Source organism: Citrobacter sp. Ce129 (assembly GCF_030334545.1).
Classification (GTDB): domain Bacteria; phylum Pseudomonadota; class Gammaproteobacteria; order Enterobacterales; family Enterobacteriaceae; genus Citrobacter; species Citrobacter europaeus.
In genome coordinates, this window is the sequence record NZ_JAOWDS010000053.1 from 115,343 (window position 1) to 172,171 (window position 56,829).

A 56,829-nucleotide genomic window follows, 5' to 3' on the forward strand; every position below is an offset into this window, starting at 1 on the left:
GTATACCGTATGGTTGCTGGGGACGATGGGTAATATTCCGCGTCCGGAATTTATTGGTATTGCACAGCAAGGCGGTAACATTGATGTGCTGGTACAGGCGCTGAGCGGTGTGCTGAACAGCCGCAGTCTGGATCTGCTGCTGGTGGTGTTCTCCAACTTTGCGGTGGCGAGTTCATTCCTCGGCGTTACGCTCGGTCTGTTTGACTATCTGGCGGATCTGTTTGGCTTTGATGACTCGGCAATGGGACGTTTTAAAACGGCATTGCTGACGTTTGTCCCGCCAATTATCGGTGGCCTGCTGTGGCCGAACGGTTTCCTGTACGCCATTGGCTATGCAGGACTCGCGGCAACCATCTGGGCCGCTATTGTTCCGGCGCTGCTGGCACGTAAATCACGCGAGCGTTTCGGTAGCCCGAAATTCCGCGTCTGGGGCGGCAAGCCGATGATTGCGCTGATCCTGGTGTTCGGTATCGGTAACGCGGTTATCCATATTCTGTCGAGCGTTAACCTGCTGCCGGTGTACCAGTAGAACAATTGCCCGGTGGCGCTACGCTTACCGGGCCTACAGAGATTGAGTCGGCCGGATAAGGCGCAGCCGCCATCCGGCACAAACCGCGCTACCCCAGCAACTCTTCTTTCACGTCCATCGCCAAATCAAACGAATGTAGACGTGCCTGATGATCAAAAATCTGGCCGTTAACCATAATCTCATCAGCCTGGGTTTCACGCAAAATCGCTTCGAGACCATGCCGCACTTTTGCCTTATCACCAACCAGCGACATACTCAGCGCCTGTTGTACGCCGTACTGATCAGAAGCGGACCACAGCTGATGCATATTCTCTACCGGCGGCGGTAGCTGGCCGGTTTCGCCACGACGCAGTTTCACAAACGCCTGCTGCATGGAGGTGAAAAGAAACTCGGCGTCGCGATTGCTGTCGGCGGCTATGATGTTGATGCACACCATCGCATACGGCTTTGCCAGCCGCGCTGAGGGTTTGAACTGGCTGCGATACAGATGCAGTGCCTGGTGCAGCATATCCGGAGCAAAGTGCGAGGCGAAGGCAAACGGCAAACCCAGCTGAGCCGCCAGCTGTGCGCTGTACAGGCTGGAACCTAATAACCAGACCGGGATCTGCTCGCCATAGCCTGGAACCGGGCGTACATGGGGATTCGGATCGCGGGCGTCGAACCAGTCCACCAGTTCAGCTACGTCGCGTGGGAAGTTATCAATATCACCACTCATATGGCGGCGCAGTGCGCGCATCGTCGGCTGATCGCTCCCTGGCGCACGGCCAAGCCCGAGATCGATGCGTCCCGGATACAGCGTGTTCAGGGTGCCAAACTGCTCGGCGATAACCAGCGGCGAATGGTTGGGCAGCATAACGCCGCCAGACCCGAGATGCAGCGTGGTGGTATTAGCAGCCAGATAGCCAATCAGCACTGAGGTAGCGGCGCTGGCGATGCCGGTCATGTTGTGATGCTCTGCCAGCCAATAACGTTGGTAACCGCGTTTTTCGGCCAGTTGAGCGAGATCAAGCGAGTGCGTGAAGGCCTCTTTTGCCGAAGATCCTTCAGGGATCGGCGCCAGATCCAGCACCGAGAACGGAATAGTTTTGTCAGTCATAACGGCTCACTTTGTTACCGGTTAATCTTTTAATACTGCATTAAAGATTAGCGAATGTTGTTAACAAAGTGAGCTGTTTATCATTGGGGATTAATCATGGCGCTTGTGTCAATGTGATATTCATTGCGGTGAGTTCTTTACCCACATCATCCAGCGTTCGCCACTGTACTTTGCATAGGGTTGTATTTTGGCACCAGGAAACAGAACGCTGACTAAATGGGGCGATAACCCCGGCATTCTCTTCAATATGCCCATTCACACGCACCGATGTCAGCGTCACATAGTAAGGGGTTGGATTGCCGATCTCCAACGACCCGTCCTGTCGCCATTGCCAGTGAATCTGCTGGTATGCTTGCTCTGGGATCCCAGATAGCCCAGGAGGACGATAAATGAGTTTATAACGCGAGCGCAGGGCGACCTGTACCGAGTTCTTTTCCATTTTTCCAGAAGGAATGGCGGTGATCAGCAATTCATACAGGCTTTCACGGTCGACGGGTAAATCCTCTGCGGTTTTAACTATCCGAATTTTATTTTCTTTTTCTCCCGCAAGCGCAAAAAGGGGCGGCGTTACAGTAAAAGGCGTCATCCCGTGGATCGGTTCGGCCCCGGGCCATTGTAGCGTGTTATTAATGGTGCTTTTGACCAGCCAGGTTGCGCTGTCGGTATTTTTTAAGGTGATGGACAGACTGCCGGCATCGGCATCAAAAATAAACCGTGTGCCACCAGCAACGACGCCAGCATGGCCACCGCAGCTACTCCCGAACAGTAGCAAAGTAATAACGGCGTAATAATTATTCATAGTGCAGTTGGAAGGTGGCGGTGGCACCGGCATCGCCCGGCGTTACAATCGTGCGGGTGGAGATATACTGGGCATAAAATTGCAGATCGAAGATTTGTACCGAATTAGAACTTAACGTATAAGCGGGGCTCTCGGTTTTTAATGGGATAATCGCTCTGTTGCTGTCTAAAATTGCCACAGCAAGCCCGGTAGCGCTTTCGGCTGAAGCATCCACTTTTAGCAGCTCCGGACGGTCGGTGTCGGATTCACCATTGAATGTGACCGTCGCCGTCGTGACTTCATATGCACATTTTTCCAGGGTGATGATAAATCCCTGCATGGAGGTTACGGCACCCGTCTGAAGAAAATCTTGCGGATGAAACTGCCCAAGGGCAACGGTAAAATCTTTCGATGCGGCAGCGACTTCACAGGTATGGGCGTTAATCGAACCCGTGATATTGATGGTTCCGCTGTGATCGTCGGCGAAAGCAATTGAAATGTGGCCCAGCGCTAAAGCAGAAAACAGGATAAAAAGATATTTTGTCATTCCTCTGCCTCACTGATAGAGCATATCGAAATACATCACCGCATTGGCACTACCCGGCGTTACCACATTCTGAGTGGCCTTATAGCGCAACTGATAGCGGAGAGTGTTATCACCGGACTTCAATGTATATAAACTGCTGGCTTGCCCAAGAGGCAGGGGTTGCGGTGCACCTGAATTTAGATCCAATATTTCAATTGCCACACCTGAAGCCGTGTCGCCTTCACCAGTTGCGTTGGTGAGTGCGAGGAGCGCGCCGTTATCCGTATTGGACTCACCTGAAAAAGTAATACTGCCTTTACCAACGCAGTTTTCCAGATTAATCTCAAAATTCTTCGCTGAACTTACGCTGCCTGTACCGGAAAATACGGCAACTGAGAAGTCGCCGATATGTACCGTCTGATTTTCGCTGGCTACCGCTACATCGCAGCCTTCGGCAATAATCGAGCCGTTAAACGTTAAGTTTGGCACTTCGTTTTCCGCCTGCGCGGTACTGGCCAAACCTGCGACCAGAAAGATCATCCATTTTTTCATTTCTGCTTATCCGTAGCGGGTTACTGAAAATCAATACGCATGGTGGCCACCGCGTTATAGCTGCCCGCTTCAGGGGTGCCCTCAATGGTTTTCACCGGCCAGGCCTGCACGTTAATGGTCGTCGCGTAGGTATCATTCAGCGTCAGCAGGATCTTGCCGGTTTCCGGTGGGATTGTTGTTCCCTGCATATCCGCCACGACCACGCCAATCCCGCTGTTGCTGGACTGGATGGCATCCGGGTATTCTGCCGAAGGGGTGGCGACCATACGCCATTCCAGATTCGCCGTTGAGGCCATATCATTACACTGCACTGGGATGGAAAGGGTTTTCGGTGTATAACCCTTGGGCTTTTGTCCCGGCGTTTTAAAGCTGCCGGCCCACGTTTGACCCAACTCGACGGTAAGCATCTGTCCGGCGTTAATTTCGCAGCTTTCAGGTACGGTCACCGTACCATTTATTGACAGGCTTGCTGTTGCCTCACCGGGAATAAAGGTATCCGTCACGGTATACCAGAGCTGGGCCATAATGGTTGAGGGAATATTGACCTGGCCGACAAAGGAGCGCTTCATATAAAACGTTACCCGGACATGGTTCCCGGTATGATATTCATCGCCTGCTGTGTTACAGGGATATGTCCCGTCATCTTTGGGAATATAATGGTTGTTCCATGGAACAGGGTAGTAAGTACCATTACCTTCATCCTTTATCTCTATCGCGGCCGCAATGTATTCATTGATATTGTAAAAAGTTAATCCATTTGCTGTGGTATAGATGTCCAACGGGCTGGTTGTCCATTGATGCGTGACTACCCCATTGGGATACAGCGTTGGATCACATTGGCAATATAGTGAGAATTGACCGCTGCTGGATTCAGTGACAGGTGGCAAGGCACCCGCTCTGTTGTCCTCTGGATTGGTGATGGTTGAGTTGACATTAAATACGTAACTTGTTGTCGTACTACTGTTTGCCGGGCCGCAGGCATTATTTGGATATGCGGCGTAGCATTCGGAGATGGTGCCGAGAAATAATAACGTTGCTGTTATTTTTAGAAAGAGATGAAGAGGATATTTTTTCATTATATACACCGAGCGGTAATTTTATTAACGGGGCGAATAGCGTTAGCATCAAGTGCATAGGTTGCATGGCACCGGGCATCGCTGCCGGTTCCCCATTGCACATTTAACTCCCCTTGCGGCGGCAGCCCGGCAAGATACACGACGCCGTCATCGCCAACGATACTGCTGCTTTCAGTGTCGTCGTGGGTCACGGTCGCGCCAAATGGAACGGGTTTATTGTGGTATTTCAGCGTGACCAAGACCCGATGTCCGATCCGCGCTTTAAAATCAGCTCTGACTAAGGCGCCATGGGTTGGAATAACCTGTACGACGGCATCATCGATATCCATATCATCGCCAAGAGCGTTAATATCCAGGGCGATTCGGTTCTGACGATAGACGTTGGCATACGGAATAACCGTATAGCCGCGCCAGTCGGTTTTTATGCCCTCGTTGTTTTCTACCGGAACATTTTCTGCGCCCGGAATAGCGACCAGAATATTGGTGTTGCCCAACGGCTGGCTGAGCGTAATGCCTGCGGCATGCGCCACAATGCCCCCTGAAAGCCCATAGTTAACCTGTTGGTAGTTTCCGTTATCGCTATAGTTATATCCCACGTTAACGCCGCCATACGCGCCTTTGTAATCCAGGCTGGCCATTCCACTGGCGCCGGTTCCCTGGTTGCCATACCCTTGCTGCAGGTTATAGTTCAGGTTGTTGGCCTCAAGCAGCGACCCACTGACCCCCGCGTTTTGCGTGGTATGTCCGTCTTTATCGGTACTGGTGCTAAGTGTGGCGAACATGGAGTTCGTGCGCTGGGTTGGTGAAACGCCGCCGGGGCTCAACCACCAGCCAAGCGGCAGGGAAATATTCAGCGCAACAATTTGATCGGCATTTGGCTGGCCTGGCGATTGGGTATAATTATAACTCAGGCCGATGTTCATATTATGCCATTGGGTATTGTAGCCAATCTGGAATAATGAGTTGGTTTCATCGGTATGCCAGTAGCTCTGTTTGCTACCGGACAAATAAAGGGAGCCATAGCCGTTTAGCTGCTGAGAGATATTAACCTGTACCTTTCCTCGCTTTGAATAATAGAGGTTATAGTAATTTACCCATACAGGCTGATCGTCATCTTCGTCATCAGGGTCGGATGTGTATCCATCCATCTTTTTATAGGTGGTATCGCTAAAGGTATAAAACCCAGAGGTGGAGTAGCGATAGCCTAACAGCTGGAAGTTAGTGCCGATGTTGTTGAGTGATTTTGCGTAGAGAAAACGCAGCGATTGCCCGGTATGGCGACTGTTATCAGCCAGTTCGCTTTGCGCATGCGTCAGATCCAGCGAGACGGCGCCAAAATCGCCCATATTGACGCCGAAACCCAGTGCCGACGCGGTGTAAGTGGAGGACAGCTGACCGCCGCCGTATAACGTCCAACCGTGCGGCAATCCCCAACTGAGAGAGAACTGGCCGAAATCCGTTTCTTCCTGTTGCGAACTGTTTGTTCTTGAGCGTCCGACAATCGCCGAATATTTGATCCTGCCTTCGCGCTGTAAAAGCGGCACCGCTGAATACGGTACGCTGTAGCTGGATATTCTGCCATCCGATTCTTTCACTTCTACGACCAAATCACCGCCCGATGAAGTAGGGTAGAGATCGGTAATTTCAAAAGCCCCTGGCGCGACGTAAGTTTGATAAATAATGTAATTATTTTGCCTGACGGTAACCTGGGCGTTACTTTGCGCGATCCCGCGTATTGTTGGCGCAAAGCCTTTCAGGCTGTCGGGTAACATATTCTCATCGGAAGAGAGTTGTGCGCCACGAAAGTTCAGACTGTCGAAGAGCTCTGATGAGGTGTAACCATCCCCAAGAGTGAGTTCGCTTTTTAAGGGAATCACGGTGCGTTGAAGATAGGTATTAATATGTTGCCACTTGCTGCTGGTGGTCGATTTACTCCACGTTGAGTTATCGCGTAAGCGCCACGGGCCAATGTTGGCCCCGCTGTTTAGCGCCAGAAAATAGTTACTGTTGGCGCCGCTGCTTTCTCCGCTGCCGTCGCGACTGTTTGAGCCTGAAAAATTGTAGTTGACCAGCAGGGCGTTAATCCCTTCGTCCCATTGCTCCGGCGGGATGTATCCTCTGGCATTATTACTCAGTGCAATTTGCGGAATAGAAAGATTGAGGCGGAGTTTTTCAAACTCAAATTCGCTTGCGGCATCGGGGATAGCGATACTGAGGTCAACGCACGACTCATCTTTTATCGACGCAAAGCCGGGTGATTTATTATTAATGCCAATTTTTTGCAAGTAGTCGACCGACAGACAAGGCTGCAGCTGATGGTTTTGTGGATCTCTGGATTCTCTAAACTCGACGTCGCGGGTGCCGGTGAACGTTTCATTAAGATAGATATCTACCCGATAGGTACCAGGCGTTTGCGCGCCGTTGTTTGTAAAACGCGAGAGATCGGCTACTGCGTCCGGATCGTCTGAAAAAAATGCCGGGTTGAAATAATTCTCTGCCCCCGTACAGAATGACGTGAAGACAGCGATGAGTGCTGTTGTCAGAGGTGCGATTTTAAATTTATTAATATAAAAGTTTGTTTGCATTTATATCAGCCACATCATTATAAATAGTTATATTATTTTTAACTGTTGCATGTTTGTTCTGGCGTCAGTGCGCCAAAATCATTTACCGTCTGAAATTTTATGCTGCCACCCTTGCCGGAAAAGTCGACGCTGCTGGTGGACATCGGCGCCAACATCGTATTTTTGATTTTGTTTTCGCCGATACGGAAATTAACCAGCGTAACGTAATAGGGGGAAGGGTTGTTCATGCTGGCCTTTCCGCCTGCAATACTACAACGCAGAGTGCGCGGGGCATCTACCGACGCGCTGGCTAAATTTTCCGGGCGCATAAACAGTTTGATTGTGCTCTGAGTGGCAATCTGTAAGGTATTTTGCTTAATCTTTTCTTTGGCAACCGGTGGTATGGCTTTACTGTTAAAATAGAATACTGTTTCGCGATCGGTCGGTAGTGGTTTACCGATATACATGATCCGTACGATATTTTCATGTTTTGCCGAAATGGAAAAAAGCGGTGGCGTTACGACAAACTCATCAGATTTAGTGTCATCCGGATTGGACACCCATGACTTAATTAAAAACGTATTTTGGCTATCAGAGTTTCTGACGGGCAGTGAAACCTGTTGCGCAGTCAAGGGGTAGACAATGCGCGTTGCGCCAAGTGAAACGCCCCCGGCGCTGGCGGCAAAAGAAATTATTGATAACGCGCCCACGGTCATGTGGACTAAACCTATTTTAACGGTCTGCTTTCTATTAGCAAATGAGGTAACCATGACATATTCCTTTATATCAAAAATAACATTCAGAAGTGCAATATAAATGGACGCGAAGCCTGTATAAGCTAATGGATTAAATAAATCCGGGGGCGCTATAACAGAAAATGCTTCGGTCCATGGGGAGAGTCAGTGCCACTCTGCGCCATCATTGCGCAAAGCGGCAAAGGCTGAACTACATTACGCGTAGTTCATGTGGAATGTTGCGGTGGCTTCTACGCTACCCGCTTCGCCTGCGGCGTCGGTGGCAATGTAGTCAACGCTCATCGGAATGGTGTTTTCACCATCCAGTACGGCGATAGAGCTTGATTTTACGCCCATATCAACTGCTTTGCTGTCCGGTCCGTACAGTTGCAGTGCAACGTGTTTAGCCGCGCCTGCGCCTGCGGTATTCGCCAGTGCAGCCGGTACATCAGCGTCAGTCTGGCCGGTGAAGGTGACTGCCGCAGTTTTAACAATGCTGGCGTCGCAATCTACCAGGTGAATTTCAAAGCTTTTTGGCTGACCGGCAGCTGTGCCTGCTGTGGCTAAATGCGTTGCGCGAACCTGGTCAAGGTAAACGGTAAAATCGAGAGAATCAGAGGCTACAGAGCAGCCCGCATTCACTACCTGCCCAACAAAATGTACAGTACCACCCGGTGCAGTGACATCTGTCGCTGTTTCTTCTGCTTGCGCAGAGGTCATTCCAAAAAGACTCAAAGAGGTAGCAAATACGGTCGCAATTAACTTCTTGTTCATAGATATTTCCTGACTACGAATTAAATACATCCAGGATTGAATATTATATGTATTTCCATTTAAATATTCTTTTCCATTCCTGTTCGAGAATCTTAAATAATCTAATTTAAGTTTAAGATTACATCTCAAGCTGGGTGATTTTATTTGCATGGTAATATTTATAAACGTATTTAAACTTAATATCGATTGTCAAAATAATGGTTGTACATTTCATTTCTTTTGTGTTAATTGGATGTCTTATGTTGTTGTTATATATTGTTTTTTCTCGCAATAAAGGCAGTGCATAGCTTCGGTTGTATTTGTTGAGTGGATGGCTGTGGGGGGCTATATGTTTTATTAGAATGTATTTACGTGGTGATGGCTAATAAAAAATAATGTCAGAATGTTATTAATAGAGGACCTAATTAATTAAAATAATATGCAGAAAAGTATTTATAACGCTTACTAAAATAGTGCCAAATATTGAGATGTTAAATATCCGGCACGATTAAATTATCAGCAACTTGTTGAATTTAAGTTAGTAACTCCAGCCCTGCCAGTCGTTTCCAGTAGCCGTTGCAGTCACTGTGGGCGGCAAGCGGTAATGGGGCCGTACCATTTTCATTGGCGCGGAAGGCATCGAGCATGGCGAAAGTTTCGGTTCCTGAAGGGGACAGGCGCACAATATCAACCAGCCCCTGCATCGACGTTAGCTCGTTGCCAAGGTTGTAAACATAGCCGCTCATGGTCTGGATCCCGTTGAGGACAAAGACCTGCTGATTCTCCTGCGACAGTACATCGCGCCCGTTCGGGTACTTGATGCAGCAGGTTTCACACTCGTCCTTTGGACGGTCTTCAGAGCGTGCGGTAAAGCAGCGTGCAGAGTACGCCAGCGGCAGATGCCCGTAGCTCAGCACCTCTACTTCAAACTGATTGCGAATACCCAGCTCATCACACTGGTCGAGCAGATTTACCAGCCAGTCGCGGGACAGTTCTACCGGCATACACCAGCGCACCATACCTTGTTTGAGCAGCAAACGCAGGGTTACCGCGTTGTAGCAGTTGAGCGCATGTCCGGCGACAAACGGCAGCTTACGCTCGGCGCACATGTTTACCACGCCAAGATCGCTGGCTTCCACCAGAAAATCGCCGTTTTCAACATAGCGTTTGAGTTCGCCCAGCTCCGACGATGCCTGCACCAGCGCGAGGGTCGAAAGCACCACCTGCTTGCCGCTACCGGCCAATGATTTCGCCATATCCAGCCAGTCGCCCACTTTGGTGGCACGGCGTTTACTGCATACCGCTTCGCCAAGATAGATAACGTCGGCCTGGCTTACGGCGGCCTGCTGATAAAAATCTTCCAGCGTTTCTTTTGGCCAGTACCACAGCACCGGTCCTAAGGAATATTTCATTGCTTCTCTCACTGCCATTTACGGTGATACGCGCCAAGCGTGGTCTGCGTGCCTTCGGACATTGAACCGAGCGTTTCCATCCACGCGGCCTGTGGGGCGTAGTTTTGCGGGTCGGCCATACAGCGGTCGATCGCCTGACGCCACACTTTCGCCACCTGGCTAACATAGGCCGGGCTACGCTGGCGTCCCTCGATTTTTACCGAGGCAATATTGGCCGCCAGCAGCTCCGGCAGCAGCTCCAGCGTATTCAGGCTGGTGGGTTCTTCCAGCGCATGATAGCGCTCGCCGTCAACCAGATAACGGCCTTTACACAGCGTGGGATAACCCGCGTTTTCTCCGTCCTGATAGCGGTCGATCAGCACTTCATTAAGGCGGGATTCCAGCCCTTGCTGGGTTTGCTGCCAGCGTACAAAACGGGCTGGAGAACAGGCGCCAACCGTGTTAGGCGACTCGCCCGTCAGATAGGACGAAAGATAGCAACGACCTTCCGCCATAATGCACAGGCTGCCAAAGGCGAACACTTCCAGGGGAACTGGCGTGACGCGAGCGAGCTGCTTCACCTGATGAATAGACAGCACGCGCGGCAACACCACGCGGGCGACGTCAAAGTTGCGATGATAGAAATTAATCGCCTCTTCATTGGTTGCAGATGCCTGAACAGAGACATGGCGCTCAATATGCGGGTAGCGCTCTGCGGCATACTCAAGCATGGCGAGGTCGGCGAGGATTAGCGCATCTGCACCCAGTTGCGCCGCCATATCCACGGCACGTTGCCAGCGCGCGTAACCATCCGGATGCGCAAAGGTGTTAATCGCGATGTGCAGCTTACGGCGGTGCTGATGAACAAAACTCACCGCTTCCTGCAATTTTTTCTCGGTAAAATTAAGGCCGGCGAAATGACGGGCGTTGGTATCATCTTTCAGCCCGATGTAGACAGCATCAGCGCCGTTCTCGATGGCCGCCTTAAGCGCCGGGAGGTTTCCGGCAGGGCAGAGCAGCTCCATAATTTATCCTGAACGTTGCGCCGTGAAGGGCGCAGAAATGTTAACGAAGAGGGATTTTAGTTAACCTTGCTGAGACAATTTTTGATTTGAGGCAGTTAAAGTCGTATTGGTGACACCAATAAAGAGGTAACAATTTCGTAGCGAATTGTTGATTTATGCCGCTATGTCGTTTATTTGATATGGCAAAATAGCAGGACTATTGAAACAGGGAGTAAAGCTCGTGTTGGATAAACTGCGTTCACGCTTAGTACATTTTGGTCCTTCTCTGATGAGTGTACCGGTTAAACTGACGCCCTTTGCGCTAAAGCGCCAGGTTCTGGAACAGGTCCTGAGCTGGCAGTTTAGTCAGGCGCTGGCCGATGGGGAGCTGGAGTTTCTCGACGGCCGCTGGCTGAGCATTCATGTGCGTGACATTGGCCTCAAATGGTATACCTCTGTTGAGAACGATAAACTTATTGTCAGCCAGAATGCAGATGCGGATGTAAGTTTTAGCGCCGATGCCAGCGATCTGCTGATGATCGCGGCGCGCAAGCAGGATCCGGATACGCTTTTCTTCCAGCGTCGCCTGGTGATTGAAGGTGATACAGAATTAGGGCTGTATGTAAAAAATCTGATGGACGCCATCGAACTGGATCAGATGCCTAAAGCGTTGCGCGTCATGCTGATGCAGTTGGCGGATTTTGTTGAGGCGGGGATGAAAACGCCGCCAGAAACCAAACAGACTTCGGTAGGTGAGCCATGCTGATTCGAGTTGAAATTCCCATTGATGCCCCTGGTATTGATGCGCTGTTACGCCGTTCATTTGAGAGCGATGCGGAAGCGAAATTAGTGCACGACCTGCGTGAAGATGGCTTCTTAACGCTGGGTCTGGTTGCGACCGATGACGAAGGTCAGGTAGTGGGATACGTCGCGTTTAGTCCTGTCGATGTTCAGGGCGAAGATCTGCAATGGGTCGGCATGGCGCCGCTCGCGGTGGATGAAAACTACCGGGGGCAGGGGCTGGCGCGTCAGCTGGTCTATGAAGGACTCGATTCACTGAACGAGTTTGGCTACGCCGCGGTGGTCACACTGGGGGATCCAGCACTGTACAGCCGCTTTGGCTTTGAGCTGGCAGCACATCATGACCTGCGCTGCCGCTGGCCGGGCACCGAAAGCGCGTTCCAGGTTCATCGCCTGGCGGACGATGCGCTGGAAGGCGTGACGGGCCTTGTGGAATACCACGACCACTTCAATCGTTTTTAAGCTCCGGGGTTTGCAGGCTGCTCAGTAGCGCCTCAAGCCCTTCGCCTTCGACAAGGCGCTCTTTCTGCCGCTTAGTGAGCTGTTTGACGCGATACTCTATGCGCAGGGCTAGCGAACGGTCGCCAACCTGCGCCGCAAATGCCAACGTGAGTTCCCCCTTTCCGCGTAGCGCCTTCGCGCCTTTCCCACTTTGATGCTGCTTATAGCGGCGTTGCACATCGGTGGTTATTCCGGTGTATAAGGCGTTGTCCGCGGTACGGATCAGGTACAGATACCAGGGTGTCATTGTCACCATCGACGTGATAATTTTCAGGCCTACAGTATAAAAGAGAACAGAAATGGAAACACTGACTGCGGTGACCCGCTGGCTGGCAAAGCAGCACGTCGTGACCTGGTGCGTACATCATGAAGGTGAATTATGGTGCGCCAATGCGTTTTACCTGTTTGATGCGCAGAAGATGGTGTTTTATGTGCTGACTGAAGAGAAAACGCGCCATGCGCAGATGTCCGGACCCCGCGCACCGATTGCCGGCACGGTAAATGGTCAGCCCAAAACGGTCGCCCTGATTCGTGGCGTACAGTTCAAAGGGGAAATCCGGCGTCTTGAAGGGCAGGAGAGCGAAGTTGCGCGTAAGGCCTACAACCGCCGTTTCCCCGTCGCCAGAATGCTGCCTGCGCCCGTGTGGGAGATTCGACTGGATGAAGTCAAATTCACGGACAACACGCTGGGCTTCGGTAAAAAGATGCTCTGGCTACGTGACTCACGCGCCGAGAATACGTAATGCCTCACGGTTAAACGCCGGGAGATCGTCTGGGGTACGGCTGGTTACCAACTGATCGTTATCATTCACCATTTCCTGATCGTAAAATTCGGCGCCGGCGTTTTTCACATCGATGATGATAGGCTTCACAGCGGTAAGCTTACGTCCGCGAATGACATCCGCGCTGATAAGCAGCTGTGGACCGTGGCAGATAGCAAACACCGGTTTGCCGCTGTTAACAAAATCCCGGGTAAAGGTCACGAAACGCTCGTCACCGCGCAGGTAATCCGGTGAGTGACCGCCAGGCAACAGCAGGGCGTCAAAATCAGAAGGGCGTACATCTTCGATCGCTTTGTCGATGGTTACGCTGGCCTCTCCTTTTTTCCCCTTCACCGTTTTGCCCGCCTGTTTTTCAATGGTGATGACTTCATGCCCGGCCTGACGAAATTCTGCAGCTGGCGATGTAAATTCTGAATCTTCAAACTCATCAGTGATTAAAACGGCAATTTTCTTGCTCATGTTTCCTCCGTTGAGTGGCATGCGGATGAGGCAGAATTTCCATGTTGATGGATAATTACCTCACGAACTATTAAGTCTGGTCGCTGAGGCTGAGAGCGCAAGACGGACAAATCTGTAAAGGAGCGAGGATGAGTCAGGTGTTAATAACGGGCGCAACGGGGCTGGTAGGCGGAAATTTGCTGCGTATGCTGCTCAATGAACCCCGGATCAATGCCATCACGGCACCAACGCGTCGACCGCTGGCTGATACGGTTGGCATCTATAACCCCCATGATCCGCAGCTAACCGATGCTCTGGCGCAGGTTACCGAACCGGTCGATATTGTCTTTTGTTGCCTGGGGACCACCCGACGTGAAGCGGGCAGCAAAGAGGCGTTTATCCATGCTGACTATACGCTGGTGGTGGATACGGCCCTGACGGGACGCCGGTTAGGCGCCCAGCATATGCTGGTGGTGAGTTCGATGGGCGCCAATGCGAATTCACCGTTTTTCTATAACCGGGTGAAAGGTGAAATGGAGCAGGCGCTGATCGCGCAGAATTGGCCACGGCTGACGATTGTCCGACCTTCAATGCTACTGGGGGATAGGGACAAACAGCGGACGAATGAGATGTTTTTAGCGCCGTTGTTCAGGCTGCTGCCGGGTAACTGGAAGTCGATTGAAGCGCGCGATGTTGCGCGGGCAATGCTGGCGGAGGCACTGGCACCTAGGCATGAAGGGGTTTCGATCCTGACCTCTTCCGAGCTACGCGAAAGGGCCAAATAAAATGCCGGATGGCGCTGGCGTTTATCTGACCTACAAACGATTATGCCTGTAGGCCGGATAAGACGCCCATGCGTCGCTATCCGGCATCTGTATTACTTAATAAACGTAAAGGCCGTAGTGACGCGTTTCACGCCGCTTACCCGGCTGGCGATGTCCGCCGCCGCCTTCGCTTCACGCTCAGTTACCAGACCCAACAGGAACACTTCCCCGTTTTCGGTAGTGACTTTCACATTAGAGGATTTCACCTGATCGCTGGTCAGCAACTGGGAACGTACTTTGGTTGTGATCCAGGTATCGTTGGACGCATCGCCCAGGCCAATTGGCTGGCCCTGACGGATCTCATTAAAGACCTCAGTCGTACCTTCTACGCCCATCGCAATCTGTTTTGCCCGCGCAGACAGTTCGCTATTCGGCGACTGACCAACCAGCAGCACTTTACCCTGATACGCGCTCACGTTGATTCGCGTTTCCTTCTTGATTTGGGCATCTTTCGACAACGCCGTATTGACGCGTAATTCCAGGGTTCCATCATCTACCTGGGTGCCGACGCTGCGGGGATCCGTCGCGGCTTTGGTGCCGACAGCAGCAGTTCCGACAACGGCAGCAGCGACACAGCCTTGCAGCAGCAGTGCAGCGATAATCACAGCAAGCGGCGAAAATGCCTTCATGTGTACTCCTTAATCATCCTGGTGAGGGAAAAGCGTGTTATCGATGAGATCGCAAAGGCAGTTGACCGTCAGCATGTGCATTTCCTGAACGCGGGCACTGTGGTGTGAGGGAATACGGATTTCAACATCCTGCGGCCCCAGTAATCCGGCCAGCTCCCCTCCGTCATACCCGGTCAGCGCGACGATTGTCATGTCGCGTGTTACGGCGGCTTCAACGGCTTTTACGATATCGCGGCTATTACCACGCGTAGAGATTGCCAGCAGAACATCACCTGCATGTCCCAGCGCACGGACTTGTTTTGCATAAACTTCGTCGTGCAGGCGATCGTTGGCAATCGCAGTTAAGACCACATTATCAGTGTTTAGTGCAATCGCAGGTAAACTTGGCCGTTCTGTTTCAAAACGATTGATCATACTGGCAGCAAAATGCTGTGCATTGGCAGCGGACGTCCCATTACCACAACAGAGAATTTTGTTGCCATTGAGCAGGGACTGAACCAGCGTCATGGCTGCACGGGAGATCGCATCCGGAAGAGCTTCAGCCGCAGCTATCTGAGTTTGAATGCTTTCTGTAAAGCAGACTTTAATTCTATCTAACACGCTAATCCTTAAGAACCAGGCTCTGAATCTTCAACTATGAGCGGTCGTTGAACGCGTCCTTAAACCACTCAACATCATTTCCGGTGAAGGCTAACACATCGAACCGGCAATCCACAGTATCAAAACTCCCATTGTGGCGCGCAAGCCACAAGCGGGCGGTCTGTAATAATTTGTGTTGTTTGCTCCGGGTCACACTCGCCGCCGCACCGCCAAACAAGGCTGAGCGTCGGTAGCGAACCTCAACAAATACGGTGGTGTTGCCTTCACGCATTATCAGGTCAATTTCACCGCCACGTTCACGCACGTTGGCGGCGATAAAATGCAGTCCTTTGCTCTGCAGCCAGTCACGCGCGGTGGATTCCCACGCGTCACCGGTCTGTTTACTCGTTAACTGGCGGGGACGACTTGTCCTTGCTGGTATTTGAGCCATGATAACTTCCTGTTAATCACACAATCCTGCGTTGCGGTTAAGGCCCCGGTGTTGCCGTTAATTTCGAAACCCTGCACCTGACGCATTTGCGAGAAGTGGTTGGCAAGCGACCAGGCATCGACGCCCATGGCGTACATACGCGCCAGCGAGTAGTCGTTACGCACCGCGCCAAGCGCCTGCTGCATAAGAGGCGCATTAGCGCCTGCCAGCATCGGAATTTCGCTGTACTGCAAGCCTTCCATCTCCAGACGGAAATCCGGGCCGGCAGTTCCCTGCGCGCTGCGGGAGCTGGCGTACAACGTGGCACCGCTCTGGCTGCCGTTGCGCATAGCGATCATCGGCTTAATAAATGCAATTTCTTCCGGCGTCGCCAGAATATACACGGCATCAACACGACCACCGCCGGTGATTTGCGCATCGGTTGGCGCTGCCGGTATCGTCAGACCGCCAATGGTTACACCAGGCTGCGTGGGTACAGAGGAGGCCACCGGGCTGCCCGTCAGGGAAATCCCCGAGCCGCCGTTGACGCCCATTTTCAGCTCAGCAGTGGAGCCGAACTTCTGCTGCAGCACTACGCCGCCACCCAGCTTTTGCCACTCTTGCGCAAAGGCGTTGGCAACGCGATCGCCTAACGCACTCCGCGGGGTCAAAAGCAGCGGCGTCTGTTTTCCTTGATCGCGGATGTGACGCGCGGCGTCGCGCGCTTCATCTTCTGGCGACAGGGCGAAGTAGCAGACGTTCGGCAGGTTTTTCACCGCCTCTGGCTGATTAAGCGCCAGGACATTTAATGGCGTGTTGCTTTTCATCAGCTCTTCAACATTATTCTTCAACAGCGGGCCAACCACGATGCTGGCGCCATCCTGCTGAACCTGAGCCAGGATCTGATTCAGCGGCTGTGATGAGGTGTCGTAGATTTTCAGCTCAGCGGACGGATTCGCCGGCGCGCTGGCGGTCGTTGGCTGTGCAGGCACTGTTGGCTGCGGGGCTGCAGCTTCTGGTTGCGCTGACGTCTCGTTGGTTAGATCGCTTACTGACGCCTGAGAAGGGCTGGCAACACCGTCAGTCGTTTGCGGCTGTTCCGTGGTCGCCATGGATGCTGTATCTGCAGCAGGCGCGGCAACAGCTGGGGCTGCTACGGGTTGAGTGCCCATGTTTTTCGCAGCTTCAAAGCCTTGCTGGATAGTACGGCCAAATACAGCGGCCTGACCGTTTAGCGGCAGCAGCAGCGCAATTTTGCTGGTGGAGGCGGGCTTAAAGCTCTGCACGTTAACCAACTGCGTTGGCAACAGTTTTGCCCCCGGGTTCTGTGGGTAACGTTTTTGCCAGTCAGCAATGCCGGCTTTCATCATATCCGGATCGTTACGGTTATCGAACCAGACGCGCTGGAGATCCAGCCAGCCTTGCAGCACGTTTTCATCCGCATTGATGACCAGCGCCTGCGCTTGCTCCTGGGTCATGGATGACAGCGCCTGCCAGGTGGCGTCCATGTTTTTCTGCTTAGCATTCGCGGCCAGCAACGGTTCCTGGGCGATCAGGGCACGCAATAGTGTCAACGACGGGCGACCCTGGTTGACGTCGATTTGCGCCTGCCAGTACCGTGCCTGCTGGTTTTGATCGAAATCGGCAGGGGTGAGTTTGTCCAGCAGAGCCTGTGCGCCAGCGACATCTTTCTGCGCAAGCTTAATCTCGACGGCCAGCAGTGACTGCTCACGACGCTGGGTATCGCTTAGTTTCTGCGGTAGCTGGCTGAACAGCTCGATGGCCTGCTGGCTCTTGCCTTCTTTCAGCAGTGCACGAATGGCGAGTAATTGCCAGTTGGTCTTGCTATCATCTGAGCTTTGCTGCATTTGTTGCAGATAAAAGCCGGAATCAGCCTGCGCAGTGCCCTGCATATGGGCTGCACTCTGGTCTGGCGCCTGGGTGCCACAGCCTGCGAAAATCAGTGCTGCCAGAATGACTGGCAGCACGCGTGCGGCTTTCAAACGAGAAAATGTTGAGGGTACCATACTGTATCCAGTGATATTTTTTTACTCAATGCTCAATATTAAATCGGCAATACGGACGACACAATGAAACAACACGAATCGGCGGATAATTCTCAAGGCCAACTCTTTATTGTACCTACTCCTATAGGAAATTTGGCTGATATTACCCAACGAGCACTCGAAGTTTTACAAGCCGTTGATTTGATTGCCGCTGAAGATACTCGTCATACAGGACTATTGTTACAACACTTCGCGATTAACGCGCGATTGTTCGCCCTGCATGACCACAACGAGCAGCAAAAGGCCGAAACGCTGGTGGCAAAGCTCAAAGAAGGGCAAAACATTGCGCTGGTTTCCGATGCCGGAACGCCGCTGATTAACGATCCCGGCTACCATCTGGTGCGCACCTGTCGCGAAGCGGGGATCCGCGTTGTTCCCCTACCAGGCCCTTGCGCGGCGATTGCTGCCCTGAGCGCTGCTGGTCTGCCTTCAGACCGCTTTTGCTATGAAGGTTTTCTGCCTGCCAAATCGAAAGGGCGTCGTGATGCGATGAAAGCCATTGAGGCTGAACCACGTACGCTTATTTTTTATGAATCTACCCACCGTTTGCTGGATAGCCTGGAGGACATGGTTGCCGTCTGGGGCGAATCCCGCTACGTGGTGTTGGCGCGTGAGTTGACCAAAACCTGGGAAACTATTCACGGCGCACCGGTTGGCGAACTGCTGGCGTGGGTCAGGGAAGATGAAAACCGTCGTAAAGGCGAAATGGTGCTGATCGTCGAAGGGCATAAAGCGCAAGAAGACGACCTTCCTGCCGATGCGCTCCGTACATTGGCCCTATTGCAGGCAGAACTGCCGCTTAAAAAGGCCGCCGCGCTGGCCGCTGAAATCCATGGCGTGAAGAAGAATGCATTGTACAAGCACGCGCTGGAACAGCAGGGGGAGTAAGAGTGAGCACCTACCAACCACCTTTCGTCGTCACTCCATTGATCCTCAATCAAGTCATTGAAATTGGTGAATTGATGGGGCATTGGGCAGCGATGGCTGGTAGGGCATCTCCTCTTTTGCGTAAAGAGAATCGTATTCGCACGATTCAGGCCTCTTTAGCGATTGAGCATAATTCGTTGACGACGGAACAAGTCACCGCGCTGATGGAAGGAAAACGTATTCTGGCGCCTGCTAAAGACATACAGGAAGTGAGAAATGCGATTCTGGCCTATGAAAAGATGTCGGAATGGAAAAGTGGAAAATTATCCGATCTTTTACAGGCACATCGGGTCCTTATGCTCGGTCTGGTCGATAATCCAGGCCAGCTACGTGCCGGAAATGTTGGTGTTTACAGGGAAAAACAGCTGATTCATATGGCTCCTCCGGCCTCACAAGTTTTACGTTTGATGAATGATCTACTGGGCTGGTTAAAAACGACAGAACTCCACCCACTGATTGCTGGTGCTGTTTTCCATTATGAGTTTGAATTTATTCATCCTTTTGCTGACGGTAATGGACGGATGGGACGTCTATGGCAGACATTAATCCTCCGTGAGTGGCGATCAGAATTGGCGTGGTTACCGGTAGAGACACTGATCCACTACCAACAGGACCGCTATTACCAGGTATTAGGGCAGTGCGATCGACAAAGTAGCTGCACGCCATTTATAGAGTTTATCCTGGAAAATATCATCTCTGCTTTGCAAGAGGGATTGGGAAAATCATCAACTCTGTCGGAAGAAATGTCGGAAGAAATGTCGGAAGAAATGTCGGAAGAAATGTCGGCTGATTTACTGGATATAGAAAAACGCATTCTACAAATCTTGTCGCATCAGCCGGGCAGATCCGCCAAAAGTATCGCTGATGAGTGTGAAATCTCAGCCCGAACCGTAGAGCGCTATTTGAAAGCGTTGCAGCTAAAAGGCAAACTGCAACGCGTTGGCGCGACAAAAGGGGGGATGTGGCGGGTTGTTTAAACGACCAGCAGTTCGACGCCTGTCTTAACCAGCGCAGATTTATCTTGTTTGCTGATGCTGTCGTCGGTTATTACGCAGTTAATCTTCTCCATTGGAAGTACCTGATTAAAGCCACGTCGGTTAAATTTTGTCGCATCCAGTACGGCAATGACCTTATGTGCAGCAGCAGCCATCACGCTACTAATCGAATAACCTTCGTTGAATGTCGTAATACCATTAGTGGCATCAATCCCGTCAGCGCCCACGAACATCAGGTCAGCGCTTATTCCTTGCAGGGAACGTTCAGCGATAGTGCCATGCATTGAATGAGTTTTGTGGCGCACCGTGCCTCCGCAGACGACCAGCGTAATGTCTTTGTTTTCCGATAATGTAAACGCAGCGGGCAGGCTATTGGTAATAACGGTGATGTTACTTTTTCGGTTTAGCGCCTCGGCGATCAGTAGGGTCGTGCTTCCGCTATCCAGAATCACGGTCATTCCTTCCTCGACCATTGCTGTAGCAGCCTGAGCGATCCGCTTTTTAGGATCGCTGGCAAGCTGATACCGATCTTCTAATAATACTTCCTGATTGTCACCTTCAGCCAGATGGCTTCCAGGTTTTGCCGCACCGCCATGAAAACGGGTGACCAGACCCTTCTCTTCTAATAACCGCAGGTCGGCGCGAATGGTTACTTCAGAAATACCAAAGGTATTCGAAAGGTCCATTACCAGTACGCTACCTTGCGTATTAATCAGGTCGACAATTTTATTCCTTCTCTCAAATGAGTTCATATTGATTTGCCTGATAATTTGACTGTCACTAGTTTAATCGAAGGATTGCGAAAGGTGAACGCTAAATTTCGAAAGTAAATGTGAGCCAGCGCAGGTTGCTGGCTCGTGAGGTCAGGAGAGTTTAAGTAGAATTTTCCCCTGCATCGGCGCGCCATTAAGTGATTTGACCGCGCTGGCAAAGCTCTCGGTATCACCGCTGTGGGCAATTAACGGTTCAAGCTGCAAGCGCTTTTCCGTGAGTAAACGGGCCGCGGTTTCCCACTCTTCTCCAGGCCACGGGCTGGAATAATTCATCCAACTGCCAAGAATGGTTAATTCTTTACGCAATATTTGCCCAAAAATACCTGAAGCCAACGCCAGATCGTGATGCAACGTACCGACTAACGCCAGTTGAGCACGAGGTCCGGCAATTTCGATCGACAGAGTCACAGTTTGCGGGGTTCCTGCAGTCTCCAGGACGAGTTGATCAAATTGAATGTTCTCCAGACCAGCGTGGATCTCAGTCGCACTCATCTCCCTACTGTTAAACACATAGGTTGCCCCCAGTTCTTTTGCTAACGCCAGCTTTTGTGGGTTGATATCAATCGCCGTGATACTTTTTGCGCCGAGTTCGCGAGCACATTGCATTGCCAGTAAACCGATGGTACCTGCTCCAACGATGATCACGTTTTTGCCTTCACACCCCTGAGCGAGATGAAAAGCATGCAGGCCAACGGTAATGGGCTCAATGAATGCGCCATCATCAATCGGCATTTCTGAAGGTAATCGGAACAGGTTGGCGCGTTTTACGACCACATATTCTGCGTTTCCACCTTCGCTGCGCGAGCCGACAAACTGATATTGCTTACATAATGAGAAGAATCCTCGCTCGCACTGAGGGCAGTGGAAGCAGGGGAGTAATGGAACGCAGGCAACAGCATCGCCGGGTTGTAAGTCGGTAACTGCTGCACCGTAGGACTCAACATAGCCGCTGAACTCATGCCCCAGCGTTATCGGATAATAGTGAGCGCCATGATTAAATATACGGGGAATATCCGAGCCACAAAGCCCTGAACTAACCACCTTGACCAGTACATCGTCATCAGCCTGTAGTTGCGGAATGGGACGTTCTTCAACGCGTACGTCGCCCTCAGCGTGAATCACCACTGATTTCATAAATGTCTCCATAAATGTGAAGGGGAGCAAATGCTCCCCAGAAATTAAGATGCGGTCTGGCTTTCCGTTATGGCTGCTGCTTTTTCAGCCGCCACAAAATTACGTGCCCGACGCCATGTCAGTAGTACACCCAACAGGTAAATCGCAGCGATAATGATGAAGCCCACTACGTTCTGCCAGGTGAAGAGTTGAATCAGCAGCCAGGTGATTGGGGAACCTCCCTGATCCATCGATGCAACCATACCACCTGCTTTCAGTGCGCCTGCATTGGCGGCAAGCTGGGTATGTAGACCAATAGTTTGCGTGGCTATCCATAGAGTGATACCCATGATGATGACGCCGGAGATCAGCGTACGGAACAAGTTCCCCTGATGAACGGCTACCGCCATGGCAACAAAGAAACCAATGGTCGCGAGATCGCCGAATGGCAGTACCTGATTACCTGGTACCAGGACGGCAATCAGAATAGTCAGCGGAATAAAGATCAGGCTGGCGGAAACCACCGACGTATGGCCGAGCAGTAGCGCAGGGTCCAGACCGATTAGGAACTCCTGTCCGCCAAATTTTGCCTGCAGGCGTTTACGGGCATGTTTAGCGATAGGAGTTAGGCCATCCATAATCGGTTTAATGACACGCGGCATGAGCAACATAACGGCAGCCGTTTTCACCGCCAGTTGCAGCACAGCTTTAACGTCATACCCAGCTAGCATGCCGATAACTAATCCCATCACAAAGCCAACGGTTACAGGTTCACCGAAGGGGCCAAAACGTTTTTGTACATCATCTGCACTAAAATGAATGCGGTTCAGTCCCGGGATTTTTTCAATGATCGTATCTACCAGGACTGCTATAGGGCCCAGGTACGCCGAGGAACCGTGAGGAATGGCAATGCCTTCCAGACCAAAAAAGTCACGCGTGTCTTTGGCAAACCAGTCGCCTAGTTTGTAGACGAAGGCTGCATGAACTACCACGCCGAGAATACCCAGCCAGTATGAACCGGTCGCCAGATGCAACATGGCACCGGTAAACGTCATATGCCAGATATTCCAGATATCGACGTTTACTACGCGAGTCATGCGGGTAACCAGCATCAGGATATTGACCCCAATAGCGACAGGAATTGCAATTAATGCAATTTGTGAAGCCCAGGTCATTGGTGATGAACCCGGCCAGCCGACATCAATGACATGCAGGTTGATTTGAAACTGTTCCGCCATCGCTTTTGCGGCAGGGCCGATAGAGTCAAGCATCAGGCCAATGACCAGGCCGATCCCGACAAAGCCAATACCAATATGCAGGCCGGATTTAAAACAATCCCCGAGCTTCATTCCCAATAATTTTGAGAAGATGATGATCACTAACGGCAGCATAACCGTTGGACCTAAGTCGAGGATATAACGCATTATTTCGCTAAACATGGCGTTACCCCACGAGGATAGTCAGTATTTTTTGCTGCAACGCTTCGATACCCACGCCTGAGACAAAAGGCATGCCGTGAACGACCGGGATATCGCCAAACGTACGGTCAACGCGGGCTGTGGTACAAATAAGATCCGCGCCATCCATATAGGTTTCGATTTCTGTTACCCGGCACTGAACCAGGTCGAGTTGGATATTGTTGGCTTCACAGAGTTCTTTAATTTCTTCAGCTGCCATTGTTGAAGTTGCTACAGCACCGCCACAAGCCACAATTACTTTACGTTTCATAGGGTATTCCTTTTATTATCAGTATCTTTTCAAGCCTGTGCGCAGGGCTCAGTCTCAAGGATTTTTTCCCGAAACAGCATTGCCAGTTCTGCATCGGGCGCATTCAACAATGCTTCAATGGTGTTCGGGTTTTGTAGCTCACTAAACAGACGACGCAGGAGCTTCAGTTGCGCCGTTGGGTTCTCAACAATCAGGGCAATAATTAAAGAGACGGCTATCTCTTCGTCATCATCCGCTTGTTGAAAGTTGACCGGTGTATCCGGGCGAATCAGATAGATTGCAGGCGATTTCGCATGAATAGCTTCACAATGCGGAATCGCGACGGCATGACGTTCCAGCGCTATTCCGGTTGGAAAAGTTGCTTCACGCTCAATCAGGGCCTGCGGATAGCTTTCATACACGACCCCTTTGGCCAGCATCTCCTCTCCAATATGTGTCAGCGCATGCTGACACGAGCTAAAATCAATACCTGTTCGAACAAAAAGTTGGCTCATATATTCTCCAGATTTCAGGCACTTGCTGGTGCGCAACCAAAGCGATAGGCGCGCAGAACGTCCTGGATTTTGTCGATAATCAGATTATGTGGTGTGGCGGTTAACGTCCCTTCAGTCAGGCGTTCAAATTGCACGGGCATAAACTGGCTAATGAGTCCCAGTGGTAAAGCAACGTCATTAAGGTTGGTGATTAATTTCTCTACACTTTGACGAATGCGAGGATGCGGCCAGTAGTAACGAATACGGTCGGAGAGGCTGAAGTGAATATCGACCATCGCCTGGCTCCAGGTTGGACGATAGTATTTTTTCCAGTAGTCCGGTTCATTCAGCATAACTTCGTCAATTACTTCCATAACCCGGCTCCGCTGCTCTGGAGAAACCAGTTCATTTTCCATTTGCGCTAGCGCAAAAATGGCTTCACGCAGCGCGAAGGTCAGCGCTGGACCCACTTTTAAAATTGCATAGTGATCGCGTACCAGGGCGCGGTATGCCTGGCGGGTTTGATAATCTGTAGAATGCGCTTCATAAACCATTGGAGTTTCTTTAATCCAGGCTGAAAGCGCTTCTGCAGCCTGTGGCTGATAATGAATGATCTGAGTGTGATCGAATTCGACGCCGGGTTGGACAACAATAGCGATCACGCGAGTTAGCGCTTCTTCAAGTCCTAATGCTCTAAAGGCAATTTGATGGGTTTCCAGTGTACGGGCGGCATCTTCTTCGCGTGTGACATGAACAGTGCCAATGGTACTGGCTTCGCCACCGGGAACAGGAACCTCAGTACCAATCACATAAGTCAGTTGGTGTTTCTGTTCTTCGGTTGCCGTAGCTTCTGCGGCCTGGCAAAGTACGGCAGCTCGCTGAGCAACAACCATCGGATCCAGCGGCGTGGGATCGTCAGCACAGGACATTGAAGCATCGAGGTGGATTTTGCTGAACCCTGCGGCAACGTAGGCTTTAATTAAGGCTACGGATTTCTCCATCGCTTCCGCCGCAGGTTCATTTTGCCAGCAGTTAGGACCGAGGTGATCGCCACCCAGGATCAGTCTTTCACGAGGGAAACCAATCTCTTGTGCGATGCCATAGACAAAATCACGGAAATCGGCGGGTTTCATTCCGGTATAACCACCAAACTGATTAACCTGATTAGACGTCGCTTCGATCAGAACTTTACTATCCGTGTCGAGATCAAAACGTAATGCGGATTCAATGACCAGCGGATGTGCTGAACAAACCGAACAAATACCTAAATGCTCACCTGCTTTATGACGAGAGATTATTTCTTTCACTTCTATCTCCGATATCTTTTGTTTATCTTCATAATATTTTTGGATTGAAGGCAAAGGGTAAAAGCGACTTTCGTGATCCAGCTTTAAAACAGACCTTTGTCAGAATCCGTACAAATCAAATAAATCAATAGGTTACAATTTTCCTTCACAGCCGCAATCGGCAATGACTTTACGCACCACCTCTTTCATGGCGGCTTTTGCTGGCATCATGTAATGCCGTGGGTCATTTGCATTGGTATGTGTACTCAGATAAGTTTTGAGTGCGCCAGAAAAGGCGATTTTGAGTTCGGTCGCGACGTTCACTTTGCAGACCCCTAAAGAGATAGCGCACTTAATATCATGTGTTGGCAGGCCGGATGCGCCATGTAAAACAAGTGGAATATCAACGCGCTGACGAATTTCTGCTAGTCGTTCAAAATCAAGTTTAGGTTCAGCACTATACAAACCATGGGCTGTGCCGATCGCGACAGCCAGTGAGTCGATACCGGTTTTTTCCACAAACTCCCGAGCCTGTTCTGGGTGGGTATAAAGCGCATCTTTTCCGTCCACGATCAGGTCATCTTCTTGTCCACCCAGTCGTCCCAGCTCAGCTTCAACGCTTACGTCATAGCGGTGGCAGTAGTCAGTTACGTGCTTAACTAATTCAATGTTGTCGGCAAACGGCAGATGTGAACCATCGATCATGACAGAGCGAATACCTGTAGCGACTTTCGCTTTAATATCGGTGGCACTTTCGTGGTGATCGAGATGGATGGCGAGAGGATGGTTCCAGCTTCTTGCCAGTTCACTGGCGATAGCAACGATGTTACCGACCCCGGCATAACTAAAAGTGCCTGGTGTGCCGGCGACGATCAACGGAGAGCGTAGTTCGGCTGCTGTTTCCACGACAACCTGTAGGGTCTCCAGGTTGTGGATGTTAAAAGCCGGTACGGCATAGCCTTCTTGCTGCGCCTTCTTCAGCATCATTTTGCTTGAGATGATAAACATACTTCCTCCGAAGTCTTTCGATTTCTTTCTTCGAAATAAAGTATAGGGTTTCGTAATGTATTTTTGTGATTTTGATCTGATAAATGAAAGTTTCGAAAGAAAAGGGAGGGTTGCGAAAGTTATAGCGAAAAAAAAGGCATGTCAGAAGACATGCCCTTGAAGAAAATATTGCGGACAATCAGGTCACTGGCGCTGGGTTAAACACCGCCAGTTGGTTGTGCAGCCCCCACTGATCTGAGAAGGTTTTCTTACGTCCGCTGGCGACGTCGAGAATAAACTCGAACAGTTTCAGACCCACGTCTTCAATGGTTTCTTCTCCGGTGGCGATGGTGCCTGCGTTGATGTCCATCAGGTCAAACCAACGGTTGGCCAGCTCAGTACGCGTCGCCATTTTTATCACCGGCACGGCCATCAGGCCGTACGGCGTACCGCGACCGGTGGTGAACACCTGTACGGTGATTCCGGAAGCGACCTGCTGCGTACCGCATACAAAATCACTGGCGGGGGTTGCGGCGTAAATCAGACCACGTTTGGTTGGACGCTGACCCGGCGACAATACTTCGACAATGGCGCTCTTGCCGGACTTGGCAATAGAGCCCAGCGCTTTTTCCACCACATTTGCCAGACCGCCTTTCTTATTGCCCGGAGAAGGGTTGGCGCTGCGATCCGTTTTGCCCATATCCAGGTAGTTATCGTACCAGGCCATCTCTTCGAGCAGGCGTTTACCTACTTCTTCGTTAATCGCCCTTGGGGTCAGAAGGTGGATGGCATCGCGCACTTCGGTAACTTCAGAGAACATCACAGTCGCGCCGCAGCGTACTAACAGGTCGGAGGCATAACCCACCGCCGGGTTGGCCGTCACGCCAGAAAATGCATCGCTGCCGCCGCACTGCATGCCGACCACCAGTTCTGATGCCGGGCAGGTTTCACGCTGTCGCTGATTGAGTTTTGCCAGATGGCGTTCGGCCACCTGCAAAATATCGGCAACCATCGATTGAAAGCCAATGTGCTTTTCATCCTGCAGGCTGACGACGCTGGCGCTGTCGACCGGAATACTTTTCACATCGTGCGTACCTTCGAGCAGGCGCTCTGGCTGTAGTTTTTCACAACCGAGGCCGATGACCATCACTTCACCGCCAAAATTCGGGTTAAGCGCAATATTGTGAATGGTGCGAATCGGCACAATGGCGGCTGGGGCATTGATCGCCACGCCGCAGCCGTACAAGTGATTGAGCCCCACCACGCCATCAACGTTCGGGTATTTGGGCAACAGATCGCGCTCAATGATTTTCACCACATAATCCACCACACCCGCCACGCAGTGCACACTGGTCGAGATGCCGAGCAGATTCTTGGTGCCTACGCTACCGTCCGCATTGCGGTAACCTTCGAAGGTATAGCCCTCCAGAGGCGGCAGCGGCTCTGGCACTTTAGTTGCCAGCGGCAGCGTCTCCAGCGGTGGAGCTTTGGGCAGTTCAACCATTGATTCATCAATCCAGCTGCCACGTGGGATATCGCGAACGGCATAGCCTATCACTTCGCCATAACGCACAATTTCGCCGTGAACAGGAATATCCAGTAGCGCCACTTTATGGCCCTGGGGAATATGTTCAATGAGTTCCAGTCCGTCCGGAAAACGCGTCCCGGCTTTCAGACCATTGTCATTGACAATTATCGCCACATTATCTGTTTCGTGAACTTTAATATAAAACGCCGTTGGCGATTCTTGTCTGATTTCGATGTCGGCCATTGTCCAGTATTCTCCAACAAGGTGGTGATAATAGTGTGAATATTTATATTTTGAATCTAATTGTAAGTAATAAAGATTCGATATCGTGAAATAAGAATGTCAGGAGTTTAATGCCAAGAATGTGACGATGATCACTTAAACTCAGCAAGGCCGGGCTACCAGGGGCAGCAATACGTAAATGTGTGCATTAGCGCCCATGCGTGTGGGCATATGCCCAAAACATTAATTTAATAACGCGTTATAAATGAGCGCTTGCACAATGATTAACGTTACGCTGCTGATTATACTGAATCACGGTTTTATAGCGTCTGATAAATTATTATGCGTTCTAATTATCAGTAATTTATCACCAGGAATATCTACTCAATAATAATAAAAATTTAATGTACCCGAGGTAATTAGAATGATTCTGGATACAGTTGTCGAGAAAAAGAAAGGTACGCACACCCGTTATTTAATATTGCTGATAATATTTATCGTTACCGCCGTTAACTATGCGGACCGTGCGACGCTATCTATTGCCGGCACGGAAGTAGCGAAAGAGTTGCAGCTCAGCGCCATCTCTATGGGTTACATTTTCTCCGCCTTCGGCTGGGCTTACCTGTTGATGCAAATCCCCGGTGGCTGGCTGTTGGATAAATTCGGCTCGAAGAAAGTCTACACATACAGTCTGTTCTTCTGGTCACTGTTCACCTTCCTGCAAGGCTTTGTGGACATGTTCCCGCTGGCCTGGGCGGGTATTTCAATGTTCATCATGCGCTTTATGCTGGGCTTCTCGGAAGCGCCGTCCTTTCCGGCAAATGCTCGTATCGTGGCGGCCTGGTTCCCGACGAAAGAGCGCGGTACGGCATCCGCAATTTTTAATTCCGCGCAGTATTTTTCCCTGGCGCTGTTTTCTCCGCTGCTCGGCTGGCTGACCTTCGCCTGGGGCTGGGAGCACGTGTTTACCGTAATGGGCGTGATTGGTTTTGTGCTCACCGGGCTGTGGGTAAAGTTTATTCATAACCCAACCGATCATCCGCGTATGTCGCAAGAAGAACTAAAGTTTATCTCGGAAAACGGCGCGGTCGTGGATATGGACCACAAAAAGCCGGGCGATGTGAAGTCAGGTGGTCCTAAACTGCATTATATCAAGCAGTTGCTCACTAACCGTATGATGCTTGGCGTGTTCTTCGGCCAGTATTTTATCAACACAATTACCTGGTTTTTCCTCACCTGGTTCCCGATTTACCTGGTACAGGAAAAAGGCATGTCGATCCTCAAAGTTGGCCTGGTAGCTTCGATTCCGGCGCTGTGCGGATTCGCCGGTGGTGTGCTCGGCGGCGTGTTCTCTGATTATCTGATTAAACGTGGCTTCAGTATCACACTGGCGCGTAAGCTGCCGATTGTGCTCGGCATGCTGCTCGCGTCGACCATTATTCTGTGTAACTACACCGATAACACCACCCTGGTGGTCGCACTGATGGCGCTGGCGTTCTTCGGCAAAGGCTTCGGGGCGCTGGGATGGCCGGTGATTTCCGATACCGCGCCGAAAGAGATTGTCGGTCTGTGCGGTGGGGTATTTAACGTATTTGGTAACGTGGCTTCCATCGTCACTCCGCTGGTGATTGGGTATCTGGTGAGCGAGCTGCACTCATTTAATGCTGCGCTGATGTTTGTAGGGTGTTCGGCGCTGATGGCAATGGTTTGCTACCTGTTTATTGTCGGTGACATTAAACGTATGGAATTGCAGAAATAAACAAAGGTATAGGCGATGAATAACACGATTTTCCCGAATAAGTTTAAAGCGGCCCTCGCGGCGCAACAGATTCAGATTGGCTGCTGGTCTGCATTAGCCAGCCCAATCAGCACTGAAGTTTTAGGCCTGGCGGGGTTTGACTGGCTGGTGCTGGACGGCGAACACGCGCCGAACGATATCTCGACGTTTATCCCGCAATTGATGGCGCTGAAAGGCAGCGCCAGCGCACCGGTAGTGCGCGTACCGACCAACGAGCCGGTAATCATCAAGCGCCTGCTGGATATCGGGTTTTACAACTTCCTGATCCCGTTCGTTGAGACGGAAGAAGAGGCGGTAAACGCCGTGGCATCGACCCGCTATCCGCCGGAAGGTATTCGCGGCGTGTCCGTATCCCATCGCGCCAATATGTTTGGCACCGTACCGGACTACTTTGCGCAATCGAATAAGAACATCACGATCATCGTGCAGATCGAAAGTCAGCAGGGCGTTGATAACGTTGACGCAATCGCGGCGACAGAAGGCGTTGACGGTGTCTTCGTCGGCCCAAGCGATCTGGCTGCGGCGCTAGGCCACCTTGGCAATGCGTCACATCCTGATGTGCAGAAAGCTATCCAGCACATTTTTGCCCGCGCGAAAGCACATGGCAAACCAAGCGGCATTCTGGCCCCGGTAGAGGCGGATGCACGTCGTTATCTGGAGTGGGGCGCGACGTTTGTTGCCGTTGGCAGCGACCTTGGCGTGTTCCGTTCAGCCACGCAGAAACTGGCTGATTCTTTTAAGAAATAACCACCATCGACAGTAGAGAGAGATAAAGACATGACAATGAAAGTTGGTTTTATTGGCCTCGGTATCATGGGTAAACCAATGAGTAAAAACCTCCTCAAGGCAGGTTACTCGCTGGTGGTTGCTGACCGTAACCCGGAATCCATTGCACAAGTGATTGCCGCAGGCGCTGAAACTGCCGCCACGGCGAAAGAAATTGCCGAGCAGTGCGACGTGATCATCACCATGCTGCCGAACTCTCCGCATGTGAAAGAAGTGGCGCTGGGTGAAGGCGGCATTATTGAAGGGGCGAAGCCGGGCACAGTGCTTATCGACATGAGCTCCATCGCGCCGTTAGCCAGCCGTGAAATTAGCGATGCGCTGAAAGCGAAAGGCGTGGATATGCTGGATGCGCCGGTCAGCGGCGGCGAGCCAAAAGCGATTGACGGCACGTTGTCGGTGATGGTTGGTGGTGATAAAGCGATCTTCGACAAGTACTACGATCTGCTGAAAGCGATGGCAGGCTCCGTGGTGCATACCGGTGAAATTGGCGCGGGTAACGTCACCAAGCTGGCGAATCAGGTCATTGTGGCGCTGAACATTGCCGCGATGTCTGAAGCGCTGACGTTGGCGACCAAAGCGGGTGTGAACCCGGATCTGGTGTATCAGGCGATCCGTGGCGGGCTGGCGGGAAGCACCGTGCTCGACGCGAAAGCACCGATGGTGATGGACCGCAACTTTAAACCAGGCTTCCGTATTGACCTGCATATCAAAGATCTGGCGAATGCGCTGGATACCTCTCATGGCGTTGGCGCCCAGTTGCCGCTGACTGCTGCAGTTATGGAGATGATGCAGGCGCTCCGCGCAGATGGATTGGGGACAGCCGATCACAGCGCACTCGCATGCTACTACGAAAAACTGGCGAAAGTGGAAGTCACTCGCTAACAAGAAGGGCGCGGATGCGCGCCCTGTATTTCTTGCCTTGCGCGGCACAGTCAGGCTACATAACTATGAAAATCGTAATTGCCCCAGACTCTTATAAAGAAAGCCTTTCTGCCACCGAGGTAGCTCAGGCGATAGAAAAAGGATTTCGGGAAATTTTCCCCGATGCGCAATATGTTTCTGTTCCGGTTGCCGATGGCGGTGAAGGAACGGTCGAAGCTATGATTGCCGCGACGCAAGGGAGTGAACATTCAGCGTGGGTGACGGGGCCGCTGGGCGAAAAAGTGAATGCCTGCTGGGGCATGTCCGGGGACGGTAAAACCGCGTTTATCGAAATGGCGGCAGCCAGTGGTCTGGCGTTGGTTCCTCCTGAAAAGCGCAACCCTTTAGTCACTACGTCGCGTGGCACCGGGGAGTTGATTTTGCAGGCGTTGGATAGCGGTGCGCAGAGCATCATTATAGGCATTGGCGGCAGTGCGACTAACGACGGTGGCGCGGGTATGGTGCAGGCGCTGGGGGCGAAACTTTGCGATGCCAACGGGACAGAGATTGGCTACGGTGGCGGAAGCCTGATGAGTCTGAATACTATCGATATCTCGGGTCTGGATCCGCGCTTAAAAACCTGTTCCATTCGCGTGGCCTGCGATGTGACTAATCCACTCATTGGCGATTCTGGCGCTTCGCGCATTTTTGGACCGCAGAAAGGGGCGACGGAAGAACGCATTCTCGAACTGGACCGTAATCTGTCTCACTATGCTGACATTATTAAAAAGTCTCTGCGAGTTGATGTGAAAGACGTGCCCGGCTCCGGTGCTGCTGGCGGAATGGGCGCAGCGTTAATGGCTTTTTTAGGCGCGGAGCTGCGCAGCGGTATCGAGATTGTGACCCAGGCGCTCAATCTGGAAGAGCATATTCACGACTGTACGCTGGTGGTGACCGGCGAAGGGCGGATCGACAGCCAGAGCATTCACGGCAAAGTACCGGTGGGTGTGGCGAACGTCGCGAAGAAGTACCACAAGCCAGTCATTGGTATTGGCGGCAGCCTGACGCGCGATGTAGAGGTGGTGCATCAATATGGTATCGATGCGGTGTTTAGCGTATTGACCAGCATCGGCACGCTGGAAGAGGCCTTCCGTGGGGCATTTGATAATATTTATCGCGCTTCAAGAAACATCGCCGCCACGTTGGCGATAGGAATACGCAGTGCGGGGTGACATTGCTCCGCAAACCCTCTATACTGCGCGCCGAAGCTGACCAGACAGTCGCCGCTTCGTCGTCGTCCTCTTCGGGGGAGACGGGCGGAGGGGAGGAAAGTCCGGGCTCCATAGGGCAGGGTGCCAGGTAACGCCTGGGGGGGAAACCCACGACCAGTGCAACAGAGAGCAAACCGCCGATGGCCCACGTAAGTGGGATCAGGTAAGGGTGAAAGGGTGCGGTAAGAGCGCACCGCGCGGCTGGTAACAGTCCGTGGCACGGTAAACTCCACCCGGAGCAAGGCCAAATAGGGGTTCACAAGGTACGGCCCGTACTGAACCCGGGTAGGCTGCTTGAGCCAGTGAGCGATTGCTGGCCTAGATGAATGACTGTCCACGACAGAACCCGGCTTATCGGTCAGCTTCACTCTTTATAAAACCCCGCTTCGGCGGGGTTTTTGCTTTCTGGGCAGGTTGGATGAATGACTGTCCACGACGCTATGCTCAAAAGAACGCGGCTTATCGATCAGCTTCACTCTTTATAAGACCCCGCTTCGGCGGGGTTTTTGCTTTCTGGGCAGGTTGGATGTGACTGTCCACGACGCTATGCTCAAAAGAACGCGGCTTATCGATCAGCTTCACTCTTTATAAGACCCCGCTTCGGCGGGTTTTTGCTTTCTGGGCTGTTGTTACGCTGGGTTTACCACAGTTATGGCGTTTATTTCCCTTTATCTAACCTTTATTTGACCTTTATTTACGCGCTGAACTTCATTTATCTGAGGGAATGTCTGGTGGGATATTTCATTTTTTGTGATGACTAGCACAAAACGCTGAGCGATACGTTTTTATCGAGAATAATCGAACGCAATCGATCGCCATCACAAAATTACTTGCTAATAAATTGCACAAAATAACTGTTAATGCAATGTTGCATGTGATAATGGTTTGTTTGTTTAGGTTTAAATATTAATAAATGCAATGTTTCTTTACAAACAAATAAGGCCAAAAAACGTGATGCATAACGTTATTTAATCACTATAAACAATAAAATCAAATTATTTTTGATAAATTGCTTATTAAATTTAAGCACCGTTTTGCCTGATAATTACTCTGTAATTGATTGAAATATAGCCTTTCATGGGTTTAAGAAATAGCAGGGAAAATGATGTCGTTATAGCCATAAAAAATCGTTATCCCCCCATCTTTTTTTGATTAAAGTCAGGATAAAGTGAGATCAATATTTCATATCTATATGATTATTAAGTGATTTCAATTTTCATAATAGTCTTACAAAATGTAAGTCAAGGGGATTTGTGAGTGGTAGCACATATCCTTGTTCGCTTAATTTGGTACACTTCCTGCCGTCAACAAAGTAATTAGCGTAGGTCGATATGAATACTATTACACTCCCTAAAACACAGCACTTAGTGGTCTTTCAGGAAGTCATTAGAAGTGGTTCTATCGGCTCAGCTGCAAAAGAATTAGGTTTAACTCAACCGGCTGTCAGCAAAATCATTAATGATGTAGAAGCTTATTTCGGTATTGAGTTAGTTGTACGTAAAAATACTGGTGTGACATTAACTCAGGCAGGTCAGGTGATGCTCTCATGGTCTGAATCTATTACCCGTGAAATGAAAAACATGGTTGATGAGATGAACAGCATGACGAGCAACGCGGTCGTTGATGTGTCGTTTGGCTTTCCTTCACTGATTGCCTTCACCATCATGTCCGGCATGATTAAAAAATTCAAAGAAGTGTTTCCGAAAGCGCAGGTTTCTATGTATGAAGCTCAGCTCTCCTCCTTCTTACCGGCGATTCGTGACGGACGTCTGGACTTCGCTATCGGTACGCTGAGTGATGAGATGAAACTGCACGATCTGCACGTTGAGCCGCTCTTTGAGTCAGACTTTATCCTGGTCGCCAGCAAGTCCCGAACATGCACCGGCATCACCTCGCTGAGCGCGTTGAAAAACGAACAGTGGGTGTTGCCACAAACGAATATGGGTTACTACAGCGAACTTCTTACCACGTTACAGAATAATGGCATCAGCAGTGAAAACATCGTTAATACAGACTCCGTCGTTACGATTTATAATCTTGTTCTCAGTGCTGATTTCTTAACAGTAATTCCCTGCGATATGACCACACCGTTTGGCTCAAACCAGTTTATTACTATCCCGGTAGAAGAAACCTTACCCGTCGCGCGTTATGCCGCCGTATGGTCGAAAAATTATCGAATTAAAAAAGCAGCATCTATTTTGGTGGAATTAGCCAAAGAATATTCATCATATAATTGTCGGAGACGAAGGCAATTAATTGAAATTGATTAAAGATTGAATTTGTTTTAACACGAAATCAACGCCATCTGTCTATATCTGACAATGGTCACGGCTATCTATTTACTTTAATACCCTAGTAAGAGGTTCTAATGCACATTACATACGATCTCCCAGTTGCAATTGAAGATATCCTCGAAGCGAAAAAAAGACTGGCGGGGAAAATTTATAAAACGGGAATGCCTCGCTCTAACTATTTTAGTGAACGTTGCAAAGGGGAAATTTTCCTCAAGTTTGAAAACATGCAGCGTACCGGTTCATTTAAAATCCGTGGCGCGTTTAACAAGCTCAGTTCATTAACCGAAGCTGAAAGATGTAAGGGTGTGGTGGCTTGCTCTGCAGGTAACCATGCGCAAGGCGTTTCTCTCTCCTGCGCTATGCTCGGAATCGACGGCAAAGTGGTGATGCCGAAAGGCGCGCCGAAGTCTAAAGTTGCTGCAACCTGTGATTATTCCGCAGAAGTTGTGCTGCACGGCGACAACTTCAACGACACCATCGCTAAGGTTAGCGAGATTGTGGAAACGGAAGGCCGTATCTTTATTCCGCCATATGATGATCCGAAAGTCATCGCTGGTCAGGGGACTATTGGTCTGGAAATTCTGGAAGATCTGTATGATGTCGATAACGTGATTGTGCCAATTGGCGGTGGCGGACTGATTGCTGGTATTGCGGTGGCAATTAAGTCTATTAACCCGACCATTAAAATTATTGGCGTGCAGTCTGAAAACGTTCACGGCATGGCGGCTTCTTTCCACGCTGGAGAAATAACCACGCACCGAACGACCGGCACCCTGGCGGATGGTTGTGACGTTTCCCGCCCGGGTACTTTAACGTATGAAATTGTTCGTGAGTTGGTGGATGACATTGTCCTGGTCAGCGAAGATGAAATTCGCAACAGCATGGTGGCATTAATTCAGCGAAATAAAGTTGTGACTGAAGGTGCCGGCGCGCTGGCATGCGCAGCATTATTAAGCGGGAAATTAGATAGCTATATCCAGAACAGAAAAACAGTCAGCATTATTTCTGGCGGTAATATCGACCTTTCTCGTGTATCTCAAATTACTGGTTTAGTTGACGCTTAATATACTTCGTTGAGGATAGGATATGAGTACTACTGATAGCATTGTATCCAGCCAGACAAAACAGTCGTCCTGGCGCAAATCGGACACCACCTGGACACTGGGTTTATTTGGTACAGCCATCGGCGCAGGGGTGCTGTTCTTCCCTATCCGCGCAGGTTTTGGCGGACTGATCCCCATTCTGATCATGCTGGTGCTGGCATACCCCATTGCCTTCTATTGCCACCGTGCGCTGGCACGCCTGTGTCTTTCCGGTTCTAATCCTTCCGGTAACATCACAGAAACGGTTGAAGAGCACTTTGGTAAAACGGGCGGCGTGGTTATCACGTTCCTCTACTTCTTTGCAATTTGTCCGCTGCTGTGGATTTATGGCGTCACCATTACCAACACCTTTATGACCTTCTGGGAAAACCAGTTGCAGATGCCCGCGTTAAACCGTGGCTTCGTGGCACTGTTCCTGCTGCTGCTGATGGCATTCGTCATCTGGTTCGGTAAAGATCTGATGGTTAAAGTGATGAGCTTCCTGGTATGGCCGTTTATTGCCAGCCTGGTGCTTATTTCTCTGTCTCTGATTCCTTACTGGAACTCTGCGGTTATCGATCAGGTTGATCTCAGCAATATCGCACTGACTGGCCATGACGGCATCTTGGTTACCGTGTGGCTGGGTATTTCCATCATGGTGTTCTCTTTCAACTTCTCACCTATCGTTTCTTCCTTCGTGGTGTCTAAACGCGAAGAGTATGAGAAAGATTTTGGTCGCGAGTTCACCGAGCAGAAATGTTCCAAAATCATCTCCCGCGCCAGTATGTTGATGGTTGCCGTGGTTATGTTCTTCGCCTTTAGCTGCCTGTTCACGCTGTCTCCGGCAAACATGGCGGATGCGAAAGCGCAAAACATTCCGGTACTTTCTTACCTGGCGAACCACTTCGCTTCACTGTCCGGTACGAAGTCCACCTTCGCGACCGTTCTGGAATACGGTGCTTCAATCATCGCACTGGTTGCTATCTTCAAATCTTTCTTCGGCCACTATCTGGGCACGCTGGAAGGACTGAACGGTCTGGTGCTGAAGTTTGGTTACAAAGGCGATAAAACAAAAGTTTCTGCCGGCAAACTTAATACCATCAGCATGATCTTCATCATGGGCTCCACCTGGGTTGTGGCTTACGCCAACCCGAACATCCTGGACCTGATTGAAGCAATGGGCGCGCCGATTATTGCCTCTCTGCTCTGCCTGCTGCCGATGTATGCCATCCGTAAAGCGCCATCACTGGCGAAATACCGTGGCCGTCTGGATAACGTGTTTGTTACCGCGATTGGTCTGCTGACCATCCTGAACATCGTCTACAAACTGTTTTAATCCTTAAGCTCAGGATGAGCGGAGTAGTGAAATGAATGAGTTTCCGGTAGTACTGGTTATTAACTGTGGTTCATCCTCCATTAAATTCTCAGTGCTGGATGCAGCAAACTGTGACGTTTTAATGGCGGGAATTGCAGACGGTATTAACTCTGAAAATGCGTTCATAGCAATTAATGGAGGAGAGCCAGCTAAGCTGGCTCACCACAGCTACGAAGACGCATTAAAAGCAATTGCCGTTGAACTGGAGAAACGTAATTTAATGGACAGCGTGGCCTTAATTGGCCACCGCATTGCCCACGGCGGAAATATCTTTACCGAATCAGCAATTATTACTGAGGAAGTTATCGACAATATTCGCCGGGTATCGCCTTTAGCGCCGTTACATAATTATGCGAACCTCAGTGGGATCGAGTCCGCTCAGCACCTTTTCCCAGGCGTGCAGCAGGTCGCGGTATTTGATACCAGCTTCCACCAGACGATGGCTCCTGAGGCCTATCTGTACGGTTTACCGTGGAAATATTTTGAGGAGTTGGGCGTTCGTCGTTACGGTTTCCACGGCACGTCGCACCGCTATGTTTCTCAGCGAGCGCATGAGCTTCTCGAGCTGCAACATGATGACTCAGGTCTGGTTGTGGCGCACCTGGGGAACGGCGCGTCAATCTGTGCGGTACGTAACGGACAGAGCGTTGATACCTCAATGGGCATGACGCCGCTGGAAGGGCTGATGATGGGCACACGCAGCGGCGACGTCGATTTCGGCGCGATGGCGTGGATTGCCAGCGAAACCAACCAGACGCTGAGCGACCTTGAACGTGTAGTGAATAAAGAGTCCGGTTTACTGGGTATTTCCGGTTTGTCCTCTGACTTACGTACGTTAGAAAAAGCCTGGCACGAGGGACATGAGCGTGCGCAGTTGGCGATTAAAACGTTTGTGCATCGTATTGCACGTCATATCGCTGGACATGCCGCATCACTGCATCGTCTTGATGGGATTATTTTCACCGGTGGAATAGGTGAGAACTCGGTATTAATTCGTCGTCTGGTTATTGAACACCTCGCCGTTTTAGGTGTGAATATCGATAGCGAGATGAATAGCCTGCCAAATTCCCATGGCGAAAGAATTATCTCTAATAAAGATGCTCGTGTTATTTGTGCGGTAATTCCCACAAATGAAGAGAAAATGATTGCGCGTGATGCCATTGCGTTAGGCAAAATTAATACACCAGTAGAATTTGCATAATTAATTTTCAGCAGAGAGATTATTTTTCATGAAGGTAAATATCGATACCAGCGATATGCTGTATGCCGAAGCCTGGAATGGCTTTAAAGGTACGGACTGGAAAGAAGAAATTAATGTCCGTGATTTTATTCAGCACAACTATACGCCTTATGAAGGGGATGAATCTTTCCTCGCCGAAGCTACGCCTGCGACCACTGCGTTGTGGGAAAAAGTCATGGCGGGCATCCGTATTGAAAACTCGACGCACGCGCCGGTTGATTTCGATACCAATATTGCCACCACGATAACCGCTCATGATGCGGGTTATATTGAACAAGAACTGGAAAAAATCGTCGGTTTGCAAACGGATAAGCCGCTCAAGCGTGCTCTGCATCCGTTTGGCGGCATCAACATGATCAAAAGCTCTTTTGATGCTTATGGTCGTGAGATGGATGCTGATTTTGAATACCAGTTTACTGAACTGCGTAAAACCCATAACCAGGGCGTATTCGACGCCTACTCTCCGGATATGCTGCGCTGCCGTAAATCCGGCGTGCTGACCGGCCTGCCGGATGGTTACGGTCGTGGTCGTATCATCGGTGATTATCGCCGCGTCGCGCTGTACGGTATCCGCTACCTGGTGCGCGAGCGTGAACTGCAGTTTGCCGATCTCCAGTCTAACCTGGAGTGGGGCCAGAATCTTGAAGCCACGATTCGTCTGCGCGAAGAACTGTCTGAGCACCGCCGCGCTCTGCTGCAAATGCAGGAAATGGCGGCGAAATACGGCTGCGATATCTCCCGTCCGGCGCGTAATGCGCAGGAAGCGGTGCAGTGGGTGTACTTTGCTTACCTGGCTGCGGTGAAATCGCAGAACGGCGGCGCTATGTCGCTGGGCCGTACCGCATCGTTCCTCGACATCTACATTGAGCGCGATTTCAAAGCGGGTATCTTAAACGAGCAGCAGGCGCAGGAACTGATCGACCACTTCATTATGAAGATCCGTATGGTGCGCTTCCTGCGTACGCCGGAATTCGACACGTTGTTCTCAGGCGACCCTATCTGGGCGACCGAAGTTATCGGCGGCATGGGGCTGGATGGCCGCACGCTGGTGACGAAAAACTCGTTCCGTTACCTGCATACGCTGCACACCATGGGCCCGGCGCCTGAGCCGAACCTGACTGTACTGTGGTCTGAGCAGCTACCGATTGCCTTCAAAAAGTACGCCGCCCAGGTGTCTATCATCACCTCGTCTTTACAGTATGAAAACGACGATTTGATGCGCGCCGACTTTGACAGCGATGACTATGCCATTGCCTGCTGCGTCAGCCCGATGGTTATCGGCAAACAAATGCAGTTCTTCGGTGCGCGTGCAAACCTCGCCAAAACGTTGCTGTACGCAATCAACGGCGGCGTGGATGAGAAACTGAAAATCCAGGTCGGCCCGAAAACGGCGCCGCTGATGGATGACGTGCTGGACTACGACACGGTGATGGAGAGCCTGGACCACTTTATGGACTGGCTGGCCGTGCAGTACATCAGCGCGCTGAACATCATCCACTACATGCACGACAAGTACAGCTACGAAGCTTCGCTGATGGCGCTGCACGATCGCGATGTCTATCGCACGATGGCCTGCGGTATGGCGGGTCTGTCCGTGGCGGCGGATTCTCTGTCGGCTATCAAATATGCTCGCGTGAAACCGATTCGCGATGAAAATGGTCTGGCCGTTGATTTCGAAATCGAAGGCGACTATCCGCAATACGGCAACAACGACGAGCGCGTAGACAGTATTGCCTGCGACCTGGTTGAACGCTTTATGAAGAAAATTAAGGTGTTGCCAACCTACCGTAACGCGGTGCCAACGCAGTCTATTCTGACCATCACCTCCAACGTGGTGTACGGACAGAAAACCGGTAACACGCCGGACGGACGTCGCGCTGGTACGCCGTTTGCGCCAGGGGCTAACCCGATGCACGGCCGCGATCGTAAAGGTGCGGTGGCGTCGTTAACGTCGGTCGCCAAACTGCCGTTCACCTATGCCAAAGATGGTATCTCGTACACCTTCTCCATTGTGCCGGCTGCACTGGGCAAAGAGGATGGGGTGCGTAAAACCAACCTGGTCGGTCTGCTGGACGGTTACTTCCACCATGAAGCGCATGTGGAAGGCGGGCAGCATCTGAACGTTAACGTTATGAACCGTGAAATGTTGATGGATGCCATTGAGCACCCGGAAAACTATCCGAACCTGACGATCCGCGTGTCTGGCTATGCGGTGCGCTTCAACGCGCTGACCCGCGAACAGCAGCAGGATGTTATTTCACGTACTTTCACCCAGGCGCTCTGACGCCGGAGGGACTATGAGAAAAGTTATTGCAACCGAATGTGCGCCAGGGGCCATCGGGCCTTACGTACAGGGTGTGGATCTGGGCAGTATGGTGTTGACGTCAGGTCAAATCCCGGTATGTCCACAGACCGGTGAAGTGGCAGAAAACGTGGCCGATCAGGCGCGTCAAAGCCTGGAAAACGTGAAAGCGATCGTCGAGTCCGCAGGTTTGAAAGTGAGCGATATCGTGAAGACGACCGTTTTCGTATCCGACCTGAACGATTTCGCCACCATTAACCAGGTGTACCAGCAGTTCTTTGATGAGCATAAGGCAATTTACCCTACGCGCAGCTGCGTACAGGTCGCCCGCTTACCCAAGGATGTGAAGCTCGAGATTGAAGCCATCGCCGTACGTGGCGACACGCTGTAATCCCTTGCGGGGCGATCGCAGGATCGCCCCGATCCTTAATGAGTGTGAAACCTGGTCTTCACTGAACGGCAATCCGAGGGTGTGGATATGATTAGCGCATTCGATATTTTTAAGATTGGCATTGGACCTTCCAGCTCCCATACCGTGGGGCCAATGAACGCAGGTAAAAGCTTTATCGATCTGTTGGTCAGCAGCGGAGAACTTCCCAGAACCACGCATATTGTGGTCGATCTTTACGGCTCGCTCTCCCTGACCGGAAAAGGTCATGCGACAGATGTCGCCATCATAATGGGACTGGCCGGTAACAGTCCGCAAAACGTTAATATAGATTCAATCGCTGGTTTTATTCAGGAAGTGGCCCGTACCGGACGTTTACCGGTTGCAGAGGGCACGCATGTTGTCGATTTCTCTCCAGATAAAAATATTCTCTTTCATAGCGAAACGCTGCCGCGCCATGAAAATGGCATGCGTATCACCGCGTGGAACGGCACCGAGACGCTGCTAAGCAAAACCTATTACTCCGTCGGCGGTGGTTTTATCGTTGAAGAGGAGCAATTTGGTCAGGCGCATGATGTTGAAGCACACGTGCCCTACAATTTTCATTCCGCCAGCGAACTGCTGAAACTGTGTGAGCGCAACGGGCTGTCTGTTTCCGGCTTGATGATGCAAAACGAACTGGCGATGCGCAGCAAAGAAGAAATCGATGCTGGCTTTGCCGCCATCTGGGACGTCATGCACGCCGGGATCGAGCGCGGTATGAACACCGAAGGCGTCCTGCCGGGCCCGCTTAACGTTCCGCGTCGCGCCGTGGCATTACGTCGGTTGCTGGTTTCCAGTGATAATCTGTCCAGCGACCCGATGAACGTGATTGACTGGATCAACATGTTCGCGCTGGCCGTGAGCGAAGAAAACGCCGCCGGTTGCCGGGTTGTCACGGCACCGACCAACGGCGCATGTGGGATTATCCCTGCTGTCCTGGCCTATTACGACAAGTTCCGTCGTCCGGTGAATGCGAACTCCATTGCTCGTTATTTGCTGGCCGCGGGGGCGATAGGCGCGCTGTATAAGATGAACGCCTCTATTTCTGGTGCTGAGGTGGGCTGTCAGGGTGAGATTGGCGTGGCCTGTTCAATGGCGGCAGCCGGGCTGACAGAGTTGCTTGGCGGTAGCCCGTCACAGGTTTGTATTGCGGCTGAAATCGCCATGGAGCATAACCTGGGGCTGACCTGCGACCCGGTCGCCGGACAGGTGCAAATACCGTGCATTGAGCGTAATGCGATCAACGCGGTAAAAGCCGTCAACGCCGCGCGTATGGCGCTACGTCGGACGTCAGAGCCACGCGTGTCGCTCGATAAGGTGATCGAGACCATGTATGAAACAGGCAAAGATATGAACGACAAATACCGTGAAACGTCGCGCGGTGGCCTGGCGATTAAAGTGGTTTGTACCTGAGGTTAAAAGCCGAGCCTGATGGCGCCCAGCTTTCAGGCCTACGGTTTGCGCGCGTTTGTAGGCCGGATAAGGCGCAAGCGCCGCCATCCGGCCATGAATGAATTAATCAACATAGCAGAATAAAAAGGTGCACTTTAGTGCACCTTTTTTGTTGTGATCGGCTTCAAAATTAGAAATTAAATTCTTTATGTGAGTTTAAAAGAGAAAATATTTCTTAACTTTTAGAAATTACAGGGGTTTGTTTGTGAAGTTTTTCTCTGACCCTGCGCGTATGATTTCCTCATTACTCCAATAGCTCGCCTGCACCTTAGTACTGCGTATCGCATTGAGGCAGTACGAAAAAATATAAAAACCTCTACCTACACATTGAGCGGGAAATTATGGAAACAACAACAAATAACAGCGTAATACTCGACGCGTCTGCTCCGGCTCGCCGGGCGGGAATGACCGAAAGTGAATGGCGCGAAGCCATTAAATTCGACAGCACGGACACCGGCTGGGTCATTATGAGTATCGGTATGGCAATTGGCGCGGGGATTGTTTTTCTTCCTGTCCAGGTAGGGCTGATGGGGCTGTGGGTGTTCTTGCTCTCCTCTATCATCGGCTACCCAGCCATGTATCTGTTCCAGCGGCTGTTTATTAATACGCTGGCTGAGTCCCCAGAGTGTAAAGACTATCCGAGCGTGATCAGCGGCTATCTGGGTAAGAACTGGGGCATCCTGTTAGGTGCGTTGTATTTTGTGATGCTGGTTATCTGGATGTTTGTTTATTCCACCGCCATTACCAACGATAGCGCTTCCTACCTGCACACTTTTGGCGTTACTGAAGGTTTGCTGTCCGACAGCCCGTTTTATGGACTGGTGCTGATTTGCATCCTGGTTGCCCTCTCGTCACGCGGTGAACAAATGCTGTTTAAAATCTCCACTGGCATGGTACTGACCAAGCTACTGGTGGTTGCAGCGCTTGGCGTATCAATGGTGGGGATGTGGCATCTGCATAACGCAGGTTCACTGCCGCCGATGGCGTTGCTGATCAAAAATGCGATCATCACGCTGCCGTTCACGCTGACCTCGATTCTGTTTATTCAGACCTTAAGCCCGATGGTTATCTCATACCGTTCTCGCAATAAATCCATTGAAGTGGCGCGCCATAAAGCCCTGCGTGCTATGAACATAGCGTTCGGTATCCTGTTTGTTACCGTCTTTTTCTACGCCGTTTCCTTCACGCTGGCGATGGGCCATGACGAAGCGGTTAAAGCCTACGAGCAGAACATTTCCGCTCTGGCGATTGCCGCGCAGTTTATCAACGGTGCGGGTGCGGGCTGGGTGAAAATTGTTAGCGTTATTCTGAACATTTTCGCCGTTATGACCGCTTTCTTCGGCGTTTACTTAGGTTTCCGTGAAGCCACTCAGGGGATCGTGATGAACATTCTGCGTCGTAAAATGCCAGCAGAGAAAATCAATGAGACCCTGGTTCAGCGCGGCATTATGATTTTCGCCATCCTGTTGGCGTGGAGCGCAATTGTGCTCAATGCGCCGGTACTGAGCTTCACCTCTATTTGTAGCCCTATTTTCGGCATGGTGGGTTGTCTGATCCCGGCCTGGCTGGTCTACAAAGTTCCTGCACTGCACAAATACAAAGGCGCTTCCCTGTATCTGATTATTATCACGGGCCTGCTGCTGTGCATTTCTCCGTTCCTGGCATTTTCCTGAGATATCTGAGCAAAGGTTGTTGTTATGTTTGAGACTACATTGAATCCATTATGGGATAGTTTTATCCACGCGGTGCAGGAAGAAGTTAAGCCTGCGCTGGGTTGTACGGAACCTATCTCTCTGGCTCTGGCGGCAGCGGTCGCAGCCGCTGAGCTGGGCGGCGCGGTTGAACGCATTGATGCGTGGGTCTCACCGAACCTGATGAAAAACGGCATGGGCGTTACCGTGCCGGGTACCGGAATGGTCGGGTTGCCTGTCGCGGCAGCGCTGGGTGCGCTGGGTGGAAATGCCCACGCCGGTTTAGAGGTACTGAAAGACGCGTCGCCACAAGCGATCGCCGATGCGAAAGCGATGCTGACCGCAGGGAAGGTTGCTGTGATGCTGCAGGAGCCTTGCGAGGACATCCTCTTTTCCCGCGCGAAGGTTTACGGCGCTGAAGGATGGGCGTGCGTAACGATTGTGGGCGGTCATACCAACATTGTGCGCATCGAGACCAATAAAGGCGTGGTGTTCACCACAGAACAGAACGCTGAGGAAGAGGAGCAGGAGTCACCGCTGGCGGTACTGTCTCACACGTCGCTGGAAGAGATTCTGGCGTTCGTGAACGCGGTACCGTTTGAGTCAATCCGCTTCATTCTCGATGCGGCAAAACTGAACGGTGCACTGTCTCAGGAAGGGCTGCGCGGTAACTGGGGCTTGCACATCGGAACCACGCTTGAGAAGCAATGTGCGCGTGGCCTGCTGGCGAACGATCTCTCCACCTCTATTCTGATCCGTACCAGCGCGGCATCGGATGCGCGAATGGGCGGGGCGACGCTGCCGGCCATGAGCAACTCCGGCTCCGGTAATCAGGGGATTACCGCTACCGTTCCGGTCATGGTGGTGGCCGAGCACTTTGGCGCGGATGAAGAGAAACTGGCGCGTGCGCTGATGTTGTCTCACCTGAGTGCTATCTACATCCATCATCAGCTCCCGCGTTTGTCTGCACTGTGTGCGGCAACCACGGCGGCGATGGGCGCCGCGGCGGGGATGGCATGGATCGTTGATGGTCGCTACAACACTATCGCAATGGCGATCAGCAGCATGATTGGCGACGTAAGCGGGATGATTTGTGATGGCGCTTCGAACAGCTGTGCGATGAAAGTCTCAACCAGTGCATCTGCGGCGTGGAAAGCGGTACTGATGGCGCTGGATGATACCGCTGTAACCGGCAATGAAGGGATTGTGGCGCATAACGTGGAGCAATCTATCAGTAACCTGTGCGCGCTGGCGTGTCGTTCTATGCAGGAAACCGACAAGCAGATCATTGAGATCATGGCCAGTAAAGCGCATTAATCTGTAGGCCGGGTAAGGCGCAGCCACTACCCGGCATCAGCCTGAGCCGCCTTTTCAGGCGGCTTCTTCGTCTTCCAGCCGTAGATCGGCATCGGCCACAATCGCTTCCAGCTCCGTCAGCATTTCTTCATAACCGAAGGTAACCGTTTCCTGCTTTTTAGGCTCAGTCTGCGGCTGGCGTTTTTTTGATGATTTCTTGCTCAATAGTCGTACTCCGTTGTTTTCCCTGACTATACGGGCAAATCTATCAGCAAAGCGCGCAGCGGGGTATCAGCGACTAACGTTATGTTAGTTTCGTCACGAATAAATGCGCCATCGCCGCAGGTGAGCGCTTCTTTTTCGGCGCCAGATGTTACCGCATGGAATCTGCCGTGAATCGACTGTAAGTAAGCCCGCGGCCCATGTAACTGAAAACTCAGCGATTCACCCTGTTGCAGTTCAACGTGGTGCACCCATACCTGTTGGCGCAGATGCAGGCTGCCTTGTTCACCGTCTGGCGAGGCCAGCAGCTGATGCTTACCGGCGCTCAACGTGGCTTTCTGTACGCAGGCGTTTTCGCGCTGCGGACAGGCGTCCAGCCAGAGCTGCATTCTGGTTAATGGTTTATCTTTGCTGATATTGTGTTCGCTGTAGCTGATTCCTGGCTGTGTCGCGAGCAGTAAAACTTCTCCCGCTTTGGCCTGAATATGGTTGCCTTCGCTGTCGCGGTACTCCGCTTCCCCTTCAAGGATCAGATTGACGATATCCACCTTCGGATAGGTCCGTGGCTGGAAAGAGGCCCCCGGTGCCAGAACTTCCTGGTTCAGAACACGCAGCGAGGCATAACCCAGCAGTTTAGGATCAAAATAGTGTCCAAAGGAGAAGGTATAACGGGCCTGCAGCCAGCCGTAGTCTGCTTGCCCGCATTGTTTGGCTGTACGGGTAGTAATCATAGTTCTTGACCTCTCTTTACTTCCTTTTATGTTAAATGGCTAGACGCTGCATTGTTAGCCAGATATTCTGCCCGGTATGTTCAAATTTCCTGAATGAGAACGAGATGGCCAAAGAAAGGGCTTTAACGCTTGAAGCGTTACGCGTCATGGACGCAATAGACCGACGCGGCAGCTTTGCCGCAGCGGCGGACGAACTGGGGCGTGTTCCTTCTGCGCTCAGCTATACCATGCAGAAGCTGGAGGAGGAGCTGGACGTGGTGCTGTTTGACCGTTCAGGTCATCGCACAAAATTCACCAACGTCGGGCGTATGCTGCTGGAGCGTGGGCGCGTACTGCTGGAAGCTGCGGATAAACTGACCACCGATGCCGAAGCATTGGCTCGCGGTTGGGAAACGCATCTGACCATCGTCACCGAAGCGCTGGTGCCGACGGCGGCATTTTTCCCGCTGATTGACAGGCTTGCCGGGAAGGCCAATACCCAGCTTTCCGTTATTACCGAAGTTCTGGCTGGGGCGTGGGAGCGTCTGGAGCAGGGGCGGGCGGATATCGTGATTGCGCCGGATATGCATTTTCGCTCATCCTCAGAAATCAACTCGCGTAAGCTGTACTCGCTGATGAACGTCTATGTAGCGGCCCCGGAGCATCCCATCCATCAGGAGCCGGAACCGTTATCGGAAGTCACCCGCGTGAAATACCGCGGGATCGCGGTGGCGGATACCGCCCGTGAACGTCCGGTGCTGACCGTCCAACTGCTGGATAAACAGCCGCGTCTGACGGTGAGTACGATAGAAGATAAACGCCAGGCGCTGTTGGCCGGTCTTGGCGTGGCGACGATGCCGTACCCGCTGGTGGAAGAGGATATTGCGGCTGGTCGGCTGCGGGTAGTTAGTCCGGAATCGACAAGCGAAATTGATATTATTATGGCCTGGCGTCGGGACAGCATGGGCGAGGCGAAATCCTGGTGTCTGCGGGAAATCCCCAAGCTGTTTGCAGGTAAATAGCTGGACTGTTACGCCGGATGTGGTGTGAAGCACCTTATCCGGCCTGGAAGACGGAGTATGTTGTAGGCCTGATAAGCGTAGCGCCATCAGGCATCTACATATGCTACGTCAGGATAACTGTTTGGGATCGGGCCCAAAGCGGTTACTCCCCTGAGTCCCGTTTTGACAGTTGAAAATGATGATCACCAACCAGCCTACGATCGGGATCAGCAGCACCAGCAGCCACCAGGCTGAACGATCGGTGTCATGCAAACGCCGGAACTGCACTGCCCACCAGGGGATAAACACCAGAACCCCGTAAATCGTCGTTAATATGCCTTCTCCCCCGGCGCGCTCCCAGCCAAGCATTCTGTCCAGAATACCCAGCACGAACGTGAATATGATGTTGACCAACACAAACATCCAGTATTCTTTACGACGCGCGCGGCCACCAAAACCAAAGTAGTTCTTTAATACGTTTAAATACCAATCCATTTTTGCCTCGTTCTGCATTCAATTACTTGTTTTTAAAGCAATCAAATTAAGAATAGCCGTGAATGAAATGATGGTAAATATTTGCGGTGTTAATTATTTGGTCCTCTGATGGGTAATACTTATCAGTGAACGCCTCAGTTTCAGAAAGTATCAACCTGTGTTGGCGGAAGTAATGAATATGCGCTCTCAGAGAAAGGGTTCCGTTCACCTTATGTTCATCGCTTCTCTTAAGCATTGGTTCATGTGAACGTGTAAAGGGCGTTCTCCGCCACGCCCTTTACAATCCCGGCTCCCGGCGGGAAAATTGCCACTTCGTGGTTCCCTCCGCTTTTTCCTTCAGGCTTTCGGGCCGGGCGCGATGTAACGTCCCTGTAAAGCGCGCCCTGAACCCGCATCCCTGCGGGTTCTCCCGGCCTTACGGAAACACGTCGGCAATTTTCAGCCGGACCAGCCACGCCTGACCACCGGCATTTTTATTTGAATATATCTGAACAGCATAAGAGATTTAACTGAAAGTCAGAGAGTTGAAGCGATGACCCATGTCCGGCTGAAAATCGATGAGTCGTTGACGGCTGACCGGGGCTGCCCGCAGGGATGCGGGCAGAGGGGACGGCCTGCAAGGATGCAGGCTCGGCCCCGACCCGACAGGCAGACGGCATAAGACGAATGAATCGCGTAGCGACGATTTTCCCGCCGGGAGCCTGGGTTGCAAGGGAGGCGGCAGTGAGCCTCCCTTGCACGTTCACGGGTAACGGTGTTTCAGAGAAATGACACAGCTGAGGTGAACGGAACCCTGAGCAAAAATCACATGTTCGCCATACATGCTTAACTAATCGGCCTAACCCCAAAGTGGACCCGTGTAAATCATGCGAAACGCTCGTCACGCCCATGAGGTTCGCTTAGATCCTGCCACGGCCCAACAGAAATAATGCCGGTCGGGTTAATGGTTTTGTGGCTACGGAAGTAGTGATTGCGGATGTGATCGAAATTGACGGTTTCCGCAATACCTGGCATCTGGTAGATATCGCGCAGGAAACCGTACAGGTTCAGATAGTCGCTAATCCGGTGTTTGTCGCATTTGAAGTGGGTTACATACACGGGATCAAAACGCACCAGCGTAGTCCACAGGCGAATATCGGCCTCGGTTAACTGGTTGCCGGTCAGGTAGCGATGTTGTCCAAGGATTTGTTCCAGTCTCGCCAGCGATTGGAAGACTTTTTCCACTGCGTCGTCGTAGGCTTCCTGACTGGTGGCAAATCCGGCTTTATACACGCCGTTATTGACGTTGTCATAAATCCAGCCGTTCAGCTCATCGATTTTGCTTTGCAAGGCTGGTGGATAGTAATCCCCGGCTTTCGCGCCCAGCGCATCAAACGCAGTATTAAACATGCGGATGATTTCTGCAGATTCATTGCTGACAATGGTGTGGTTCTTTTTATCCCACAGCACCGGAACGGTCACCCTTCCGCTGTAGTGAGGATCGGCGTGTAAATAGAGCTGATAAAGAAAGTCGTGCTGATACAGGGTATCACCGGTTGCCGCCGGGAAGTTATCGTCAAAGGTCCAGCCGTTTTCCAGCATCAACGGATGTACTACGGAAACGGAAATGAACGGTTCCAGCCCTTTAAGTTTTCGCAAAATCAGCGTGCGATGCGCCCACGGACAGGCCAGCGAAACGTACAGATGATAGCGATCTTTTTCGGCAGCAAAGCCAGCCTCACCGGTTGGGCCAGGCGCGCCATCCGCGGTGAGCCAGTTACGGAAAGCCGATGCAGAACGTTGAAATTTTCCCCCGGTTGATTTGGTATCGTACCAGGTGTCATGCCAGACGCCGTCAATCAGTTGTCCCATGATTTTCGCCTCCTCAGATAGCAAAAGCGAGGAGATATCTCCTCGCTTTTTGATGTGTTCAGTATAGTTTGCTTACCACTTTTTATTCAGTACACGGTCGATGCTGAAGGCGCCCGGACCGGTGATAGCCAGCAGCAGGAAACCGCCTGCGATAGTCAGGTTTTTCATGAACATCAAAGAGTTCACACCTTCCGCAAAGTTGCTGTGGAAGAGGAACGCCGTCAGCAGCGTGAAGCCTGCGGTGAACAGTGCGGTCGTACGGGTCAGGAAACCGAACAGAATTGCCAGACCGCCGCCAAACTCAAGCAGAATCACCAGCGGTAGCATAAATCCTGGGACGCCCATGGCTTCCATGTACTGTTGGGTACCCGCATATCCGGTGATTTTTCCCCAACCTGCGGAAATAAACAGGATTGGCATCAGAATGCGCGCTACCAGTACACCAACATCTTCTAATTTCTTCATCATACTCTCCAGGAAACCACTCAGGCGGCTTATTGTGTTTTTTTGTGCATCGGCGCTGCAGAGCGCGTCGTTGCTGTCGATGGAGAGAATCATAAACGTGCTTAGTGACAATTGTTAGCAAGGAAAACTGTCAATATTTTTCAAAAATTTTGAGGTTAGGGGGGGAAGAGGGGTTTTAGCCACGCAGCTGCTGCTGTCTGATGGTGGATTTAACCAGACGCCAGATGCTCCAGACGCTAAAACCGCGTTTGGCCCAGCGTACCAGCAGATTTGGGTTACGAATGGTGCGAACCGCCATAATGCTGCTCCCGACTAACACCCAGCCACGCAGGTTCAACAGCGTTTTCCAGCCACGATCGTAAACTTCGGTGGCTTCCAGCCAGTCGCGGCGAGTGGCAGACAGATCCAGCCGTTGCTGCTGGATCTGTCCAAGCAGTTGCGCCTTACGTTGTTGACGTTCGACTTTACTGCTCATTATGCATCATCCTCCAGGGCACGCCTGTCGTTAGCGAGCTCATTGCGCGTATGGCGCAGCAGCGTTGTTTTACGTGCCTTACGCAGCGTCCATAGCCCGCCGATAAGCGCTAAAAGCAACAGCACAACGGTGGTGGCAATCATGGCGTTCAGACGATATTGTGGATCTATAGCCCAGATGATAAGCACCATCAGGCTCATCAGTCCAAACGCCGCGAACAGCATGGTAAGCCCAAGCATCAGCAGGATCTGGATGAGATTGGATTTTTCCTCTTCCAGCTCAACGACGGCCAGCCGCAGCCGCGTCTCTACGATCTCAACGAGAATCGTCAGGATCCGCTGTCCAATACCCAGTACGCCTTTGCCTGGACCTTGTGCGTGTTGAGAATCTGCCATTATTAACGGCGCGACAGCAGTACACCAAGCACCACACCGACTGCAGCGCCAATGCCGACGCCTGTCCATGGGTTTTCGCGCACGTAGTTATCGGCTTTAGCCGCTGCCTCACGGGTCTGTTTGGCAATCACATCGCTGGTTTCGCTCAGGCGATGGCGGCTCTCGCGCAAAGCGTGTTCGGCTTTGCTGCGAATTTTACTCATCTCTTCCTTCGACTTATCGCCAGAGGAGCTAAGTACTTCTTCAAGCGTATCCGCAAGAGATTTCAGCTCAGCGCGCAGGTTTTCCGTAGCATTATCTTTCGACATAGTTTTCTCCAGTTGAGTGGCTAGTTACCGTACTTAGTAATCGCGGGTCTCGAGTTCTTTCAGCTCTTTCTGAGCTTCAGCAAGCTTGTGCTCGCGCTTTGCTATCTTATCCGCATCGCCTTTTTGCTTCGCCTCGGCCAAATCACGTTGACGCTCGGCTATCTCGTCTTTCTGCTCAGCAATTTTTTTCTGATGGTCGGCGCGCAGTTTGCTGTCAGTACAGTTAGCCCTAACTTCGCTGAGTGCTTTGTTCAGGCCATTGATGCGGTTTTGATTGTTGTGCTTTTCGGCATAGCTAATCTCCCGCTGAATATCCTGTTCTTTTTCCTGACAGAGGGTGGAGGCGTAACTGCCGGCACTGAGAGCGAAAAGACTAATTGCTAAAGCGATGCGGTATTTCATTCTTGAACCTTCCATTGTGATTCGACCTGGTGGCTAAGGCCGATGCTCCAGAGTAATAAAGCGTTGAGTCATAAACCCAGTTTATTAATCATAGGCGTTAAATGATGAAATCACCAAAGTGAGTGATCTAATTCAGAATCCTGGAGATTAACCAAAACGGTGCGGGGTATCACGTAAGCGGGATAACCACTGTACCGCCTGATTATCATCATCCTGCTGGGCAATAACGAAACCATGCGGTAACGTTCGGTCCAGCACGACCTTTGCGGCTGCGCTCTGCGCGCTGGAATCAAAGGTGATTAGCAGCGCGTCATTTTGCGGAGTAATGCTTTTAAAGCGAATACCGTTGGCGTCCAGGTGATGCCAGATAGAGAAGCCATCAGGCATGGTGGCTCCCTGATTTACTGCACGAATGGCAAGCGTTGACTCCTGCTGGCGGATGACCGACCAGGTCAGGAGCAGCGCGCCGATAAACAGCATAAAGGTAGTGGTCCAGGCAAGTCGTCGGAGCGTTATGCGTGATTTCAGCATAATTTACCCTCGGTTCCCGTATTTCTTTTTCCAAAGCACAACCAGTGAACCTGCCAGACCAAACACCAGTAACACCACGGGAAGCAGCATCAGGCAAGACATCAGCTGATCTTCATATTTGAGAAACACTGGCGTTTTGCCCAGCAGATAGCCAAGCGTTGTGAGAATCAGAACCCAAAGCAGTCCGCTCATCCAGTTAAAGAACTGAAAGCGCGCATTGTTCAGGCCGGACAATCCTGCGATGGTCGGCAGTAGTGTTCTGACAAACGCGATAAAGCGACCGACCAGCAGCGCAGACAAGCCATGCTTATGGAACAGATGATGCGCACGCTGATGATAATGCGCTGGCAGATGGGACAGCCAGTTTTGTACGGTGCGGGTATTTCCCAGCCATCGCCCCTGGATATAGCTGAGCCAGCAACCGAGGCTGGCTGCGGTGGTAAGCAGCAGTACTGTTTGCGGGAAACCCATCGCGCCTTTGGCGATAAGTACGCCGACCAGTACCAGAAGACTGTCGCCAGGTAAAAAGGCTGCTGGCAGCAGTCCGTTTTCCAGAAACAAAATGGTAAATAGTACGAAATAGAGCATGCCAATCATGGAAGGATTGGCCAGCGTTTCAAAATCCTGAGCCCATAAAGCATTCAGTAATTGAGTCAGTAGTTCCATTCAATATTCCTGGAGAATCGGTTGTCGTCATGCCGGTTTTCTGGAGTTTGTAACGCCGCAATTTAATTGGTGTTTTTTACATGGATCGCGGTCTGACACAAATTCACGGCCTGAACTATTCCCTGTAAAGTTGTGAAGTAAGCAAGCTCTCAAACACAAAAATTCAAATAACAACTAATTGTAACAAAGGTCAACGTTGTCCGTTATAGAAATTACGGTTGTTGAACTGTGATTTTGCTTATCGCAATGGAGGGAGGCGAGAGGATTTACACAGGCTGACACTTTATACCTAACGCTTACCAAGCGTCAGAAACAGGCGCTTTGTCGCGCCTGCATCGCTTAGATTGTTTATTTTGCGCCGTTAGCCGCCGTATCGAGATGAACAACGGGATTTTCAGTAAAAAGATAACGGTCAGCATTGAACTCAAAATCATCGCTGGTTTCGTTAAACAGCATCTGTTTGGTGTTCTCAAGGTGCTGCCACATTGCCAGTTTGGCGGCATGGGGATCTTTGCGAATCAGCGCCCGCAGGATCTGGTCATGGTCGTCACACCAGTTATCTACCGTACGCAGGTCGATGTGGTCGTGTAGTTTCTTCCAGTAGGGGTTGTGAATACGTTGAGTCCACATTTTTTCAACAATCGCGGCCAGAGCGGAGTTCTGCGTTGCCAGCGCGACCTGCACATGGAACTGGAGATCCCACTCGGAGTCACGAAAGCTTTTTTCGTTACGCGACTTCTCCTGAATTTCCATCAGCTTCATGATGTCCTGTTTGGTCACCTGAGTGGCGGCAAACTCGGCAATGTTGCTCTCAATCAACTGGCGAGCCTGGAGCAGCTCAAAAGGACCGTAGCTGGCGAACTCCAGATTTTCATCTGGCGCGACATAATGTTTAGGTTGGTTTGAAATGACGTGGATCCCCGATCCTTTACGCACTTCAACGTAGCCCTCAACCTCGAGCATGATGATCGCTTCACGAACCACGGTGCGGCTGACATTTTTTTCATCGGCGATAAAGCGCTCGGCGGGGAGTTTATCACCCACCAGGTAGACGCCCTGCTCAATGCGTTCTTTCAGATCAGCGGCAAGTTGTTGGTACAAACGTCGTGGTTCGGTGATTTCCATATGCGCTCCAGGCATGATACGGCAGACTATATTTGTTATACCACTTTTGCGAATACGGCTCCACTCGCGGCGACAAAAAAGCCGCCAGATAACTGGCGGCTTCACATTATATACCCTTGATGAATAACATCGGGTTAATTTTGCGTCGCGGGATCGCCGGTTTGTGAACCCGAATCTACCTCGCTGGCCGATTTGTTCTGCAATACCGTCCAGATGACTAACGCGCCGAGTAGGTCGAATACCGCCAGTACGGCGAACAGCGGGCTAAAGCCGATGGTGTCAGCCAGCGCGCCAACGACCAGTGCAAACAGCGTACTTGCAAGCCAGGCGGACATACCGGTCAGACCGTTTGCGGTTGCCACTTCATTACGACCAAATACGTCAGAAGAGAGCGTAATCAGGGCACCAGAAAGCGCCTGGTGAGCAAAGCCGCCGACGCACAGCAGAGCGATAGCAATGTACGGACTGGTGAACAGGCCGATCATCCCTGGGCCAATCATCAGCAATGCGCCCATGGTGACGACCATTTTACGCGAAACGATCAGGTTAACCCCGAACCAGCGCTGGAACAGCGGCGGTAAATAACCCCCTACGATACAACCCAGGTCAGCAAACAGCATTGGCATCCAGGCAAACATCGCAATTTCTTTCAGGTTAAAGCCGTAGACTTTAAACATGAACAGCGGGATCCAGGCGTTGAAAGTACCCCAGGCCGGCTCTGCCAGGAAACGCGGCAGCGCGATACCCCAGAACTGACGGTTACGCAGGATCTGACCGAGGGACATTTTCTTCGCGGTACTGTTTTTATGCTGTGATTCCTGACCATTCAGAATGTAATCACGTTCTTCATCAGACAGTTTTTTCTGGTCGCGTGGGTGTTTGTAGAACACCAGCCAGGACATCGCCCAAATGAAGCTCAGCGCACCGGAAATAATGAATGCCATCTGCCAGCTGTGCATGACGATAGCCCAGACGACGAGCGGCGGAGCAATCATCGCGCCGATAGAAGAACCCACGTTAAAGTAACCTACGGCAATTGAACGCTCTTTAGCCGGGAACCATTCGGAGCTGGCTTTCAGACCCGCGGGGATCATCGCGGCTTCAGCGGCACCTACCGCGCCACGCGCCAGCGCCAGTCCACCCCAGCTGCCAGCCAATGCGGTCGCGCCGCAGAAGACGGCCCACAGAACGGCGAACATCGCGTAACCAATTTTAGTGCCGAGCACATCGAGCACATAGCCGGCAACGGGTTGCATTACGGTGTAAGCAGCAGAATACGCTGCGATGATATAGGAATACTGTTGAGTGGAGATGTGTAACTCTTCCATCAGAGTTGGCGCAGCTGCCGCCACAGTGTTACGTGTCAGGTAACCCAGCACGGTGCCAAGCGTCACCAGTGCGATCATGTACCAACGTAACCCTTTAATTTTACGCATGTAAAACCTCATCGTTTTGTTATTTCCGCGAACGAGCGGTCATCTTCCAGTTCAGGGAGGAGGATGTTCTTTTACGAGGGGGTAACCGAAAAAAAAGCCGGCACTCCCCGAACTTTGCCATGTCAATAATTGTGCTAATTCGGTTTCCGTACCGGTCAATCCGATGGTGATACATCGGTAATTTGCATTCCGTCGGCTTATGTATCGCGACGGCCAAAAGATAACTTGTCATACAGCTTTAAAAGGTGAGTGCCATCACAAAAGTGTGAATCTTCGTGTGGTCATTATTTCGATTCAGCAAAGCCAGTACTGGCGCGGCTTGACGCGTAATTTACCTCTTTGAGAGTAATTTTTTTGTCACCATTTGTTGATCTAACTCACGAAAATATCTTCAGTGTATGGAAATTGGTGTGATAACTTTGTCAACATCAAAACATAAGCAATCTGACGCACTCGCTGAGAGGAAGACGATAATGACCCCGTTTATGACTGAAGATTTCCTGCTGGACACCGAATTTGCCCGCCGTCTGTATCATGATTACGCCAAAGACCAGCCGATCTTCGATTACCACTGCCATTTACCACCGCAACAAATCGCTGAAAACTACCGTTTTAATAACCTGTATGACATCTGGCTGAAGGGCGACCACTATAAGTGGCGTGCGATGCGCACCAATGGCGTCGCTGAGCGCCTGTGTACCGGCGATGCGTCCGATCGTGAGAAGTTTGACGCCTGGGCCGCGACCGTACCTCACACCATCGGTAACCCGCTGTACCACTGGAC

General features: G+C 51.3%; 59 protein-coding genes and 1 other RNA gene (2 of these 60 only partly in view). 23 read left to right on the top strand and 37 right to left on the bottom strand.

The annotated features are described in order from the left end of the window. On the top strand, positions 1-529 hold the end of the coding sequence (mtr, locus tag OGV77_RS05575; protein ID WP_043017782.1) for a tryptophan permease. It extends 716 nt beyond the left edge of the window; only the last 529 of its 1,245 coding nucleotides appear in the window; its start codon lies beyond the left edge, outside the window; the stop codon is at positions 527-529. A gap of 88 nt (positions 530-617) precedes the next feature. On the opposite strand, the gene OGV77_RS05580 is transcribed toward mtr, so the two are convergent. The 10 genes from OGV77_RS05580 to ubiU form a co-directional block, all read right to left on the bottom strand. After that, positions 618-1,625 (bottom strand): luciferase-like monooxygenase, encoded by a 1,008-nt coding sequence (locus OGV77_RS05580; protein ID WP_087051128.1) that lies wholly within the window; start codon positions 1,623-1,625, stop codon positions 618-620. A gap of 94 nt (positions 1,626-1,719) precedes the next feature. Further along, positions 1,720-2,451: a fimbria/pilus periplasmic chaperone gene (locus OGV77_RS05585; RefSeq protein ID WP_286502626.1), complete on the bottom strand. Its 732-nt coding sequence runs from the start codon at positions 2,449-2,451 to the stop codon at positions 1,720-1,722. Continuing rightward, entirely contained in the window at positions 2,417-2,950 is a 534-nt protein-coding gene (locus OGV77_RS05590; RefSeq protein ID WP_075145582.1) for a fimbrial protein, read from the bottom strand. Before OGV77_RS05590 ends, OGV77_RS05585 begins: the two co-directional genes overlap by 35 nt. 9 nt (positions 2,951-2,959) lie before the next feature. Further along, positions 2,960-3,481 carry a fimbrial protein gene (locus tag OGV77_RS05595; RefSeq protein WP_051642752.1) on the bottom strand — a complete coding sequence of 174 codons (522 nt, stop codon included), beginning with the start codon at positions 3,479-3,481 and terminating at the stop codon, positions 2,960-2,962. Positions 3,482-3,501: 20 nt separating this feature from the next. Next, complete coding sequence (locus tag OGV77_RS05600; protein ID WP_170928024.1) at positions 3,502-4,050, bottom strand: fimbrial protein; 549 nt, start codon at positions 4,048-4,050, stop codon at positions 3,502-3,504. A 506-nt stretch (positions 4,051-4,556) separates the two neighbouring features. Further along, positions 4,557-7,142 (bottom strand): fimbrial biogenesis usher protein, encoded by a 2,586-nt coding sequence (locus OGV77_RS05605; protein ID WP_087051130.1) that lies wholly within the window; start codon positions 7,140-7,142, stop codon positions 4,557-4,559. 38 nt (positions 7,143-7,180) lie between these two features. Continuing rightward, complete coding sequence (locus OGV77_RS05610) at positions 7,181-7,891, bottom strand: fimbria/pilus periplasmic chaperone (RefSeq protein WP_080626047.1); 711 nt, start codon at positions 7,889-7,891, stop codon at positions 7,181-7,183. Between the two features lie 180 nt (positions 7,892-8,071). Then, complete coding sequence (locus OGV77_RS05615) at positions 8,072-8,629, bottom strand: fimbrial protein (RefSeq protein ID WP_043017776.1); 558 nt, start codon at positions 8,627-8,629, stop codon at positions 8,072-8,074. Positions 8,630-9,141: 512 nt separating this feature from the next. Further along, positions 9,142-10,020 carry a U32 family peptidase gene (locus OGV77_RS05620; protein ID WP_100194891.1) on the bottom strand — a complete coding sequence of 293 codons (879 nt, stop codon included), beginning with the start codon at positions 10,018-10,020 and terminating at the stop codon, positions 9,142-9,144. 8 nt (positions 10,021-10,028) lie between these two features. Further along, on the bottom strand, positions 10,029-11,024 hold the full coding sequence (gene ubiU / locus OGV77_RS05625) for a ubiquinone anaerobic biosynthesis protein UbiU (protein WP_016154661.1): 996 nt from the start codon (positions 11,022-11,024) through the stop codon (positions 10,029-10,031). Positions 11,025-11,244: 220 nt separating this feature from the next. On the opposite strand from ubiU, the gene ubiT reads away from it, so the two are divergent. Together ubiT and OGV77_RS05635 are read left to right on the top strand one after the other, a co-directional pair. Continuing rightward, positions 11,245-11,769, top strand: a complete 525-nt coding sequence (gene ubiT, locus OGV77_RS05630; RefSeq protein WP_043017774.1) for a ubiquinone anaerobic biosynthesis accessory factor UbiT — start codon at positions 11,245-11,247, stop codon at positions 11,767-11,769. Beyond that, positions 11,763-12,266: a GNAT family N-acetyltransferase gene (locus OGV77_RS05635; protein ID WP_003024966.1), complete on the top strand. Its 504-nt coding sequence runs from the start codon at positions 11,763-11,765 to the stop codon at positions 12,264-12,266. The genes ubiT and OGV77_RS05635 overlap by 7 nt, the downstream gene beginning before the upstream one ends. Here the strand turns inward: OGV77_RS05635 and OGV77_RS05640 are convergent. Further along, complete coding sequence (locus OGV77_RS05640) at positions 12,253-12,552, bottom strand: GIY-YIG nuclease family protein (protein ID WP_003828636.1); 300 nt, start codon at positions 12,550-12,552, stop codon at positions 12,253-12,255. The two genes, OGV77_RS05635 and OGV77_RS05640, sit on opposite strands and share 14 nt — an antisense overlap. A 52-nt stretch (positions 12,553-12,604) precedes the next feature. On the opposite strand from OGV77_RS05640, the gene OGV77_RS05645 reads away from it, so the two are divergent. Next, entirely contained in the window at positions 12,605-13,048 is a 444-nt protein-coding gene (locus tag OGV77_RS05645; RefSeq protein ID WP_047408370.1) for a YhbP family protein, read from the top strand. Here OGV77_RS05645 and OGV77_RS05650 read toward each other — a convergent pair. After that, positions 13,028-13,546 carry a type 1 glutamine amidotransferase domain-containing protein gene (locus OGV77_RS05650; protein WP_047408372.1) on the bottom strand — a complete coding sequence of 173 codons (519 nt, stop codon included), beginning with the start codon at positions 13,544-13,546 and terminating at the stop codon, positions 13,028-13,030. The two genes, OGV77_RS05645 and OGV77_RS05650, sit on opposite strands and share 21 nt — an antisense overlap. Before the next feature lie 128 nt (positions 13,547-13,674). Between OGV77_RS05650 and OGV77_RS05655 the strand changes: the two genes are divergently transcribed. Beyond that, positions 13,675-14,310 carry an NAD(P)H-binding protein gene (locus OGV77_RS05655; RefSeq protein WP_087051132.1) on the top strand — a complete coding sequence of 212 codons (636 nt, stop codon included), beginning with the start codon at positions 13,675-13,677 and terminating at the stop codon, positions 14,308-14,310. 92 nt (positions 14,311-14,402) lie between these two features. Here OGV77_RS05655 and dolP read toward each other — a convergent pair whose 3' ends face one another. Genes dolP through OGV77_RS05675 form a run of 4 tightly spaced genes read right to left on the bottom strand, consistent with a single transcriptional unit; the run spans position 14,403 to position 18,014 of the window. After that, a complete protein-coding gene (gene dolP, locus OGV77_RS05660; RefSeq protein ID WP_043017769.1) occupies positions 14,403-14,978 on the bottom strand; it encodes a division/outer membrane stress-associated lipid-binding lipoprotein in 576 nt (191 codons plus the stop codon). 9 nt (positions 14,979-14,987) lie between these two features. Beyond that, the gene (diaA, locus tag OGV77_RS05665; RefSeq protein WP_003024948.1) at positions 14,988-15,578 is read right to left on the bottom strand and encodes a DnaA initiator-associating protein DiaA; all 591 of its coding nucleotides are present in this window, start codon (positions 15,576-15,578) and stop codon (positions 14,988-14,990) included. A gap of 34 nt (positions 15,579-15,612) precedes the next feature. After that, on the bottom strand, positions 15,613-16,008 hold the full coding sequence (locus OGV77_RS05670) for a YraN family protein (protein WP_043017768.1): 396 nt from the start codon (positions 16,006-16,008) through the stop codon (positions 15,613-15,615). After that, positions 15,966-18,014 (bottom strand): penicillin-binding protein activator, encoded by a 2,049-nt coding sequence (locus OGV77_RS05675; RefSeq protein WP_087051133.1) that lies wholly within the window; start codon positions 18,012-18,014, stop codon positions 15,966-15,968. Before OGV77_RS05675 ends, OGV77_RS05670 begins: the two co-directional genes overlap by 43 nt. A 63-nt stretch (positions 18,015-18,077) precedes the next feature. Here OGV77_RS05675 and rsmI point away from each other — a divergent pair, with 63 nt between their 5' ends. Beyond that, complete coding sequence (rsmI, locus tag OGV77_RS05680) at positions 18,078-18,941, top strand: 16S rRNA (cytidine(1402)-2'-O)-methyltransferase (RefSeq protein WP_043017766.1); 864 nt, start codon at positions 18,078-18,080, stop codon at positions 18,939-18,941. 2 nt (positions 18,942-18,943) lie between these two features. After that, positions 18,944-19,957, top strand: coding sequence for a Fic family protein (locus OGV77_RS05685; protein ID WP_193145472.1), 1,014 nt, complete (start codon positions 18,944-18,946; stop codon positions 19,955-19,957). Here OGV77_RS05685 and OGV77_RS05690 read toward each other — a convergent pair. The 8 genes from OGV77_RS05690 to garD form a co-directional block, all read right to left on the bottom strand. Next, positions 19,954-20,727 carry a DeoR/GlpR family DNA-binding transcription regulator gene (locus tag OGV77_RS05690; protein ID WP_044714502.1) on the bottom strand — a complete coding sequence of 258 codons (774 nt, stop codon included), beginning with the start codon at positions 20,725-20,727 and terminating at the stop codon, positions 19,954-19,956. The two genes, OGV77_RS05685 and OGV77_RS05690, sit on opposite strands and share 4 nt — an antisense overlap. Before the next feature lie 111 nt (positions 20,728-20,838). Further along, entirely contained in the window at positions 20,839-21,882 is a 1,044-nt protein-coding gene (gene gatD / locus OGV77_RS05695; RefSeq protein ID WP_087051135.1) for a galactitol-1-phosphate 5-dehydrogenase, read from the bottom strand. A 44-nt stretch (positions 21,883-21,926) separates the two neighbouring features. Beyond that, positions 21,927-23,300 (bottom strand): galactitol-specific PTS transporter subunit IIC, encoded by a 1,374-nt coding sequence (locus tag OGV77_RS05700; RefSeq protein WP_003828618.1) that lies wholly within the window; start codon positions 23,298-23,300, stop codon positions 21,927-21,929. Between the two features lie 4 nt (positions 23,301-23,304). Further along, positions 23,305-23,589 (bottom strand): PTS galactitol transporter subunit IIB, encoded by a 285-nt coding sequence (gene gatB / locus OGV77_RS05705; protein WP_003828616.1) that lies wholly within the window; start codon positions 23,587-23,589, stop codon positions 23,305-23,307. 29 nt (positions 23,590-23,618) lie between these two features. Then, complete coding sequence (gene gatA / locus OGV77_RS05710; protein ID WP_087051136.1) at positions 23,619-24,083, bottom strand: PTS galactitol transporter subunit IIA; 465 nt, start codon at positions 24,081-24,083, stop codon at positions 23,619-23,621. Between the two features lie 14 nt (positions 24,084-24,097). Beyond that, on the bottom strand, positions 24,098-25,369 hold the full coding sequence (gene gatZ / locus OGV77_RS05715) for a tagatose-bisphosphate aldolase subunit GatZ (RefSeq protein WP_087051137.1): 1,272 nt from the start codon (positions 25,367-25,369) through the stop codon (positions 24,098-24,100). 132 nt (positions 25,370-25,501) lie between these two features. Then, positions 25,502-26,356: a tagatose bisphosphate family class II aldolase gene (locus OGV77_RS05720; protein ID WP_087051138.1), complete on the bottom strand. Its 855-nt coding sequence runs from the start codon at positions 26,354-26,356 to the stop codon at positions 25,502-25,504. A 178-nt stretch (positions 26,357-26,534) separates the two neighbouring features. Next, positions 26,535-28,106 carry a galactarate dehydratase gene (gene garD / locus OGV77_RS05725; RefSeq protein WP_080626055.1) on the bottom strand — a complete coding sequence of 524 codons (1,572 nt, stop codon included), beginning with the start codon at positions 28,104-28,106 and terminating at the stop codon, positions 26,535-26,537. Positions 28,107-28,509: 403 nt separating this feature from the next. Here garD and garP point away from each other — a divergent pair, with 403 nt between their 5' ends. The 14 genes from garP to OGV77_RS05795 all read left to right on the top strand — a co-directional run bounded on the left by garP (position 28,510) and on the right by OGV77_RS05795 (position 45,984). Next, positions 28,510-29,844 (top strand): galactarate/glucarate/glycerate transporter GarP, encoded by a 1,335-nt coding sequence (gene garP, locus OGV77_RS05730; RefSeq protein WP_003024898.1) that lies wholly within the window; start codon positions 28,510-28,512, stop codon positions 29,842-29,844. A 15-nt stretch (positions 29,845-29,859) separates the two neighbouring features. After that, positions 29,860-30,630 carry a 2-dehydro-3-deoxyglucarate aldolase gene (gene garL, locus OGV77_RS05735; protein ID WP_005131731.1) on the top strand — a complete coding sequence of 257 codons (771 nt, stop codon included), beginning with the start codon at positions 29,860-29,862 and terminating at the stop codon, positions 30,628-30,630. Positions 30,631-30,660: 30 nt separating this feature from the next. Next, a complete protein-coding gene (gene garR, locus OGV77_RS05740; protein ID WP_043017754.1) occupies positions 30,661-31,551 on the top strand; it encodes a 2-hydroxy-3-oxopropionate reductase in 891 nt (296 codons plus the stop codon). Between the two features lie 65 nt (positions 31,552-31,616). Further along, positions 31,617-32,762, top strand: a complete 1,146-nt coding sequence (gene garK, locus OGV77_RS05745) for a glycerate 2-kinase (protein ID WP_043018011.1) — start codon at positions 31,617-31,619, stop codon at positions 32,760-32,762. Between the two features lie 32 nt (positions 32,763-32,794). Next, positions 32,795-33,171: RNase P RNA component class A (gene rnpB, locus OGV77_RS05750), an RNA gene on the top strand. Positions 33,172-34,132: 961 nt separating this feature from the next. Next, a complete protein-coding gene (tdcA, locus tag OGV77_RS05755) occupies positions 34,133-35,071 on the top strand; it encodes a transcriptional regulator TdcA (protein ID WP_047408417.1) in 939 nt (312 codons plus the stop codon). Positions 35,072-35,169: 98 nt separating this feature from the next. Continuing rightward, entirely contained in the window at positions 35,170-36,159 is a 990-nt protein-coding gene (gene tdcB / locus OGV77_RS05760; RefSeq protein ID WP_003828594.1) for a bifunctional threonine ammonia-lyase/L-serine ammonia-lyase TdcB, read from the top strand. A gap of 22 nt (positions 36,160-36,181) precedes the next feature. Further along, positions 36,182-37,513, top strand: a complete 1,332-nt coding sequence (gene tdcC, locus OGV77_RS05765) for a threonine/serine transporter TdcC (RefSeq protein ID WP_043017752.1) — start codon at positions 36,182-36,184, stop codon at positions 37,511-37,513. Positions 37,514-37,544: 31 nt separating this feature from the next. Next, positions 37,545-38,753: a propionate kinase gene (gene tdcD, locus OGV77_RS05770; RefSeq protein WP_043017751.1), complete on the top strand. Its 1,209-nt coding sequence runs from the start codon at positions 37,545-37,547 to the stop codon at positions 38,751-38,753. A gap of 28 nt (positions 38,754-38,781) precedes the next feature. Next, positions 38,782-41,076: a formate C-acetyltransferase gene (gene pflB, locus OGV77_RS05775; protein WP_043017750.1), complete on the top strand. Its 2,295-nt coding sequence runs from the start codon at positions 38,782-38,784 to the stop codon at positions 41,074-41,076. Between the two features lie 13 nt (positions 41,077-41,089). Next, on the top strand, positions 41,090-41,485 hold the full coding sequence (locus OGV77_RS05780) for an enamine/imine deaminase (RefSeq protein WP_003828585.1): 396 nt from the start codon (positions 41,090-41,092) through the stop codon (positions 41,483-41,485). An 87-nt stretch (positions 41,486-41,572) separates the two neighbouring features. Next, complete coding sequence (gene tdcG / locus OGV77_RS05785; RefSeq protein ID WP_087051141.1) at positions 41,573-42,937, top strand: L-serine ammonia-lyase; 1,365 nt, start codon at positions 41,573-41,575, stop codon at positions 42,935-42,937. Positions 42,938-43,317: 380 nt separating this feature from the next. Further along, the gene (locus OGV77_RS05790; RefSeq protein WP_080626061.1) at positions 43,318-44,649 is read left to right on the top strand and encodes an SLC5/6 family protein; all 1,332 of its coding nucleotides are present in this window, start codon (positions 43,318-43,320) and stop codon (positions 44,647-44,649) included. Positions 44,650-44,673: 24 nt separating this feature from the next. Beyond that, complete coding sequence (locus tag OGV77_RS05795; protein WP_075145594.1) at positions 44,674-45,984, top strand: L-cysteine desulfidase family protein; 1,311 nt, start codon at positions 44,674-44,676, stop codon at positions 45,982-45,984. A 54-nt stretch (positions 45,985-46,038) separates the two neighbouring features. On the opposite strand, the gene OGV77_RS05800 is transcribed toward OGV77_RS05795, so the two are convergent. Together OGV77_RS05800 and OGV77_RS05805 are read right to left on the bottom strand one after the other, a co-directional pair. Next, positions 46,039-46,188 carry a protein YhaL gene (locus tag OGV77_RS05800; RefSeq protein ID WP_087051142.1) on the bottom strand — a complete coding sequence of 50 codons (150 nt, stop codon included), beginning with the start codon at positions 46,186-46,188 and terminating at the stop codon, positions 46,039-46,041. Positions 46,189-46,214: 26 nt separating this feature from the next. After that, positions 46,215-46,916 carry a pirin family protein gene (locus OGV77_RS05805; protein WP_043017746.1) on the bottom strand — a complete coding sequence of 234 codons (702 nt, stop codon included), beginning with the start codon at positions 46,914-46,916 and terminating at the stop codon, positions 46,215-46,217. Between the two features lie 104 nt (positions 46,917-47,020). On the opposite strand from OGV77_RS05805, the gene yhaJ reads away from it, so the two are divergent. After that, positions 47,021-47,917, top strand: a complete 897-nt coding sequence (gene yhaJ, locus OGV77_RS05810) for a DNA-binding transcriptional regulator YhaJ (protein ID WP_043017745.1) — start codon at positions 47,021-47,023, stop codon at positions 47,915-47,917. Positions 47,918-48,025: 108 nt separating this feature from the next. Here yhaJ and OGV77_RS05815 read toward each other — a convergent pair whose 3' ends face one another. The 11 genes from OGV77_RS05815 to OGV77_RS05865 form a co-directional block, all read right to left on the bottom strand. Next, positions 48,026-48,391 (bottom strand): DUF805 domain-containing protein, encoded by a 366-nt coding sequence (locus OGV77_RS05815; RefSeq protein WP_043017744.1) that lies wholly within the window; start codon positions 48,389-48,391, stop codon positions 48,026-48,028. A gap of 864 nt (positions 48,392-49,255) precedes the next feature. Further along, positions 49,256-50,242: a glutathionyl-hydroquinone reductase YqjG gene (gene yqjG, locus OGV77_RS05820; RefSeq protein ID WP_043017743.1), complete on the bottom strand. Its 987-nt coding sequence runs from the start codon at positions 50,240-50,242 to the stop codon at positions 49,256-49,258. 72 nt (positions 50,243-50,314) lie between these two features. After that, complete coding sequence (locus OGV77_RS05825; protein WP_047408436.1) at positions 50,315-50,707, bottom strand: DoxX family protein; 393 nt, start codon at positions 50,705-50,707, stop codon at positions 50,315-50,317. Positions 50,708-50,882: 175 nt separating this feature from the next. Continuing rightward, a complete protein-coding gene (locus OGV77_RS05830) occupies positions 50,883-51,182 on the bottom strand; it encodes a YqjK-like family protein (RefSeq protein ID WP_003024845.1) in 300 nt (99 codons plus the stop codon). Continuing rightward, the gene (locus tag OGV77_RS05835) at positions 51,182-51,577 is read right to left on the bottom strand and encodes a phage holin family protein (protein ID WP_043017741.1); all 396 of its coding nucleotides are present in this window, start codon (positions 51,575-51,577) and stop codon (positions 51,182-51,184) included. The genes OGV77_RS05830 and OGV77_RS05835 overlap by 1 nt, the downstream gene beginning before the upstream one ends. 2 nt (positions 51,578-51,579) lie before the next feature. Further along, entirely contained in the window at positions 51,580-51,885 is a 306-nt protein-coding gene (locus OGV77_RS05840; RefSeq protein WP_003024832.1) for an ElaB/YgaM/YqjD family protein, read from the bottom strand. A 33-nt stretch (positions 51,886-51,918) separates the two neighbouring features. Next, the gene (locus OGV77_RS05845) at positions 51,919-52,287 is read right to left on the bottom strand and encodes a DUF1090 domain-containing protein (protein WP_043017740.1); all 369 of its coding nucleotides are present in this window, start codon (positions 52,285-52,287) and stop codon (positions 51,919-51,921) included. Positions 52,288-52,434: 147 nt separating this feature from the next. Further along, positions 52,435-52,803 (bottom strand): EnvZ/OmpR regulon moderator MzrA, encoded by a 369-nt coding sequence (gene mzrA / locus OGV77_RS05850; RefSeq protein WP_029139667.1) that lies wholly within the window; start codon positions 52,801-52,803, stop codon positions 52,435-52,437. Positions 52,804-52,821: 18 nt separating this feature from the next. Further along, a complete protein-coding gene (gene yqjA / locus OGV77_RS05855; RefSeq protein WP_003024820.1) occupies positions 52,822-53,484 on the bottom strand; it encodes a DedA family general envelope maintenance protein YqjA in 663 nt (220 codons plus the stop codon). Between the two features lie 348 nt (positions 53,485-53,832). Further along, on the bottom strand, positions 53,833-54,609 hold the full coding sequence (gene exuR, locus OGV77_RS05860) for a transcriptional regulator ExuR (protein ID WP_006687952.1): 777 nt from the start codon (positions 54,607-54,609) through the stop codon (positions 53,833-53,835). A gap of 134 nt (positions 54,610-54,743) precedes the next feature. Beyond that, entirely contained in the window at positions 54,744-56,045 is a 1,302-nt protein-coding gene (locus OGV77_RS05865; RefSeq protein WP_043017738.1) for an MFS transporter, read from the bottom strand. Between the two features lie 473 nt (positions 56,046-56,518). On the opposite strand from OGV77_RS05865, the gene uxaC reads away from it, so the two are divergent. Beyond that, positions 56,519-56,829: the beginning of a glucuronate isomerase gene (gene uxaC / locus OGV77_RS05870; protein ID WP_047408441.1), read on the top strand. 1,102 nt of this gene lie beyond the right edge of the window; the window shows 311 of its 1,413 coding nt (coding positions 1-311); its start codon is at positions 56,519-56,521; its stop codon lies off the right edge, out of view.

What these genes read in the sequence shown, in the direction of transcription:
- OGV77_RS05795 (WP_075145594.1), top strand. Translation starts at nt 44,674, where the DNA reads ATGTTTGAGACTACATTGAATCCATTATGGGATAGTTTTATCCACGCG.
- OGV77_RS05620 (WP_100194891.1), bottom strand. Translation starts at nt 10,020, where the DNA reads ATGAAATATTCCTTAGGACCGGTGCTGTGGTACTGGCCAAAAGAAACG.
- OGV77_RS05815 (WP_043017744.1), bottom strand. Translation starts at nt 48,391, where the DNA reads ATGGATTGGTATTTAAACGTATTAAAGAACTACTTTGGTTTTGGTGGC.
- OGV77_RS05700 (WP_003828618.1), bottom strand. Translation starts at nt 23,300, where the DNA reads ATGTTTAGCGAAATAATGCGTTATATCCTCGACTTAGGTCCAACGGTT.
- garK (WP_043018011.1), top strand. Translation starts at nt 31,617, where the DNA reads ATGAAAATCGTAATTGCCCCAGACTCTTATAAAGAAAGCCTTTCTGCC.
- OGV77_RS05655 (WP_087051132.1), top strand. Translation starts at nt 13,675, where the DNA reads ATGAGTCAGGTGTTAATAACGGGCGCAACGGGGCTGGTAGGCGGAAAT.
- OGV77_RS05650 (WP_047408372.1), bottom strand. Translation starts at nt 13,546, where the DNA reads ATGAGCAAGAAAATTGCCGTTTTAATCACTGATGAGTTTGAAGATTCA.
- OGV77_RS05825 (WP_047408436.1), bottom strand. Translation starts at nt 50,707, where the DNA reads ATGAAGAAATTAGAAGATGTTGGTGTACTGGTAGCGCGCATTCTGATG.
- OGV77_RS05600 (WP_170928024.1), bottom strand. Translation starts at nt 4,050, where the DNA reads ATGAAGCGCTCCTTTGTCGGCCAGGTCAATATTCCCTCAACCATTATG.
- OGV77_RS05640 (WP_003828636.1), bottom strand. Translation starts at nt 12,552, where the DNA reads ATGACACCCTGGTATCTGTACCTGATCCGTACCGCGGACAACGCCTTA.
- garP (WP_003024898.1), top strand. Translation starts at nt 28,510, where the DNA reads ATGATTCTGGATACAGTTGTCGAGAAAAAGAAAGGTACGCACACCCGT.
- OGV77_RS05675 (WP_087051133.1), bottom strand. Translation starts at nt 18,014, where the DNA reads ATGGTACCCTCAACATTTTCTCGTTTGAAAGCCGCACGCGTGCTGCCA.
- OGV77_RS05865 (WP_043017738.1), bottom strand. Translation starts at nt 56,045, where the DNA reads ATGCGTAAAATTAAAGGGTTACGTTGGTACATGATCGCACTGGTGACG.
- OGV77_RS05605 (WP_087051130.1), bottom strand. Translation starts at nt 7,142, where the DNA reads ATGCAAACAAACTTTTATATTAATAAATTTAAAATCGCACCTCTGACA.
- rsmI (WP_043017766.1), top strand. Translation starts at nt 18,078, where the DNA reads ATGAAACAACACGAATCGGCGGATAATTCTCAAGGCCAACTCTTTATT.
- yqjA (WP_003024820.1), bottom strand. Translation starts at nt 53,484, where the DNA reads ATGGAACTACTGACTCAATTACTGAATGCTTTATGGGCTCAGGATTTT.
- OGV77_RS05835 (WP_043017741.1), bottom strand. Translation starts at nt 51,577, where the DNA reads ATGGCAGATTCTCAACACGCACAAGGTCCAGGCAAAGGCGTACTGGGT.
- tdcA (WP_047408417.1), top strand. Translation starts at nt 34,133, where the DNA reads ATGAATACTATTACACTCCCTAAAACACAGCACTTAGTGGTCTTTCAG.
- OGV77_RS05635 (WP_003024966.1), top strand. Translation starts at nt 11,763, where the DNA reads ATGCTGATTCGAGTTGAAATTCCCATTGATGCCCCTGGTATTGATGCG.
- OGV77_RS05790 (WP_080626061.1), top strand. Translation starts at nt 43,318, where the DNA reads ATGGAAACAACAACAAATAACAGCGTAATACTCGACGCGTCTGCTCCG.
- OGV77_RS05840 (WP_003024832.1), bottom strand. Translation starts at nt 51,885, where the DNA reads ATGTCGAAAGATAATGCTACGGAAAACCTGCGCGCTGAGCTGAAATCT.
- OGV77_RS05670 (WP_043017768.1), bottom strand. Translation starts at nt 16,008, where the DNA reads ATGGCTCAAATACCAGCAAGGACAAGTCGTCCCCGCCAGTTAACGAGT.
- OGV77_RS05805 (WP_043017746.1), bottom strand. Translation starts at nt 46,916, where the DNA reads ATGATTACTACCCGTACAGCCAAACAATGCGGGCAAGCAGACTACGGC.
- exuR (WP_006687952.1), bottom strand. Translation starts at nt 54,609, where the DNA reads ATGGAAATCACCGAACCACGACGTTTGTACCAACAACTTGCCGCTGAT.
- dolP (WP_043017769.1), bottom strand. Translation starts at nt 14,978, where the DNA reads ATGAAGGCATTTTCGCCGCTTGCTGTGATTATCGCTGCACTGCTGCTG.
- OGV77_RS05645 (WP_047408370.1), top strand. Translation starts at nt 12,605, where the DNA reads ATGGAAACACTGACTGCGGTGACCCGCTGGCTGGCAAAGCAGCACGTC.
- tdcC (WP_043017752.1), top strand. Translation starts at nt 36,182, where the DNA reads ATGAGTACTACTGATAGCATTGTATCCAGCCAGACAAAACAGTCGTCC.
- OGV77_RS05615 (WP_043017776.1), bottom strand. Translation starts at nt 8,629, where the DNA reads ATGAACAAGAAGTTAATTGCGACCGTATTTGCTACCTCTTTGAGTCTT.
- gatA (WP_087051136.1), bottom strand. Translation starts at nt 24,083, where the DNA reads ATGAGCCAACTTTTTGTTCGAACAGGTATTGATTTTAGCTCGTGTCAG.
- tdcG (WP_087051141.1), top strand. Translation starts at nt 41,573, where the DNA reads ATGATTAGCGCATTCGATATTTTTAAGATTGGCATTGGACCTTCCAGC.
- garD (WP_080626055.1), bottom strand. Translation starts at nt 28,106, where the DNA reads ATGGCCGACATCGAAATCAGACAAGAATCGCCAACGGCGTTTTATATT.
- OGV77_RS05845 (WP_043017740.1), bottom strand. Translation starts at nt 52,287, where the DNA reads ATGAAATACCGCATCGCTTTAGCAATTAGTCTTTTCGCTCTCAGTGCC.
- tdcB (WP_003828594.1), top strand. Translation starts at nt 35,170, where the DNA reads ATGCACATTACATACGATCTCCCAGTTGCAATTGAAGATATCCTCGAA.
- gatB (WP_003828616.1), bottom strand. Translation starts at nt 23,589, where the DNA reads ATGAAACGTAAAGTAATTGTGGCTTGTGGCGGTGCTGTAGCAACTTCA.
- OGV77_RS05580 (WP_087051128.1), bottom strand. Translation starts at nt 1,625, where the DNA reads ATGACTGACAAAACTATTCCGTTCTCGGTGCTGGATCTGGCGCCGATC.
- garL (WP_005131731.1), top strand. Translation starts at nt 29,860, where the DNA reads ATGAATAACACGATTTTCCCGAATAAGTTTAAAGCGGCCCTCGCGGCG.
- OGV77_RS05595 (WP_051642752.1), bottom strand. Translation starts at nt 3,481, where the DNA reads ATGAAAAAATGGATGATCTTTCTGGTCGCAGGTTTGGCCAGTACCGCG.
- OGV77_RS05830 (WP_003024845.1), bottom strand. Translation starts at nt 51,182, where the DNA reads ATGAGCAGTAAAGTCGAACGTCAACAACGTAAGGCGCAACTGCTTGGA.
- tdcD (WP_043017751.1), top strand. Translation starts at nt 37,545, where the DNA reads ATGAATGAGTTTCCGGTAGTACTGGTTATTAACTGTGGTTCATCCTCC.
- OGV77_RS05720 (WP_087051138.1), bottom strand. Translation starts at nt 26,356, where the DNA reads ATGTTTATCATCTCAAGCAAAATGATGCTGAAGAAGGCGCAGCAAGAA.
- yhaJ (WP_043017745.1), top strand. Translation starts at nt 47,021, where the DNA reads ATGGCCAAAGAAAGGGCTTTAACGCTTGAAGCGTTACGCGTCATGGAC.
- pflB (WP_043017750.1), top strand. Translation starts at nt 38,782, where the DNA reads ATGAAGGTAAATATCGATACCAGCGATATGCTGTATGCCGAAGCCTGG.
- garR (WP_043017754.1), top strand. Translation starts at nt 30,661, where the DNA reads ATGACAATGAAAGTTGGTTTTATTGGCCTCGGTATCATGGGTAAACCA.
- OGV77_RS05590 (WP_075145582.1), bottom strand. Translation starts at nt 2,950, where the DNA reads ATGACAAAATATCTTTTTATCCTGTTTTCTGCTTTAGCGCTGGGCCAC.
- OGV77_RS05690 (WP_044714502.1), bottom strand. Translation starts at nt 20,727, where the DNA reads ATGAACTCATTTGAGAGAAGGAATAAAATTGTCGACCTGATTAATACG.
- OGV77_RS05610 (WP_080626047.1), bottom strand. Translation starts at nt 7,891, where the DNA reads ATGGTTACCTCATTTGCTAATAGAAAGCAGACCGTTAAAATAGGTTTA.
- OGV77_RS05780 (WP_003828585.1), top strand. Translation starts at nt 41,090, where the DNA reads ATGAGAAAAGTTATTGCAACCGAATGTGCGCCAGGGGCCATCGGGCCT.
- yqjG (WP_043017743.1), bottom strand. Translation starts at nt 50,242, where the DNA reads ATGGGACAACTGATTGACGGCGTCTGGCATGACACCTGGTACGATACC.
- gatD (WP_087051135.1), bottom strand. Translation starts at nt 21,882, where the DNA reads ATGAAATCAGTGGTGATTCACGCTGAGGGCGACGTACGCGTTGAAGAA.
- ubiU (WP_016154661.1), bottom strand. Translation starts at nt 11,024, where the DNA reads ATGGAGCTGCTCTGCCCTGCCGGAAACCTCCCGGCGCTTAAGGCGGCC.